50 protein-coding genes and 2 pseudogenes (1 of these 52 running past the window's edge) are annotated in these 56,713 nt (G+C 63.3%); 28 read left to right on the top strand and 24 right to left on the bottom strand.

The genetic code is table 11. The features are described 5' to 3' along the window. The first annotated feature begins 31 nt into the window (after positions 1-31). The 4 genes from MHI61_RS20865 (at position 32) to MHI61_RS20850 (ending at position 6,085) form a co-directional block, all read left to right on the top strand. Entirely contained in the window at positions 32-1,150 is a 1,119-nt protein-coding gene (locus MHI61_RS20865) for an efflux RND transporter periplasmic adaptor subunit (protein ID WP_239790345.1), read from the top strand. Then, positions 1,147-4,257 (top strand): efflux RND transporter permease subunit, encoded by a 3,111-nt coding sequence (locus tag MHI61_RS20860; protein WP_239790344.1) that lies wholly within the window; start codon positions 1,147-1,149, stop codon positions 4,255-4,257. Before MHI61_RS20865 ends, MHI61_RS20860 begins: the two co-directional genes overlap by 4 nt. Positions 4,258-4,273: 16 nt before the next feature. Then, positions 4,274-4,915, top strand: coding sequence for a TetR/AcrR family transcriptional regulator (locus MHI61_RS20855; protein ID WP_239790343.1), 642 nt, complete (start codon positions 4,274-4,276; stop codon positions 4,913-4,915). 348 nt (positions 4,916-5,263) lie between these two features. Next, a complete protein-coding gene (locus MHI61_RS20850) occupies positions 5,264-6,085 on the top strand; it encodes an oxidoreductase (protein ID WP_222144780.1) in 822 nt (273 codons plus the stop codon). A gap of 134 nt (positions 6,086-6,219) precedes the next feature. Here the strand turns inward: MHI61_RS20850 and MHI61_RS20845 are convergent, their stop codons facing one another. Beyond that, positions 6,220-6,498 carry a hypothetical protein gene (locus tag MHI61_RS20845; protein ID WP_097582371.1) on the bottom strand — a complete coding sequence of 93 codons (279 nt, stop codon included), beginning with the start codon at positions 6,496-6,498 and terminating at the stop codon, positions 6,220-6,222. Between the two features lie 403 nt (positions 6,499-6,901). Between MHI61_RS20845 and MHI61_RS20840 the strand changes: the two genes are divergently transcribed. Beyond that, positions 6,902-7,282, top strand: a complete 381-nt coding sequence (locus MHI61_RS20840) for a VOC family protein (RefSeq protein ID WP_239790342.1) — start codon at positions 6,902-6,904, stop codon at positions 7,280-7,282. A gap of 229 nt (positions 7,283-7,511) precedes the next feature. On the opposite strand, the gene MHI61_RS20835 is transcribed toward MHI61_RS20840, so the two are convergent. Continuing rightward, positions 7,512-9,521, bottom strand: coding sequence for a methyl-accepting chemotaxis protein (locus tag MHI61_RS20835; protein ID WP_239790341.1), 2,010 nt, complete (start codon positions 9,519-9,521; stop codon positions 7,512-7,514). Between the two features lie 351 nt (positions 9,522-9,872). Between MHI61_RS20835 and MHI61_RS20830 the strand changes: the two genes are divergently transcribed. Beyond that, complete coding sequence (locus MHI61_RS20830; RefSeq protein WP_239790340.1) at positions 9,873-10,739, top strand: transporter substrate-binding domain-containing protein; 867 nt, start codon at positions 9,873-9,875, stop codon at positions 10,737-10,739. A gap of 27 nt (positions 10,740-10,766) precedes the next feature. Here the strand turns inward: MHI61_RS20830 and MHI61_RS20825 are convergent, their stop codons facing one another. From MHI61_RS20825 to MHI61_RS20805, 5 genes are all read right to left on the bottom strand, one after another. Beyond that, entirely contained in the window at positions 10,767-11,180 is a 414-nt protein-coding gene (locus MHI61_RS20825; protein WP_097582376.1) for a tellurite resistance TerB family protein, read from the bottom strand. 88 nt (positions 11,181-11,268) lie between these two features. Then, a complete protein-coding gene (locus tag MHI61_RS20820) occupies positions 11,269-11,982 on the bottom strand; it encodes a thermonuclease family protein (RefSeq protein ID WP_239790339.1) in 714 nt (237 codons plus the stop codon). A gap of 11 nt (positions 11,983-11,993) precedes the next feature. Continuing rightward, positions 11,994-12,665: a helix-turn-helix transcriptional regulator gene (locus tag MHI61_RS20815; protein ID WP_239790338.1), complete on the bottom strand. Its 672-nt coding sequence runs from the start codon at positions 12,663-12,665 to the stop codon at positions 11,994-11,996. 125 nt (positions 12,666-12,790) lie between these two features. Next, positions 12,791-13,438, bottom strand: coding sequence for a response regulator transcription factor (locus MHI61_RS20810; RefSeq protein WP_222144776.1), 648 nt, complete (start codon positions 13,436-13,438; stop codon positions 12,791-12,793). A 90-nt stretch (positions 13,439-13,528) separates the two neighbouring features. Further along, positions 13,529-13,927 (bottom strand): hypothetical protein, encoded by a 399-nt coding sequence (locus MHI61_RS20805; RefSeq protein ID WP_239790337.1) that lies wholly within the window; start codon positions 13,925-13,927, stop codon positions 13,529-13,531. A gap of 117 nt (positions 13,928-14,044) precedes the next feature. Between MHI61_RS20805 and MHI61_RS20800 the strand changes: the two genes are divergently transcribed. Beyond that, on the top strand, positions 14,045-14,398 hold the full coding sequence (locus tag MHI61_RS20800) for a DUF952 domain-containing protein (RefSeq protein ID WP_239790336.1): 354 nt from the start codon (positions 14,045-14,047) through the stop codon (positions 14,396-14,398). Then, the gene (locus MHI61_RS20795; RefSeq protein ID WP_239790335.1) at positions 14,395-15,483 is read left to right on the top strand and encodes a quinone-dependent dihydroorotate dehydrogenase; all 1,089 of its coding nucleotides are present in this window, start codon (positions 14,395-14,397) and stop codon (positions 15,481-15,483) included. Before MHI61_RS20800 ends, MHI61_RS20795 begins: the two co-directional genes overlap by 4 nt. On the opposite strand, the gene MHI61_RS20790 is transcribed toward MHI61_RS20795, so the two are convergent. Genes MHI61_RS20790 through MHI61_RS20780 form a run of 3 tightly spaced genes read right to left on the bottom strand, consistent with a single transcriptional unit; the run spans position 15,459 to position 17,599 of the window. Next, positions 15,459-16,805, bottom strand: a complete 1,347-nt coding sequence (locus tag MHI61_RS20790) for an MATE family efflux transporter (protein ID WP_239790334.1) — start codon at positions 16,803-16,805, stop codon at positions 15,459-15,461. The genes MHI61_RS20795 and MHI61_RS20790 overlap by 25 nt on opposite strands. A 28-nt stretch (positions 16,806-16,833) precedes the next feature. Continuing rightward, positions 16,834-17,331, bottom strand: a complete 498-nt coding sequence (locus MHI61_RS20785) for a CAP domain-containing protein (RefSeq protein ID WP_097667925.1) — start codon at positions 17,329-17,331, stop codon at positions 16,834-16,836. Between the two features lies 1 nt (position 17,332). After that, a complete protein-coding gene (locus MHI61_RS20780; RefSeq protein WP_239790333.1) occupies positions 17,333-17,599 on the bottom strand; it encodes a DUF6460 domain-containing protein in 267 nt (88 codons plus the stop codon). A gap of 175 nt (positions 17,600-17,774) precedes the next feature. Here MHI61_RS20780 and MHI61_RS20775 point away from each other — a divergent pair, with 175 nt between their 5' ends. The 3 genes from MHI61_RS20775 (at position 17,775) to MHI61_RS32665 (ending at position 19,817) form a co-directional block, all read left to right on the top strand. After that, complete coding sequence (locus MHI61_RS20775; RefSeq protein ID WP_239790332.1) at positions 17,775-18,707, top strand: methyltransferase; 933 nt, start codon at positions 17,775-17,777, stop codon at positions 18,705-18,707. 209 nt (positions 18,708-18,916) lie between these two features. Next, positions 18,917-19,552, top strand: a complete 636-nt coding sequence (locus tag MHI61_RS20770) for a YitT family protein (RefSeq protein ID WP_239790331.1) — start codon at positions 18,917-18,919, stop codon at positions 19,550-19,552. Between the two features lie 130 nt (positions 19,553-19,682). Next, positions 19,683-19,817, top strand: a complete 135-nt coding sequence (locus tag MHI61_RS32665; RefSeq protein WP_275593076.1) for a hypothetical protein — start codon at positions 19,683-19,685, stop codon at positions 19,815-19,817. A gap of 157 nt (positions 19,818-19,974) precedes the next feature. Here the strand turns inward: MHI61_RS32665 and MHI61_RS20765 are convergent, their stop codons facing one another. Together MHI61_RS20765 and MHI61_RS20760 are read right to left on the bottom strand one after the other, a co-directional pair. After that, positions 19,975-20,436 (bottom strand): carboxymuconolactone decarboxylase family protein, encoded by a 462-nt coding sequence (locus tag MHI61_RS20765; protein ID WP_239790330.1) that lies wholly within the window; start codon positions 20,434-20,436, stop codon positions 19,975-19,977. A 21-nt stretch (positions 20,437-20,457) separates the two neighbouring features. Further along, positions 20,458-20,958: an Rrf2 family transcriptional regulator gene (locus MHI61_RS20760; RefSeq protein WP_239790329.1), complete on the bottom strand. Its 501-nt coding sequence runs from the start codon at positions 20,956-20,958 to the stop codon at positions 20,458-20,460. Positions 20,959-21,090: 132 nt separating this feature from the next. On the opposite strand from MHI61_RS20760, the gene MHI61_RS20755 reads away from it, so the two are divergent. Genes MHI61_RS20755 through pdeM form a run of 3 tightly spaced genes read left to right on the top strand, consistent with a single transcriptional unit; the run spans position 21,091 to position 25,033 of the window. Then, positions 21,091-21,723, top strand: a complete 633-nt coding sequence (locus tag MHI61_RS20755; protein WP_239790328.1) for a YitT family protein — start codon at positions 21,091-21,093, stop codon at positions 21,721-21,723. Positions 21,724-21,771: 48 nt separating this feature from the next. Continuing rightward, positions 21,772-24,282, top strand: a complete 2,511-nt coding sequence (locus MHI61_RS20750) for a ligase-associated DNA damage response DEXH box helicase (RefSeq protein WP_239790327.1) — start codon at positions 21,772-21,774, stop codon at positions 24,280-24,282. A gap of 25 nt (positions 24,283-24,307) precedes the next feature. Further along, positions 24,308-25,033 carry a ligase-associated DNA damage response endonuclease PdeM gene (gene pdeM / locus MHI61_RS20745; protein WP_239792885.1) on the top strand — a complete coding sequence of 242 codons (726 nt, stop codon included), beginning with the start codon at positions 24,308-24,310 and terminating at the stop codon, positions 25,031-25,033. Between the two features lie 229 nt (positions 25,034-25,262). Here pdeM and MHI61_RS20740 read toward each other — a convergent pair whose 3' ends face one another. The 7 genes from MHI61_RS20740 to MHI61_RS20710 form a co-directional block, all read right to left on the bottom strand. After that, positions 25,263-25,844, bottom strand: coding sequence for a transglycosylase SLT domain-containing protein (locus MHI61_RS20740; RefSeq protein ID WP_097582401.1), 582 nt, complete (start codon positions 25,842-25,844; stop codon positions 25,263-25,265). 303 nt (positions 25,845-26,147) lie between these two features. Then, positions 26,148-26,705 carry a dihydrofolate reductase family protein gene (locus MHI61_RS20735; RefSeq protein WP_239790326.1) on the bottom strand — a complete coding sequence of 186 codons (558 nt, stop codon included), beginning with the start codon at positions 26,703-26,705 and terminating at the stop codon, positions 26,148-26,150. Positions 26,706-26,893: 188 nt separating this feature from the next. Next, positions 26,894-27,694 (bottom strand): TIGR02186 family protein, encoded by an 801-nt coding sequence (locus MHI61_RS20730; protein ID WP_239790325.1) that lies wholly within the window; start codon positions 27,692-27,694, stop codon positions 26,894-26,896. Next, a complete protein-coding gene (locus MHI61_RS20725; protein ID WP_097582406.1) occupies positions 27,694-28,614 on the bottom strand; it encodes a sulfite exporter TauE/SafE family protein in 921 nt (306 codons plus the stop codon). The genes MHI61_RS20730 and MHI61_RS20725 overlap by 1 nt, the downstream gene beginning before the upstream one ends. Before the next feature lie 330 nt (positions 28,615-28,944). Then, positions 28,945-32,721 (bottom strand): peptidoglycan-binding protein, encoded by a 3,777-nt coding sequence (locus MHI61_RS20720; RefSeq protein ID WP_239790324.1) that lies wholly within the window; start codon positions 32,719-32,721, stop codon positions 28,945-28,947. Positions 32,722-33,039: 318 nt separating this feature from the next. Then, the gene (locus tag MHI61_RS20715) at positions 33,040-33,405 is read right to left on the bottom strand and encodes a VOC family protein (RefSeq protein ID WP_222144768.1); all 366 of its coding nucleotides are present in this window, start codon (positions 33,403-33,405) and stop codon (positions 33,040-33,042) included. A 130-nt stretch (positions 33,406-33,535) separates the two neighbouring features. Then, the gene (locus tag MHI61_RS20710; protein WP_239790323.1) at positions 33,536-34,225 is read right to left on the bottom strand and encodes a DNA-3-methyladenine glycosylase I; all 690 of its coding nucleotides are present in this window, start codon (positions 34,223-34,225) and stop codon (positions 33,536-33,538) included. A gap of 273 nt (positions 34,226-34,498) precedes the next feature. Between MHI61_RS20710 and MHI61_RS20705 the strand changes: the two genes are divergently transcribed. From MHI61_RS20705 to MHI61_RS20690, 4 genes are all read left to right on the top strand, one after another. After that, positions 34,499-36,295 carry an acyl-CoA dehydrogenase C-terminal domain-containing protein gene (locus MHI61_RS20705; RefSeq protein ID WP_239790322.1) on the top strand — a complete coding sequence of 599 codons (1,797 nt, stop codon included), beginning with the start codon at positions 34,499-34,501 and terminating at the stop codon, positions 36,293-36,295. 205 nt (positions 36,296-36,500) lie between these two features. Beyond that, entirely contained in the window at positions 36,501-37,709 is a 1,209-nt protein-coding gene (locus tag MHI61_RS20700; protein ID WP_239790321.1) for an acetyl-CoA C-acetyltransferase, read from the top strand. A gap of 70 nt (positions 37,710-37,779) precedes the next feature. Beyond that, positions 37,780-39,996: a 3-hydroxyacyl-CoA dehydrogenase NAD-binding domain-containing protein gene (locus MHI61_RS20695; RefSeq protein WP_239790320.1), complete on the top strand. Its 2,217-nt coding sequence runs from the start codon at positions 37,780-37,782 to the stop codon at positions 39,994-39,996. 330 nt (positions 39,997-40,326) lie between these two features. Then, entirely contained in the window at positions 40,327-40,536 is a 210-nt protein-coding gene (locus MHI61_RS20690) for a cold-shock protein (protein ID WP_011423929.1), read from the top strand. A 414-nt stretch (positions 40,537-40,950) separates the two neighbouring features. Here MHI61_RS20690 and MHI61_RS20685 read toward each other — a convergent pair whose 3' ends face one another. Next, positions 40,951-41,379 (bottom strand): MarR family transcriptional regulator, encoded by a 429-nt coding sequence (locus tag MHI61_RS20685; RefSeq protein ID WP_239790319.1) that lies wholly within the window; start codon positions 41,377-41,379, stop codon positions 40,951-40,953. Positions 41,380-41,494: 115 nt separating this feature from the next. On the opposite strand from MHI61_RS20685, the gene MHI61_RS20680 reads away from it, so the two are divergent. Next, a complete protein-coding gene (locus tag MHI61_RS20680; protein ID WP_239790318.1) occupies positions 41,495-41,899 on the top strand; it encodes a GFA family protein in 405 nt (134 codons plus the stop codon). 154 nt (positions 41,900-42,053) lie between these two features. Beyond that, on the top strand, positions 42,054-42,449 hold the full coding sequence (locus MHI61_RS20675; RefSeq protein WP_239792884.1) for a nuclear transport factor 2 family protein: 396 nt from the start codon (positions 42,054-42,056) through the stop codon (positions 42,447-42,449). A gap of 15 nt (positions 42,450-42,464) precedes the next feature. Here MHI61_RS20675 and MHI61_RS20670 read toward each other — a convergent pair whose 3' ends face one another. Next, the gene (locus MHI61_RS20670) at positions 42,465-43,667 is read right to left on the bottom strand and encodes an MFS transporter (protein WP_239790317.1); all 1,203 of its coding nucleotides are present in this window, start codon (positions 43,665-43,667) and stop codon (positions 42,465-42,467) included. Positions 43,668-43,796: 129 nt separating this feature from the next. On the opposite strand from MHI61_RS20670, the gene MHI61_RS20665 reads away from it, so the two are divergent. Next, positions 43,797-44,354, top strand: a complete 558-nt coding sequence (locus MHI61_RS20665; protein WP_239790316.1) for a TetR/AcrR family transcriptional regulator — start codon at positions 43,797-43,799, stop codon at positions 44,352-44,354. Between the two features lie 2 nt (positions 44,355-44,356). On the opposite strand, the gene MHI61_RS20660 is transcribed toward MHI61_RS20665, so the two are convergent. Then, a complete protein-coding gene (locus MHI61_RS20660) occupies positions 44,357-47,860 on the bottom strand; it encodes a PAS domain-containing hybrid sensor histidine kinase/response regulator (protein WP_239790315.1) in 3,504 nt (1,167 codons plus the stop codon). A 223-nt stretch (positions 47,861-48,083) separates the two neighbouring features. On the opposite strand from MHI61_RS20660, the gene mscL reads away from it, so the two are divergent. The 5 genes and pseudogenes from mscL (at position 48,084) to MHI61_RS20635 (ending at position 53,425) form a co-directional block, all read left to right on the top strand. Continuing rightward, a complete protein-coding gene (gene mscL / locus MHI61_RS20655) occupies positions 48,084-48,521 on the top strand; it encodes a large conductance mechanosensitive channel protein MscL (protein ID WP_239790314.1) in 438 nt (145 codons plus the stop codon). Between the two features lie 121 nt (positions 48,522-48,642). Next, a pseudogene (locus tag MHI61_RS20650) lies at positions 48,643-49,808 on the top strand (pyridoxal phosphate-dependent aminotransferase). Between the two features lie 209 nt (positions 49,809-50,017). Beyond that, positions 50,018-51,052: a UDP-glucose 4-epimerase GalE gene (gene galE, locus MHI61_RS20645; RefSeq protein WP_239790313.1), complete on the top strand. Its 1,035-nt coding sequence runs from the start codon at positions 50,018-50,020 to the stop codon at positions 51,050-51,052. A 141-nt stretch (positions 51,053-51,193) separates the two neighbouring features. Further along, a pseudogene (locus tag MHI61_RS20640) lies at positions 51,194-52,247 on the top strand (enoyl-CoA hydratase/isomerase family protein). A 239-nt stretch (positions 52,248-52,486) separates the two neighbouring features. Then, entirely contained in the window at positions 52,487-53,425 is a 939-nt protein-coding gene (locus MHI61_RS20635; protein WP_239790312.1) for an MBL fold metallo-hydrolase, read from the top strand. 172 nt (positions 53,426-53,597) lie between these two features. On the opposite strand, the gene MHI61_RS20630 is transcribed toward MHI61_RS20635, so the two are convergent. Both MHI61_RS20630 and MHI61_RS20625 read right to left on the bottom strand, forming a co-directional pair. Then, positions 53,598-55,658 (bottom strand): ATP-dependent helicase, encoded by a 2,061-nt coding sequence (locus tag MHI61_RS20630; protein WP_239790311.1) that lies wholly within the window; start codon positions 55,656-55,658, stop codon positions 53,598-53,600. A gap of 102 nt (positions 55,659-55,760) precedes the next feature. Then, the gene (locus tag MHI61_RS20625) at positions 55,761-56,027 is read right to left on the bottom strand and encodes a hypothetical protein (RefSeq protein ID WP_239792883.1); all 267 of its coding nucleotides are present in this window, start codon (positions 56,025-56,027) and stop codon (positions 55,761-55,763) included. A 177-nt stretch (positions 56,028-56,204) separates the two neighbouring features. Here MHI61_RS20625 and MHI61_RS20620 point away from each other — a divergent pair, with 177 nt between their 5' ends. Next, entirely contained in the window at positions 56,205-56,465 is a 261-nt protein-coding gene (locus MHI61_RS20620) for a BON domain-containing protein (RefSeq protein ID WP_010034795.1), read from the top strand. Positions 56,466-56,522: 57 nt separating this feature from the next. Continuing rightward, positions 56,523-56,713, top strand: the 5' portion of a protein-coding gene (locus tag MHI61_RS20615; protein ID WP_239790310.1) for a hypothetical protein. The gene runs 73 nt beyond the window's last position; 191 of the gene's 264 nt are visible here — the first part of the coding sequence; its start codon is at positions 56,523-56,525; its stop codon lies off the right edge, out of view.

The raw sequence follows: 56,713 nt of genomic DNA, 5'->3' as shown, positions 1-56,713 counted from the left end.
TCCGCCGTGCCGGTCAATAAGGGTTAATGAGATGAATCGCAAAATATTACTTGGCGCTTTCGCACTTGTGGCTGCTGCCGGCGCCACCGCTTTCGTGCTTTTCGAGGAGCCGTCCAAAGCCAGTGCAAAAGCCGCCGATCCCCGCACGGCACCCCCCTTCGTCAAGCTGGTGGAGGCAAAAAACCCGGAGGCAGCCGAACGCACCTTCACGGGCACCATCGCCTCCCGGGTGCAGAGCAATCTCGGCTTCCGTGTGCCCGGCAAGATCATGCAGCGTTATGTGGACGTTGGCGTGCCGGTCAAGGCCGGTCAGCCGCTGATGCGTGTCGACGAGACCGATCTGCGTCTGGCTTTGACGGCGAAACGAAACGCGGTCGCCGCAGCGCAAGCAGTGCTGATCCAGGCGCAAGCCGACGAGCGGCGCTATGCCGCCTTGGTGAAAAATGGATTGGCCGCGACGCCGCAGCGCTATGAGCAGGCAAAGGCAGCCCTCGACACCGCCACCGCGCAGCTTGCCGCGGCGGAAGCGGACGCGAAGGTCGCAGAGAATGAGACCGCCTATTCCGTCCTCGTTGCCGATACCGATGGGACGGTTGTCGAAACGCTCGGCGAGCCGGGGCAGGTGGTGACGGCAGGACAAACCGTCGTCCGGCTCGCACAGGCCGGTCCGCGTGAAGCACTGGTCTGGCTTCCTGAATTCCTGCGGCCTGAGATCGGTCAGACAGCCGATGCCAGCATCTACGGAAACGAAGGCCGGCGGGACAGGGCGCGGCTGCGGCAGATTTCCGACGCCGCCGACCCTCAAACCCGCACCTATGAAGCGCGCTGGGTTCTGGATGGCGCAGCAGCGTCGGCCCCGCTGGGCGCGACGGTGACGATCAGGATCTCCAACAGCAGGGGACCATCGCAGGCCGCGGTGCCTGTCGGCGCGGTTCTGGATGACGGCAGCCGAACCGGCGTGTGGGTCTTCGATGAGAAATCTTCAACCGTCCACTTCAGGCAGGTGAAAATTGAACAAATAGGCGAGGAGGTCGCGGTGGTTTCCAGCGTTAAAGCAGGCGAGCCGGTCGTCGCTCTCGGCGCCCATCTGCTGCAGGACGGCGCCAGCGTGCGCACCAAGGTAGAACAGGCAGAGGCGGCAAAACAATGAACTTCAATCTATCCGCGCTCGCCGTCCGCGAACGGGCCGTTACGCTGTTCTTCATCATTCTGCTGGCCGCCGCCGGCGCCTATGCCTTCGTCAAGCTTGGGCGCGCGGAGGACCCCTCATTCACCATCAAAACCTTGACCGTGACGACCGTGTGGCCGGGCGCGACGGCGCGCGAGATGCAGGATCTGGTCGCCGAGCCGCTGGAGAAGCGCCTCCAGGAACTCACCTGGTACGATCGTGTCGAGACGACAACCCGGCCGGGATACGCCTTTTTGACTGTGACGCTGAAGGACAGTACGCCGTCCACGGCGGTCGAAGAGGAATTCTACCAGGCCCGAAAGAAGCTTGGGGACGAGGCCCGCAATCTGCCCCAGGGCGTCTTCGGTCCTTTCGTCAACGACGAGTATTCCGATGTCAGCTTCGGCCTTTATGCGCTGAAGGCCAAGGGCATGCCGATGCGCGAGCTGGTGCGCCAAGCCGAGGTGATCCGTCAGGATCTTCTGCATGTGCCTGGCGTCAAGAAGATCAACATCCTCGGTGAGCGGCCCGAACAGATCTTTGTCGAATTTTCCTATGCGAAGCTCGCCACCCTCGGCATTTCGGCACAGGACATCGCGGCCGCTCTGCAGCGGCAAAACGCCGTGACGCCGGCGGGGTCGATCGATACGCGCGGCCCGCAGGTCTTCATTCGCTTCGATGGCGCCTATGACAGCATCCAGGCGATCGCCGACACGCCGATCGTCGCAGCTGGACGCACGCTGAAACTCTCGGATTTTGCCGAAGTGCGGCGCGGTTACCAAGATCCGGCCACCTATCTCATCCGCCATGACGGCGAGCCCGCCATCATGCTCGGCGCGGTGATGCAGCAGGGCTGGAACGGTCTGGAACTCGGCAAGGCGCTGGAGGAAAGATCCTCCGCGATCGCCAAGACCCTGCCGCTCGGCATGACGCTCGCCAAGGTCAGCGACCAGGCCGTCAATATCCAGGAGGCCGTCGGCGAGTTCATGCTGAAATTCGCCATGGCGCTCGGCGTCGTGTTGTTCGTCAGCCTCGTCAGCCTTGGCTGGCGCGTCGGGATCGTCGTGGCTCTGGCCGTTCCGCTGACCCTTGCCGTCGTCTTCCTCATCATGCTGGAGACCGGCCGGTTCTTCGATCGCATCACCCTCGGTGCGCTGATCCTGGCGCTCGGCCTTCTGGTCGACGACGCCATCATCGCCATCGAGGTGATGGTGGTGAAGATGGAAGAGGGGATGGATCGCATCAAGGCGGCCGCCTATGCCTGGAGCCATACGGCGGCCCCGATGCTGTCGGGCACGCTCGTGACGATCATCGGCCTGATGCCGGTCGGCTTTGCCCGGTCGACCGCCGGCGAATATGCCGGCAATATCTTCTGGGTCGTCGGCTTTGCGCTGATCGTATCCTGGGTCGTCGCGGTGATCTTCACGCCCTATCTCGGTGTCAAGATGCTGCCGGCGATCAAGCCGGTCGAAGGCGGCCATCACGCCATCTACAACACCCCGAATTACCGGCGCCTACGGCGGCTGATCGAGTTTACGGTGCGCCACAAGTTCGTCACCTGTGCGGTGGTCGCCATCGCCATGGGGATCTCCGTCGTGGGAATGGGCGCGGTGAAACAGCAGTTCTTCCCGACGTCGGATCGTCCGGAAGTTTTGGTTGAAGTGCGCATGCCTGAAGGGACCAGTATCGAGACCACGGCCGCCACGGTCGGGAAGCTCGAAGGCTGGCTGCAGCAGCAGCCGGAGGCAAAGACAGTCACGAGCTATATCGGTCAGGGCGCTCCTCGTTTCTTCTTTGCCATGGCGCCTGAGCTGCCGGACCCGTCCTTCGCCAAGATCGTCGTGCTGACCCCTGACGCTCACACACGCGAGGCTTTGAAGCTTCGCCTGCGTGCGGCCATCTCAGATGGGCTCGCTCCCGAAGCCTATGTCCGCGTCACCCAGCTGGTCTTCGGCCCCTATACGCCGTTTCCGGTCGAGTTCCGCATCATGGGTCCTGATGCCGACCAATTGTACCGGATCTCCGAAAAGGCCCTTGAAATCATGAAGAGCGTGCCGGATGTGCGCCAGGCGAACCGCGATTGGGGCAACCGCGCGCCGGTGCTGCGCTTCGTTCCCGACCAGGAACGGTTGGGCCTGATCGGCCTTTCGCCGGCGGAGGCCGCCCAACAGATGCAACTGTTGCTGAGCGGGATCCCGATTACCGAGGTTCGCGAGAATATCCGCAACGTGCCGGTCATCGCGCGCAGCGCTGGCGACAACCGGCTCGATCCCTCGAGATTGGCAGACTTCTCGCTGATGAGCCGGGATGGTCGCCAGGTTCCGCTCGATCAGATCGGTCATTCCGAAATACGGTTTGAAGAACCGATCCTGAAACGTCGCGATCGCACGCCCGTTGTCACGATCCGTTCCGATATCGACGAGGCGACGCAGCCGCCGGAAGTGTCCCAGCAGGTCCTGAAGGCGCTTCAGCCGCTGATCGCCTCGCTTCCTCTGGGCTATCGTATCGAGATGGGCGGAAACATCGAGGAATCCCTCAAGGCCAACACCGCCCTCGTCAAAATCTTCCCGGCGATGATTGCCGCCATGCTGATCGTTATCGTGCTGCAGGTCCGCAGCCTGTCGACGATGACCATGGTCATGCTGACGGGGCCGCTCGGTCTTGCCGGGGCGGTTCCGGTCCTGCTTCTCTTCAATCAGCCCTTCGGCTTCAACGCCATTCTCGGATTGATCGGACTGGCTGGAATCCTGATGCGCAATACCTTGATCCTGACGGAACAGATCAAGGACAACAAGGCAGCCGGTCTCGACGATTATCACGCCGTCGTCGAGGCGACCGTGCAGCGGACGCGTCCCGTTATTCTGACAGCCCTTGCGGCCGTGCTTGCCTTCATACCTCTTACGCACTCGGTGTTCTGGGGGTCGATGGCCTATACGCTGATCGGTGGAACGGCGGTTGGGACCGTGATGATCCTGCTTTTCCTTCCTGCCCTCTACGCGACATGGTTCCGCATCAAGCTGACGAAAAATGAAAGTCACGAAAACGCACCGAAGGACGTGGAGTTACCAACAGCGATGGCTGCCGAGTGACCTTCCGGAGGCGGCGATGATTTTTGCGGATGCGAGCGGAAGTGGCCTTGAGCAGTCGCGGACGCGGATTCTTGAGGTGGCGGAAAAGCATTTTCGGCGGATCGGCTATCATAAGACGTCCGTCGCCGACATCGCCTCGGAGCTCGGCATGAGCCGCGCGAATGTTTATCGCTTCTTTCCGTCAAGGACGGCAATCAACAGCTCCGTCTGCGGAGTTGTTGTCAAGGAGGTTGCTGAAATCGCTCTGGCGATTGCACGAACGGATGCGCCGGCGAGCAAAAAGCTGGTTGACCTTTTGACCGCCATTCACCGGCACAGCACGAGAATATTGGTGGAAGATAGGCCCATGCACGAGCTGCTCGTCGCCGCCATGGATGGAAGTTGGGCAACCATCAACGCACATAACGAGCAAATCCTGGCAATCCTCAAAGCACTTGTCCGCGAGGGCCAGCAAACGGGCGAGTTCAAGGTCGACGACGCCGACGAAGCTGCACAGGGCATCATCACCGCGTTCTTGCCGTTTTTCCATCCGATTCTGGTAGAGCAACGGGTTCAGGAGGCAGGGGCCACCGCGGTGAGCCTGGATGCGCAAATCCGCTTCATCATGAAAGCTCTCGGCAAATCAGATCCGCGCGCCGCGGCTCATCCCAGCGACTGAGATCGGCGCTCTTCCCCTTCAGAGAAAGGACATCCATGAAGATCGGAATCATCGGCGCTGGAAATATCGGCGCAACTCCGGCCGGGCGGGCACTGGCGCTATCTGATCCGAGGTCCTCAGGCTCATGCCGCTGGGCTTATCAGCAAAAAAGTGCTTGATTTTATATTTCGATTGACATCTAAAATAAATAGATGTCAATCGACATCTTACGTGCTTATTTGTGAAGCAGCGCCTGCGCGTTGAGCGATTGATGTCATGTCCTGAAAATCCTTTGGCAACAGGGGTGAAAAGTTCTGACCCTTCTATTGAGCACGTAATCAACCACTCGCGCCAAACCGAGGAGCATGCATGTCTAACAATAGAGTTGTCGTCATCACCGGAGCATCCTCAGGGATCGGCGAAGCGTCAGCCCGCCTTCTTGCACAAAACGGCTTCCAGGTCTTTGGAGGCGTACGCAATCCGCAACGCGCCAATGCCATTCCCGGCGTGCGTTATGGGACTGTCGATGTGACTGATGACGCCTCGGTCTCCAATTTTGTTGAATGGGTTTTGTCCGAAGCGGGCAAGATCGACATCCTGATCAACAATGCCGGCGTTTCGCTGGTCGGCCCTGTCGAAAACACGTCGCCCTCCGAAGCTCAAGCGGTATTCGATACCAACGTTTTCGGGCCTTTGCGCATGATCCGCGCTGCTTTGCCCTCTATGCGCGCCGCCCGGAGCGGGCTCATCATCAATATCAGTTCGGTCCTGGGCTTCCTGCCTGCACCGTTCATGGGAATATATGCCAGCAGCAAGCATGCACTCGAAGGATTGTCGGAGTCGCTGGACCATGAGATTCGCGAGTTCAACGTACGCGTGGTGCTCCTTGAACCGACCTTCACGAACACCAAGCTCGACGTAAACGCAGCACAAACCGCAGCACCCCTGGGTGCTTACGCAACACAGGCCGATGCGACCATCAAGGCGGTACAGGCCCAGATCAGAACCGCGCCGTCTGCGCTTGCAGTCGCAGAGAAAATCCTGGCCGCAATCAACGGTCCATACCGAATGCGCCAACCGGCCGGAGGGCAAGCAACGCTGCTCAGCCGGCTGCGCAGGTTCATGCCGGCAAGCGCAGTCGACAGCAGTCTGCGAAAGACATTCGGCTTCGGCAAACGAAGCGCCTCCTGAATTTCGCTTAAACTTTCAGACGTCGTCGGTTTCAACGGTATCATCAGCGCTCCCGCGGGGTCGCCGACGTCATCTATCTCTTGAACCAACGCATTTGAGCGCTCGACCTCCGGCAAAGCCATCCCAACTCAGACCTAATCTCCAAAGAATCGGATCGGCTTGTATCGCCGATGCGCGATGATCAGGCTTCTGTCGGGCTGGATGATGTAAGTTTCTTCCACCTGCCGGCCGTACTGGTCGATGAAATCATGCGGAAAGGCCGAACCAGCGGGCGATTTGGTGAGCTTGCTGCGCGGTTGACCATTGTAGGTGATGCTTCCGGGGATGGGTTCGAGGCCCGGTCCGCTGTAGCTGACGGTGCTGCATCCCGCGAGAACGAGTGTGCCGACGAGGCCGATGATTGCTGGTTTCATATCCATCCCTCCGTGAATGACATCACTCTACGCCTTAGCGGAGCGCGCGCACCACACAATGCCCATGCCGCTCTTCAATCCTTCGGGAAGCGTCGCCGGGGACGCCGGAGCAGTCGGCTGCCAGCTATTGAGATTAGGGCGAAAATCCCGCTCTACCAGGCGTGTGGCAACGCATCTATTGCCGAAACCGAAGCCGCCTGCTAGATCGACTTCGTCGAAAAAGGCAGGATCGGTTGAGGTAAGCCCGGTCCCTTCCGTCAGAGCGTCAAAGCGCTCTGACGAAGCTCTGCTCCGTGCCCCAGGGCGCGAGAACCCGCGACGTGATCTGCATGGAAATGCGGGATCCCGGCGGCGTGCGGAGACGGCAAACGGCAGTCCCGGGATTTTTTGAACGGAGACTGTCATGCGCCTGAACCATCTCGATTTTCACGTACCCGATATTGCTGTGACGGCGGATTTCTTCATCCGCCATTTCGGCCTGAAGCTGAAGGATATGCGCGGCAACAACGGCTTGGCGATCCTGGAGGATGACGGCGGCCTCGAGATCGTCTTGAGCCACGCCATCGCCAGGTTCGGCACCGCCGACCAGGTCGAATTGCAGCGCCAGACCTATCATATCGGCTTCATCCTGCCCGAAAGGGTTGATGTCGATGCCGTCCATGCCGGACTTGTTGCCGCCGGCGCTATCCTCTCCGGCCCGCCGGCCGCCATGCGCGGCGGCTGGCTGTTCTATTGCACCGCGCCGGGGCATATCCTCGTCGAGGTTGGTTGGCGGCCGGGTTAAACCCAGGCGAGAGGCGTTTTGCTGCAAAGAGAAAGCTGGGCTCCGGTTCGGGCCGAAGGCTGCCCTCACCCTAACCCTCTCCCCGTAAGACGGGGAGAGGGGACTTGCCCTGCGAGAGGGGTGCGTGGAACAGAGAGCTCGCGTCATGTCCCCTTCGCCCCGCAAGCTGGGAGAAGGTGCCGGCAGGCGGATGAGGGGCAGGCGGCGAACGCTGAGGGTGTTCTTTGCCTCAGAACTCCGTCCAGTCCGCCTCCTGGCTCTTTGACGGCGTGCTGTTGCCGCCGCCGAAGGCGTTGGCGAGTGTCTGGCCGAGGGCGCGGGCCGGCGAGGCGGTCGGGGCCGTGCCTTCCCGGGCGACGCGGATCGCGGGAGCCTTGGCCACCGGGCGCGCCGCGGCGCGCGGTGCCGGGGCGGGCGGCCGTACCGATGCGATCGGTGCGGCGGCGGCGAAGCTGCCGGTGCCGGTCAGCCGGAACTGGCCGAGCAGATTGTTGAGTGCCGTCGCCTCCGTGGCGAGGCTATGGCTCGCGGCGGTCGATTGCTCGACCATCGCCGCATTCTGCTGCGTGCCCTGATCCATGGTGTTGACGGCGGTGTTGATCTCCTGCAACCCGATCGACTGCTCGCGCGAGGCTTCGGCAATCGCGTGGACGTGCTGGTTGATTTCCTGCACTTCGGTGACGATCGCATCGAGCGCCTTGCCGGTCTCGCCGACGAGCGACACACCGGTCTGCACATGCGTGCCAGAATTCGTAATCAGGTCCTTGATTTCCTTGGCCGCCTTGGCGGAGCGCTGCGCGAGCTCGCGCACTTCCTGGGCCACCACCGCAAAACCCTTGCCGGCTTCGCCGGCGCGCGCGGCTTCGACGCCGGCATTCAAGGCCAGCAGATTGGTCTGGAAGGCGATATCGTCGATGACGCCGATGATGTTGCCGATCTCGACCGCGGACTGTTCGATCTGCTGCATCGCGGAGACCGCCTTGCGAACGATCTCGCCGGATTTTTCGGCGCCGAGGCGGGTGCGGGTGACGAGCTGGCTCGCCTCTTCGGCACGTTTGGCGGCGTCGCGCACCGTTGTGGTGATCTCTTCCAGTGCCGCTGCGGTTTCTTCGACCGAGGCCGACTGCTGTTCCGTCCGCCGGGAAAGCTCGTCGGCGGAAGACCGGATCTCGTTGGCGCCGGCGCCGATTGCCCGCGCATTGGCGCCGACCGCCTGCAAGGTCTCGTTGAGCTTTTCGACCGAATGGTTGAAATCCTGGCGCAGCGCATCGAGATGAGCAACAAAGGGCTCGTCGATATGCGAGGCGAGATCGCCGGCGGCAAGGCGGCGCAGGCCGTCGCCGAGGGCTGCGACGGTGCGTTCGAGTTCGGACGCTTCGCGCGCCTTCTGCGCCTCGCGTTCGCGGCGCTCGCCGTCGCTGACGCTGCGCTCTGCCTCGGCGCGAGCTTCGATCTGACGGCGCTCGATGGCGTTGTCGCGGAAGATCGATACGGCTTGCGCCATCTGGCCCACTTCGTCGCTGCGATCGAGACCGCCGACCTCGCTGTCGGTATCGCCCTCGGCAAGCCGTGTCATGCGCAGCCGCAGATGCGTCATCGGGCCTGAAATGCCGGACTCCGCCACAATAATGCCGACGCCGATCGCAGCGAGAACGGCAATGCCGATCAGGATGAGACAGAAGGTGATCCGGCCGTTGACGGAAGCCGAAAGCGCGTCGCCGCCGTCGTTGAGCAGCGCCATCATCGCATCATCGTTGGCAATCATCTTCGGTGCCAGCGCATCGAGCTTGGCGCTGATCAGGGCGACATTTGCCTGCGCGCCGGCGCTGTCCTTGGCTTTGCTCTGTTCGGTGATCTTGCCGGCCAGGGCTTCGATTTCATCGATGCCCGCCTGGATCTCGTCGATCGCCTGTTTGCGGCCGGGGACCAGCGCCAGCGCCGCCTTCATCCGGTCACGGGCCTGCGGCAGCTTGCTCGGTGCGGCGAGCGCCGTCTGGAAGGCCGGCGTATCGGGTTTCAGCTCGGCCAACAGGCTGACCTGCAGCACCGAGGCCACCACCGAAGCGCTGGCGCGTGCGCTCTGCATCGAGGCCAGCGCCTCATGATCGATGAAGGCGCTGTAGGCGGCGTCCGCACGGCGAAACTCGGCGATGACATAGATCAGCCCGGCCATCGTGATCAGCCCCAGGAGCGCCACGACCGATATGATTTTCGTGCGGATTTTCAGATGCTTCAACATGGGAAATGTCACCCGATTGGCCGGGCGTGCCGCACCGGCGCTTCGAAATCAATTGTTACAAACAGAGCGCTGACGCGTGCATCATGCGATCGGCCGGCGGGGTCCGATGACGTCGCCGTAACTAAAGGCACTATTCTTTAATTCCGCCCTAACGCGGGTGTGGAGAATGCCCATAATTTGAAGGACGAGCTTTGCACCGCAAACCAAGAGAGCCTGAGGTGCCCCGCAGGGGCCTCGAAGGACGGGGCGGGCGTTCCGGCGTCGGATACTCGCATATTCCCCACCGGGCGTGACTCTGTTACATCTCTCCACCCCCGCAACGCTTCCCGCTGAACCCGAGACCGGATCACGATGACCGAATCCAAGCTGGCATCCCTGACGCTGAAGGGGCTTTTCGCGTTCGGGCTGTTGCTCGCTTCAAGCCTTGCCGCCACCGCCCAGCAGGCAGCGCCCTCGCTGCCGCTGCTCTTCGATGCGCGAGAGCGTTTGGCGAGACCCGATCTCTCCTCGCTTGTGCGCCTGCGCTTCCTGACGTCGGTCGATTTTCCGCCCTTCAATTTCACCGATCAGAACGGCAAGCTTTCCGGCTTCAACGTCGATCTCGCCCGCGAAATCTGCAGCGAGCTGGAAATATCCGACAAGTGCCAGATTCAGGCGATTCCTTTCGCCGACCTCAAGGATGCGCTTGCCGCCTCGCAGGGCGATGCCGTCATCGCCGGCCTTGCGGTGACCCCCGAGCTGCGCCGGCAGTTCGTCTTCTCCCGGCCCTATCTGATGCTGCCGGCGCGCTTCGTGCGCAATCTCGCAGCACCGGTCGACGGCAAGACGGCCGCCGCCCTTGCCGGCCGGCCGGTCGGTGTCGTCAAGGGCACGGTGCACGAGGCGATGCTGGCCGCATTTTTCCCGGCGCTCAAGGCCCAGACCTTCGACACCAAGGACGCTCTGCTTGCGGCGCTGAAGGAGCGTAAGGTCGACGCCGCCTTCGCCGATGCGCTGCAGCTTTCCTTCTGGGTCTCTTCGCCGGCCTCGGATAAATGCTGCGCGCTGTTCGACGGTCCCTATCTGTCCGAACATTTCCTCGGCGAGGGCATGACGATCATGCAGCGGCAGAAGGACAGCGTGCTGACGTCAGCCATCGATCACGCGCTTGCCACGCTGTCGCGCAACGGCCGTCTGCAGGAAATCTATCTGCGTTATTTTCCCTACGGGCTCTACTGACAGGCGGTCGCCTGAAGAGCTTCAGGCTTATCCGTTGCGGAAGCGGGCAATGGCGCTGCGTTCGATCGCCGCGCAGGTCAGCTTATCGAGGCCGAGACGGTCGCGCAGCAGGCTGAGCAGCCGCAATTCCTCTGCCTTGACCGAAAGGTCGGCGGAAGCCACTTCGACGGCGAGTGCATAGGCCGTGTCGTAGAGTTTTGTTGGCAGCGTGTCGCGCACGGTTTCGAGAACGACGTCGAGGCCTTCGGGCCCTGCCAGCAGCGAGGCGCAGTCGCGCGCAATCGAAATCAGCCGTTCGTCATCGAAATCCTTGAAAACCGGCAGGAATCCGATGAGTTGGCCGATCCTCGTCATCTCCCTGTCGTTCATCGTGCTGTCGACGGCGGAGGCCATCACCATCACGTAGATCAGGGCATCATGGGCGGAAAGCGGCTTGTTCATCTCTGATTCCTTTTTCGGTGAGCGGAGATTAGGAATTGGCGGCCGCCTTTACAAGGGATCGGCAGCATCGCGCCGCCGCGGACATCAGTCATTTGCGGCGCGGGTCGCCACCGTAAATGCCTATCTGCGCCTGCTTCGCCTTCTCGGAGACAGCGTCGAGCGGCGAGTCCGCCTCGGCTTCGGCCCAGCCGTTTTCGGCGAGCCATATGCCGAGATCCTGCGTGCCGAGCCGGCAGGCGGCGGTCGCCATCCCCTTCCATTCCGCCATGTCGAGGTCGCAGGTGAGGCTGCGGCTGCGCAAGAGCTGGCGCAGGGCCGTCTTCGCCATCATGCCGCAGGGCCATTGCCGGCCTGCCGGCCCGCATATCCTGTCGGCCGGTGTCGGGATGATACCGGCAAGCTGAAGCCGGCGCTCGCCAAAGGAAAGCACGCCGGCATTTTCGGCCACCGGCCGCGCCAGCTCGATCGGCTTCTTCGCGGCCGGCCCCGCCGCTTGCCCGCCGGGCGTTTCAGATGGGCGCGCCGGATCAGCCGGCTTGGCCGCCGTGCGTCCCGTCGGGGCGGGGGAGGGAGCGGCCAGTTGCGCCGCGCGAGCGATGATCTCGGCATCTGCGTCCGAGATCGGCGCCGACCGGCCTGCCGTCTCGGGGACGATTTCCGCCGCCGCGCCCGTTTCTGGCGCCTCTGTGGCGGTCGTATCCTCGCCGCCCGTCCCGCTGCGCAGCCTTGCTTCGCCGGCCATCAGCAGGCCGGCCACGACCGCCATTCCTGCGAGTCCAGTGAAGACGGCGGCGGGGCGCATGGAATATCTTCCTATTGGCTGGCCCAGATGATGCGGGCGATCCACTCGACGTCGGATAGATCGAGCGTTCGGTTCGGATGTTCGGGATTCAGCGATATCAGCTCGATCGACCGCGGGCTCTGGCGCAGCAGCACCTTGGCCATCACCTCGCCCTCGCGCGTGCGCACGACGACCCGGTCGTTGCGGCGCACCTGCGCGCCGGGTTCGACGATCAGCACGTCGCCGTCGCGGTAGAGCGGCAGCATGCTCTCGCCCTGCACTTCCAGTGCGTAGACGCCCGATTTCTGCGACGTCGCAGCCGGAAATTCGACCACGTCCCAGCCTTGCCCGGCCGGAAAGCCGCCATCGTCGAAGAAGCCGCCGGCGCCGGCCTGCGCGAAGCCGAGCAGCGGAATGGCGCCGCCGTGCGGCGGCTTGGCGCGCTCGCCCGCCAGTACTGCGGAAGAATTGGCGCCCGGTCGCATGAAGGCCATAAACTGCTCCATGCTCGCCCCTGTCGCATCGAGCACCTTGGAGATCGATTCGGTCGAGGGCCAGCGCAGCCGCCCGTCGGCCGAAAGCCGTTTCGATTTGTTGAAGGAGGTTGGATCGAGCCCGGCGCGGCGCGCAAGACCGGATGGCGTCAGGTCGTGCCGCTCGGCAAGCCTGTCGATCGCCTCCCAGATCTGCTCGTGTGACAGCATATGCGCCCGATTCCGTGCAGCCTATCCGGGGCCGCGCTCCAGCCGGCCGGAAGTGTAACCGAGCGGGCGGCGCGCGTAAAGGTAAAGGAGGAATAAAATCCTTTTATCGGCGGTTTCGGCCGCCCTCAGGCGACCATCGCCATGTTGATCTTGCCGAGCTGGATGACGGCCTGCGTGCGGCTGTCGACATCGAGTTTCAAGAGGATCGCCGAGACATGCGCCTTGATCGTCGCCTCGGAGACGCCGAGTTCATAGGCGATCTGCTTGTTCAGCAGGCCTTCGGCGAGCATGGTCAGCACCCGGCTTTGCTGCGGCGTCAGCGTATGCAGGCGGTGGATCAGGTCGGCAACGTCGGGGTCCTGCTCCTGGCCGTCGCGATAGCTTTCCGGTGTGGCGATATCGCCGGCAAGCACCGTCTGGATGCTGCGGCGAATGTCTTCGATACCGGAGGATTTCGAAATGAAGCCGGAGGCGCCGAGTTCCAGCGCCCGGCGGATCGTCGTTGCGTCGTCGGTCGCCGAGACGATGATGATCGGCAGGCTGGCGAATTCGGCGCGCAAGGCCATCAGGCCGGAAAAGCCGCTGACGCCGGGCATGGCGAGGTCGAGCAGCATCAGATCGGCGTCCGGATGGGCGCCGGCTGCGGTCCGCGCGGCGGCGAAATCGCCGGCTTCGACGATCGACTGGCGACCTTCCATGCCGATGACGGCCTGGCGCAACGCATCGCGGAAAAGCGGATGGTCGTCGGCAATGATGATGGTCTGTTCCTGCATCGAAAACTCCCTCCCAAGAGTCCGATCATGCTGCATGCGACGCCGTCCCCACTGCGCTCCATGCATGGCTGCTGAAATGACTATATCAGATCAGGTCTTCTGCGGAAGGGGATTGGCCTTTTCCTCGGCCTGGAACTCCTTCACCATCCCCATGAAACTCTTCATCATCTTCTGCATGATGCTGATCGAGCGGTCGATCTCGGCGTCGCTCGGCAGCGCCCGCTGGACGAGGCCTTCCTGTTCCAGCTTGGTCACCCGCTCCGCAAGCCGGTCGAGTTCGTCCTCGTAGGCCGCCCGCTCGTCGGCGGCCATGCGGCAGACGAGAGCGCCGTCCTTGTCCTGGCAGATCGACATGGCGCCGGACTGGCGGTCGAGCCGGACGAAATGATCGCCGCTTTTTTCCAACTGGAACCGGCCCGCATCGGCCTCGGCCGCGACAGCTGCCAGCGGCAGGAGTACAGCGCCAAGTGTGAGAACCAAAATCTTCATCGTCTCATCCTCCGGATTTGCCTGTGCGGGTCCTGTTTTTAAGCGCCGGGGCGTGGACATTGCCGCCTCTTTCCGGCAAAGCGCTGGTGATCGAGGACCAGCAATCGCGAGGCCATGATGACCCTGACACCGACCCTTTACAAGATCGTGACGGAACCGCTCTGGCAGCAAGCCAGACAAAGCGGTGTTTTTCATGGCGCCGGCATCGATCTCAAGGACGGCTTTATCCATTTTTCGACTGCTGACCAGGTTAAGCAGACCGCTGCCCTGCATTTTGCCGGCCAGTCCGGCCTGATGCTGGTTGCCGTCGATGGCGGCGGCCTCGGTGACAAGCTGATCTTCGAACCCTCGCGCGGCGGCGATCTGTTCCCGCATCTCTATGCCGATCTGCCGCTTGCGGCCGTGCTGTGGGAGGTGCGACTGCCGCTCGACGAGGCGGGCGTCCATATCTTCCCGGAGCTGCAGCCATGATCGATCCCTTCAAGCGTCTCGCCCGCAAGGGTCTGTTCCTGTTCGATCCGGAAACGGCGCACGGTATGTCGATCGCGGCTTTGAAATCCGGCCTCGTGCCCGCCTGCCAGATCACTCCCGATCCGCGCCTTCGCCAGACCGTCGCCGGCCTCACCTTCGAAAACCCGCTCGGCATGGCGGCGGGCTACGACAAGAATGCCGAGGTGCCAGAGGCGCTGCTGAGGCTCGGCTTCGGCTTTACCGAGATCGGCACGGTGACGCCGAAGCCGCAAGCCGGCAATCCGCGTCCGCGCATCTTCCGCCTGGTCGAGGATGAAGCCGTCATCAATCGCCTCGGTTTCAACAATGAAGGCCATGAGGCTGCTTTCGATCGGCTCTCGGCGCTGACGGGCAAAGGCATCGTCGGCGTCAATATCGGCGCCAACAAGGACAGCGAGGACCGCATCACCGATTATGTCGCCGGCATCCGCTGTTTCTATTCCGTCGCGCGCTATTTCACCGCCAACATCTCCTCACCGAATACGCCCGGCCTGCGAGACCTGCAGGCGCGCGAAAGCCTTGCGGCGCTGCTGTCGGCCGTGCTGGCGGCGCGCGATGAGATGGCTGAGAGATCCGGCCGCAAGATCCCGGTCTTTCTGAAGATCGCCCCCGATCTGACCGAGGAAGGCATGGACGATATTGCCGCCGAAGCGCTTGCGCATCCGCTGGATGGGCTGATCGTCTCCAACACCACGCTGTCGCGCGAGGGCCTGAAAGATCAGCGCCAGGCCAAGGAGACGGGCGGCCTCTCCGGCGTGCCGCTGTTCGAAAAGTCGACCGCCGTGCTTGCCAGGATGCGCAAGCGCGTCGGCGCCGCGCTGACGATCATCGGCGTCGGCGGCGTCTCATCGGCCGAGACCGCGCTGGAGAAGATCAGGGCGGGCGCCGATCTCGTCCAGCTCTATTCCTGCATGGTCTATGAAGGCCCCGGCCTGCCGGGCGATATCGTCCGCGGCCTCTCGGCGCTGCTCGACCGGGAAAAGGCCGGCTCGATCCGCGAGCTGCGCGACAGCAGGCTCGATTACTGGGCGGCGCGGAAGGTCTGATCGGCCCGCGGCCTGACCAGCATCGCCAGGAAAAAGCCGCGGAACAGCAGGAAGGCGTTCATCGCCAGCCACAGGCCGTGATTGCCGAAGAGCGGCACGAAGACCGCGAGCATGGCGAGGTAACCGGCAAAGGACAGCAGCATCCGGTTGCGCATGTCGGCCGACCATGTCGCGCCGATGAAGACCCCGTCCATCAGGAAGGCGAGCGCGCCGGTGAGCCCGGTCACCGCCGCCCAGGGCAGATAGGTCGCCGCCGCCTGCCGCACCTCGGGCGAGGTCGTCAGCACCGAGATCAGCCAGGGCCCGGCGAGCAGGAAGAAGGCGGAGACGATCGCCGCCAGGCCGAAGGACCAGAAGGTGGTGAGCTTCAGCCCGCGGTCGAAGGCCGGCCGGTAACGCGCGCCGATCGCCCGGCCGGTGATCTGCTCGGCTGCATTGGCAAGCCCGTCGAGATAATAGCCCGACAGCAGGAAGAAATTCATCAGCACGGCATTGGCGGCAAGCGTCACCGCGCCGAAGCCGGTGCCGATCCGCGTCATGATCGTGAAGGCGCCGATCAGCACGAAGGTGCGGATCAGGATGTCGCGGTTCAGCGCGAAAAGCTCGGCCAGCCGGTGGCGGGAAAAGACCTCGGACCATGCCGGCCGCTCTGATTTGGCAAAGCCGCCGAGCACGATGAACAGCCCGGCGAGCGCGCCGGCCACCTCGCCGGCCAACGTTCCCCAGGCGACACCGGCCACGCCCCAGCCGAGCGACAGGCCGAGATAGATCGACAGCAGGATATTGATGCCGTTGATCAGCGCCTGCAGCAGCAGCCCAACACCGCCCTGTCCGCGCCCGAGCACGAAGCCGAGGATGGCGTAATTGGCGAGTGCGGCCGGCGCTGCCAGGATGCGAATCGAGAAATAGGTGGCGGTCGCCTCGGCGATCGCGCCTTCCGCGCCCATCAACCGCAATCCCGCCGCTTTCAGCAGCGGCGAAAGACAGAGCAGCGCCAGCCCGCAGCCGAGCGCCGAGATCAGCGCCCTCGAGAAGACCGCCTGCTGTTCGTGCCGGTCTCGCCGGCCATAGGCCTGCGCCGTCAGGCCCGTCGTCGATGCCCGCAGGAAATTGAAACTGCCCAGGATGAGATCGAAGAGCATTGCACCGATCGCCAGCCCCGCCAGCGCTTCCGGATCGCCCATATGGCCGACGACGGCCGTGCTCGTCAGCCCGAGCATCGGCGTCGTCAGGAAGCCGAGCGTCATCGGAATGGCGATCGAGAGCACCAGCCGGTGCGTGACCTCGAAGGCAAGGGAATGACTGCTGCTGCGCGTATCCATGCTTGCCCCATGTCGAGGCCGAATCGCCTCAGCTTGACAGCACCATCGCCCAATAGGGCAGGTTCCTGGAAGATGAATTGTGGGCGACGGCGACGCCGAGGCCGCCATAGCGCCCCAGCATGTTTTCCAGATGATGCGGCGAGTTGATCCAGGCGGTCACTACTGCATCGACGCTCTGCTGGCCGGAAGCGATATTCTCCGCCGCCGGCAGCTGCACGCCGCTCGCCTTGACGCGGGCGCCGAAGCTGTCGGTCATGCCGATCAGATGCGCCATCTTGCCGGCGCTTGCCATGCGTTTGGCCTGGAAGAGGGCGGCCGTCTGCGCCGCCGGGTCGGGGCTAAGCGCCGGCAGCCCGTTTTTGGCCCGCAGCTGGTTGACGAGCGGCAATACGCTTGCCGTCTCGTCCTCGCCGTTGGACGGGGTGCCGGCAAGGCGCGGCGTGGTGGTGCAGCCGGCGATGCCAGCGGCGAACGCGAGTCCAGAAAGACGCAGCAGGCCGCGGCGCGAAAGATCGATGGAGGTCATGTTACCGGTGATAGCTGAAAAGCCGAAGGATGAGGAATAGCGGAATGACGATCGTCGCCCCGAGGAGGAGATAATCGCCGACCTGCCCGAGCGCTGAAAAACCCCGATGCCAGATTTCCAGGATGAAGTCGCGGAACCCATAGATGATGTTCCACGGCGTCAGGCCGAAGACGGTCATGACAAATCCGACGATCAGCGACACGACGATGAGTTTTATCAATGTGCGGCCGAGCGAATCGCCGAGGAACCTGTTCACCTGATCGGACATGCACCATCTCCTGTTTGTCCTTGGAATAAGGTCGCGGTGCGCCGCCCGCAAGCCCTTTCCGGGATTGGCCGCTTCGCCTGTGAAATAGGACTTGAGTTTTTTTGTGGCCGCCGCCAGATGCGGGCCAGTGCAAGACCGTGCAGCGCAACGGCATGCCTAAAATAAAGAGCCGATGATGCAGCCCCACCAGCTTTCCTCAGGCGATGTCATCGCCGACCGCCGCGCCGACTATGCCCGGATGCTCGAAGAGGGCGGCGAGCCGGAGGCGGCGGCCGAGCTGATGGAGCAGGCGCTCGAACTCGCACCGGCATGGGCGGCCGGCTGGTATCGCCTCGCCACCTATCGCGAAAAGGCGGGCAGGGCGGAAGCCGCGATCGAGGCCTATCGCAGCACGCTTGCCCTCGATCCCGAAGATGTTTTCGGTTCGGCCCTGAAGCTCGCCCTTCTCGGCGACGGCGCCACACCCGACCGGCCGCCGAGCCGCTACATAGAGCGCCTGTTCGACGATTATGCCGAGCGTTTCGAAACCTCGCTCGTCGAAAAACTCGATTACACTGTCCCGCAGAAGCTCGCAGCCCTCGTTTCTGCCACCGGCAGGCATTACGCATGCGCCGTCGATCTCGGCTGCGGCACCGGCCTGCTCGGCCCCGAAATCCATGGCCGCGTCGGCCGCCTCGAAGGTTTCGACCTCTCGCAGAACATGCTGGCCAAGGCGGCCGAGAAGGAGGTCTACGATCACCTCGCCCAGGCCGACCTGTCGCTTGCGCCCGATCTTTCCGGCCTCTTTGCCGATGGGCCACGCGGCCGCGCCGACCTGGTGACCGCAGCCGACGTGCTGATGTATCTCGGCAATCTCGAAAGCGTCTTTGCCATCATCGACGATCTCGCCGCCGCCGGCGCCGATCTCGCCTTTTCCGTCGAGGATGCGGGGGATAGCGACGGCTTCCATCTCGCGCCGTCGCTGCGTTATGCCCATTCGGAAGCCTATGTGAGCATGCTGCTTTCCCGACACGGCTTCGAAATCCTCGAAATCGCCAAGACCGTCATTCGCAAAGATGGCGGCAAACCGGTTGCCGGCATTCTGTTCCTTACGCGCAAGCCGGTCTGAGCGAATATTTCTTGCGATTTTTTAATAGGACAGCATTGCTTACCTATTTCGCTTGATTGGACGCCGGAAAGCCTGATATTGCAAGGGTATCCGAAGAGCGCGCGGCGATCAGACGCCGAGCGCTCGGCTCATTTCACAATCAAAAATCCACCGCGTCCGGATTTCTCCGGATGTGCTCCCGAACACGTCTGCTGTTGGAGACTGGCGACATGACTCAGCTCATCAATGCCCTCGGCGTCTGGAATACAAGCGCGACGCGTCACTCTCCGATCGAAGACGTGCAGGGCATATTCTCCGGCAGTCTTGTCGCCGCGCTCGGCCTTTACGTGCTTGCCAGCGCCGGCCTTCTCACCGGCAGTACGGCCGGCGTCGCCTTCCTTCTGCATTACGCTTTCGGCGTCAATTTCGGCCTCGCCTTCTTCCTGCTCAACCTGCCGTTCTTCTATCTGTCGTGGAAGCGTCTCGGCATGGCCTTTACGGTCAAGACCTTCATCGCCATCGGCCTGACCTCGGTGATGTCAGATCAACAGTCGCGTCTCTTTTCCATTTCGAGCATCCATCCGGCCTGGGCGGCCCTTCTCGGCGGCCTGCTGCTCGGCTTCGGCGCGCTGGCGCTTTATCGCCACCGCGCCAGCCTCGGCGGCGTCGGCATTCTCGGGGTCTATCTCCAGGAGCGTTTCGGCATCCGCGCCGGCCTCGTCCAGCTTGGCATCGACTTGTGCGTGCTGGCCGCCGCCTTCTTTGTCACCACGCCGCCGGTGGTCTTCTATTCTGTCCTCGGCGCCCTCGTCCTCAACCTCTTCGTCGCCATCAACCACCGCGCCGACCGCTACATCGCCCTCTGACATTACAAATCCGTAACCCATTCTGAACAAAACGTAACTTGCCTGCGACTGGTCGCGGCGCGACATTTCCCCCGCGCCGGATTTGATGAGGTGAGTTATGTCAGATTTGGAAAAACTTGTGAGACGCCGCATGCAGGAAGAATACGCCAAGGGCGCTTCCGCCGAGGAAATCGCGAAAGTCGTTCGCGATCTGCTCAACAGCATCGACCTCTCGGGCGATGGGTTTGACGCCGTTGCCGCAAGAGCCGCCAGGGCTCACGAGTGATCACAAATTCGGCCGACCCGGAGTTTCGGGTCGGTCGCCGGCAATCCGCCGTAACTCCTCTCTCCACGAAAAGTCATGCCGTGTGATTTGCCCCTCACCCTAGCCCTCTCCCCGTTTTACGGGGAGAGGGACGCCGGAGATTCGGTTCGAACCAGCCTCATGCCGCCTTTGTCACCGCATCGATCGGATGCTGCGAGCGGAAGCCGACGGCCAGCCGGTTCCAGACATTGATCGCGCCGATCGTCACCGTGATCTTCGTCATCTCCTCTTCGGAGAAATGCGCCTTCAACGTCTCGTAGTCGGCATCCGGCGCACCGGTTTTGGCGATGTTGGTGACGGCGTCGACCCAGCCGAGCAAGGCGCGTTCGCGCGCGTCATAGACCGGCGATTCCCGCCAGACGCACATCAGGTTGATCCATTGCTCGCTGAGCCCGTCGTGGCGGGCTTCCTTCACATGCATGTCGACGCAATAGGCGCAGCCGTTGATCTGAGAGGCGCGCAGCTTGATCAGGTGGATGAAGCGGCGCTCCAGGCCAGAGGTCTGGACATATTGTTCGAGCGCGGTGACGGCCTTGTAGGCATCGGGGGCGGCTTTGGCGAAGTTGAAACGCGGTTGCATGTCTTTCTCCTTTGATTGGGCTCAGCGAGCCGTCTTGCGTTCGTGGATTTCGAGGAAGGCGCAGCCGCGGGCTGCGATCGATCCGTCGTCGAGGGCATTCAATGCGATGCCGAGATCGGCAATGCTGGTCTTGGCGAGTTCGGCCCGGTAGACCCGTTCGGCCCGCAGCATCGCCGCGCTGATGGTGCAGGGCTTGGCGAAGAAGCGGTCGGAAACCGGGCTCGGGCCGCGCTGGCGGATTTCGGCGCAGCGGAAAGCCGGCGCCGGCCCCTCGACGGCGAGCAGGATGTCGAGTAGCGAAATCTCTTCCGGCGGCTTCGCCAGTCTATATCCGCCCCGCGGGCCCGGCACGGTGTCGAGGATGCCGGCACCCGAGAGAGCCTGCAGATGTTTCAACAGATAGCTCGTCGACACACCGTGGAATTCCGCCAATGCCGCGGCCGACAGCACGCCGCCTTCGGAGAGGCCGGAAAGTATCGCAACGCTGTGAATGGCCTGTTCGACGCCATCGCCCATCTTCATGCCGGCATCTCCTTAAATCATGGATAAAATATATCCATGATTGTCGCCGCTGTCAAGAACTGCCCTTGCTGCTTGCCGCTTGCCTTTATTGTGCCGGCGGATAGAAACGGAAAAATCCGACAGGGGAACATCATGGCATCCAACGCCTTCGCAGGCCTTCTGAATTCCAGCGCCGACCGGCACTCGCTGTTCGACGACGCGCAGGGCATCGTCGCCGGCAGCATGCTCGCCGTGCTTGGCGTCACGCTGCTCTCCGGCGCCGGGCTGCTCGCCGGTGGCACCGCGGGCCTCGCCTTCCTCGCCCATTATGCGACCGGATTAAGCTTCGGCCTCTGCTTCTTTGCCGTGAACCTGCCCTTCTATTATCTTGCCTTCCGCCGCATGGGTCCTGCCTTCACCATCAAGACGTTCGTTGCGATCGGCCTGACCTCGGTCCTGTCCGAATTCGCGCCCGCCTTCATCGGCGTGACACATGTCCATCCGGTCGCCGGGGCGCTCTTCGGAGGCCTCGTCATCGCTGCCGGCATGCTGGCGCTCTTCCGCCATCGCGCCAGTCTCGGCGGCATCGGCATCCTCGCCCTCTATATCCAGGATCGCTTCGGCTGGCGCGCCGGCCTCGTCCAGCTCGGCTTCGACGGCATCGTGCTGGCGCTCTCCTTCCTGGTCGCCAGCCCCTTCATCATCGCCTGTTCGGTGCTTGGCGCGGTCGTGCTCAATCTCACTCTCGCCGTCAATCATCGCAAGGACCGCTATATCGCGATGTGAGCGATCGGCCGCCCTTCTTTTTCGCCCGTTTTTCACTACCTTCGGGATGTGGACCAGATCGATTCCGAAGCCCGCGCCCTGCTTCCTGCCGCCTTTACCCGCTGGTTTGCGGAAAAGGGCTGGCGTCCGCGCGCCCATCAGCTGGAACTGCTTGCCCGCGCCGAGGCCGGCGAAAGCACGCTGCTGATCGCCCCCACCGGCGCTGGCAAGACGCTCGCCGGTTTTCTGCCGTCGCTCACCGATCTCACCCGCCGCGGCCGCATTCCACCCGGCTCCGCCTTCACCGGCATCCACACGCTCTATGTCTCGCCGCTGAAGGCGCTGGCGATCGACATCGAGCGCAATCTGATGAAGCCGGTCGCGGAGATGGGCCTGCCGGTCACCGTCGAAAACCGCACCGGCGATACGCCGAACGCCAAGCGCCAGCGCCAGAAGCTCAATCCGCCGGATATTCTGCTGACCACGCCCGAGCAGGTCGCACTGCTTCTCGCCAACCGCGAAGCCGAGCGTTTCTTCAAGGACCTGAAATATGTGGTGCTCGACGAATTGCATTCGCTCGTCACCTCCAAGCGCGGCCACATGCTGTCGCTCGGCCTTGCCCGCCTGCGCCGCCTTGCCCCAGGCCTGAAGACCATCGGCCTGTCGGCGACCGTCGCCGAGCCGATGGATCTGCAGAAATGGCTGGTCGCTCAGGAAGAGGGCAGGGAGCATCACGCCGGCCTCGTGGTCGTCGAAGGCGGCGCCAAGCCTGACATTTCGATCTTGTCCACCGAGGAGCGCATTCCCTGGGCCGGCCATTCCGCCAAATATGCCATTCCCGATGTCTACCGGCAGCTCCTCGACCATCAGACGACGCTGCTGTTCGTCAACACCCGCAGCCAGGCCGAAATGCTGTTCCAGGAACTCTGGACGATCAATGACGACAACCTGCCGATCGCCCTCCATCACGGCTCGCTCGATGTCGCCCAGCGCCGCAAGGTCGAGGCGGCGATGGCCGAGAACCGGCTGCGCGCCGTCGTCGCCACTTCGACGCTCGATCTCGGCATCGACTGGGGCGATGTCGATCTCGTCATTCATGTCGGCGCGCCGAAGGGTGCTTCGCGTCTTGCCCAGCGCATCGGCCGCGCCAATCATCGCATGGACGAGCCCTCGAAGGCGATCCTCGTGCCGGCCAACCGTTTCGAGGTCATGGAATGCCAGGCGGCACTCGACGCCAATTATCTCGGCGCCCAGGATACGCCGCCGGTCGGCCGCGGCGCGCTTGACGTGCTCGCCCAGCACGTGCTCGGCATGGCCTGCGCCGAACCCTTCGACATGCTGGAACTCTATGACGAGATCACCAGCGCCTCGCCCTATGCCAATCTCACCTGGGAAAACTTCGAACGCGTCGTCGATTTCGTCGCGACCGGCGGTTATGCGCTGAGGACCTACGAGCGTTACGCCCGCATCCGCAAGACCAAGGAGGGACGCTGGCGGGTCTCCAATCCTGCCGTCGCCCAGCAATATCGCCTTAACCTCGGCACCATCGTCGAAAGCCCGATGCTGAACATCCGCATGGTCAAGCGCGGCGAGGGCGGCCGGATCGGCCGCGGCGGCGCCACGCTGGGCAAGGTCGAGGAATATTTCCTCGAGCAATTGTCGCCCGGAGATACCTTCATCTTCTCCGGCAAGGTGCTGCGCTTCGAAGGCATCCGCGAAAACGAATGCCTGGCCTCGCAGGCCTTCTCGCTCGATGCGAAGATCCCCTCCTATGCCGGCGGCAAATTCCCGCTGTCGACCTATCTCGCCGAACAGGTGCGGGCGATGATCGCCGACCCCGACCGCTGGCGCCAGCTGCCGGATCAGGTGCGCGACTGGCTGTCGCTGCAGACGGACAAGTCGATGCTGCCGAAGCGCGACGAGTTCCTGATCGAAACCTTCCCGCGCGGCAGCCGCTTCTATATGGTCGCCTATCCCTTCGAGGGCCGCCTTGCCCATCAGACGCTCGGCATGCTGCTGACGCGCCGGCTGGACCGGGCCGGCGCCAAGCCGCTCGGCTTCGTCGCCACCGATTATTCTCTCGCCATCTGGGGCCTGGAGGATATGGGCCTGATGATCGGCAACGGCCGGCTCAACCTTTCCGACCTCTACGACGCGGATATGCTGGGCGACGATCTCGAGGCCTGGCTCAACGAATCCTTCCTGTTGAAGCGCACCTTCCGCAATTGCGCCGTGATTGCAGGCTTGATCGAGCGCCGCCATCCCGGCAAGGAAAAGAGCGGCCGCCAGATCACCGTCTCCGCCGATCTGATCTATGACGTGCTGCGCAGCCACGAGCCGGATCATATCCTCTTGCAGGCGACGCGGCAGGATGCGGCGACCGGACTTTTGGATATAAGCCGACTTGGCGATATGCTGATGCGAATCAGGGGCCATATCACCCATCGCCCGCTCGACCATATTTCCCCGCTCGCCGTGCCGGTGATGCTGGAGATCGGACGCGAAGCGGTGCCGGGCGAGGCCCATGACGCATTGCTCGCCGAAGCGGCGGACGATCTGATCGCCGAAGCGATGGCCTGAGACCTGTTTGGGAATAACGACCGTGATGAACCGCCTGGCGCTCGCGCGCGACATTTCAGGATTGGCCGCGGTGCCGGGCATCGAGACGTCGATCCATGGCATTGCCGCCGTCTGCGATCCGCTCGGCGCCCTCTATCTGCCCGATGCCGGCCTGCTCGTCGTCTCCGACCTGCATCTGGAAAAGGGTGCGGCCTTCGCTCGCCGCGGCATGATGCTGCCGCCCTATGATACGCTGGCCACCCTGACCGTGCTGGCCGCCGTCATCTCGCGTTATGATCCGAAGCTCGTCGTCTCGCTCGGCGACAATTTCCACGATCGCATCGGCTCCGCGCATCTGCCGGAAAACTTTCGGGCGCTGATCGTCGCCATGGCGCGCGGCCGCGAATGGATCTGGATCAACGGCAATCACGACCCCGACGGCGTCGTCGATCTGCCCGGCGCTTGCACCGACGAGATGCATTATGCCGGCCTGACCTTCCGCCATGAGCCGAAAAACGGCCTGCAGAGCGGCGAAATCGCCGGCCACCTGCACCCCTCGGCGACCGTACGCCGCCGCGACAGATCCGTCCGCCGCCCGTGTTTTGCCACCGACGGCGCCCGCCTGCTAATGCCCGCCTTCGGCGTCATGAGCGGCGGCTTGGATCTCGGCCATCAGGCGATGAAGGACCTGTTCGACAGGGCGGCGCTGGTGGCGCATCTGTTGGGGCGGGACCGGATTTATTCGGTCAGGTATGGGAATTTGAGGGGGTAGGAACTGTTACCCCTGATGGGGTGTGCCGTGTAAGCCCCCTCTGCCCCGCCGGGCATCTCCCCCACGGGTGGGGAGATTGGCTGGGCGCGATGGCATCCCCAAACAACAAACGTCACAGCCGCCGCAACGGCAGACGGAGTGAGAAGGCCAAGCCACTTGTGATCTCCCCACCTGTGGGGGAGATGCCGGCAGGGCAGAGGGGGCGGCCACGGCGCACCCTAATTATTGCTTAGTTGCACCCCTGCAACTGCTGCTGATAGGTCCCTGCCATCCGCGCGAACTTCTGCGCCGTCTGCTGCAACTGCCCGTTCGAGCGCCAGTCGCCGCGCTTATATCCCGTCGGACCGGAATAATAAGCGAGATAGAGATTATAGGCGTCGGTCAGCGGAATGCCGGTCTCCACGCTGTTCTGGTAATGATACCAGCCGATGAAATCGATGGCGTCGGTGAAGTTCGTCCGCCGCGCCGCCCAGTTCCCGGTCTGCGACTGATAGTGATCCCACGTTCCGTCGAGCGCCTGCGAATAGCCGTAGGCGGTCGATGGCCGGGTCCAGGGAATGAAGCCGAAGAGCTTGGTGCGCGGTGGCCGCGCATAGGGCTGGAAGCCGGATTCGGTGTACATCGTCGCCATCAGGATCGGCACGGGCACGCCGTATTTCTTTTCCGTCCGTTCGGCCGCCCTCTGCCAGCTGGAAAAAAGCCCCTCGCGCTGGTCGAAGACGGCGCAGATGTTTCTCGTCTGCTTCGGCGCCGTCGCGCAGCCGGCAAGCAGCGCGAAACCCACGGCGGTCAGAACGATACGAGTACGCATAACAAAACCTCTCGTTTCAGAGAGATTACTAACTCGTAAACGTTAAGAACCGGTTTTTACTCAAATACGAAGCTTTTTGGAAAGAGCTGCCGCCGTCGACCGGGGCCGAGCCACGATCCAAAACCCCTCCCCAACCCCTCCCCACAAGGGGGAGGGGCTTGAATGCCGCGCCGACGTTATTCCCTTCACCGTCTCATCCGCAGAAGCGTCGATATTTGTCGTGGGACGGTGCCGCGCATAGCCCCTCCCCCTTGTGGGGAGGGGTCTTCACCCAGAAACCGGACGGCCGTGGCCCGCAGCCTGCTACACCTTCACCGGCTCATAGCGCAGGATCACCGCGCCGCTTGCCGTCGTCGAAGATTCAATGAGCTTCAGCGGCAGCTGGGCCGTAGCAGCCTTGAAAAGCGGATTGCCGCCGCCGAGGATGACGGGCACCACGCAGACCCTGATTTCATCGATCAGGCCCGCTTTCAGCAAGCTGTCGGCAAGCTCGGCACTGCCGAAAATGAAGATCGTCTTGCCGTTCTCCTGCTTCAGCTTCGTCAGTTCGGGGATCGGATCGCTGACGATGCGGGCATTGTTCCAGCCGGGCTCGGTCATCGTCCTGGATACGGCGATCTTGGCGATGCCGTTCATATAGGCCTTGATCTTGTCCTCGCTCTCGGCGGTCGGCCAGTAGGAGGCCATGCCCTCATAGGTCTTGCGGCCGAAGACCAGGAGATCGCCTTCTTCGCCGAACTGCTCGGCCAGGCGTTGCAGTTCCGGCCCCCAGGCAAGATTGTGGAAGTCGATATCCCACGGTTTCGTACCCTCGAAATACCCGTCGAGCGTCATCAGGTTCCAGACAACAAGCTTTCTCATCTCCAATCCTCCCTCCAACCACCATCAGAACCAGTTGCCTTTGGCAACTGGTTGAAGGCTAAATCGACCGATAGCGAATTGCAAGCGGTTTTTTATGAAGGATGAGGGCGTTGGCCGATCGATGGCGGCCAGCGAACCAAAGCCTCACTCTTGTCTGGAAAAATTTGCCGGGCGTCGCTCTGCACGGATCAGTCCTTGCGGAAGATCAGGCTGGCGCCCCAGCCGGTGACCACGGCGAGCAGCACGGCCGCACAGCCGTAGAGAATCGGCTGGTCATGCGCCGCATCGGTGATCGTCTGCTCGATGCCAGTCTTGATGACGCGCAGCGGCAGCGACTTCTCGGTGACGAGATTGCCGCTCTTGAAGAGATAGGCGCGCACCGTATGCACGCCGTTCGGAATATTTGCCGGCAGGCGCAGGCCCGCCTTGAACAGGTTCGAGGAAACGAATCGCACGCCGCTCGGATTGCGGTCGTAAAGCGCGCCTCCCTGCTGCAGCCGCAGGAAAGCCTGGCGGAATTCGCCGAGATTGCTGCCGTCGCCGACGAAGCCGACCGGCGTCAGCGGAATGTGATCGATGCCGATCCCCTGATCGGTCAGTTCGAGCGGCGTCGTCAGATCGTCGATCATTCGCGAGCTCGACATTGAATAGGAATGCGGCACCGCCTCGAAGGTCATCGAGCGCGTATTTACCCAGATGCCGAAGACGCGTTCCTTCTTGCGCACCGTCGCATCCTGGCGCGGGCCTTCCAGCACCACGACCACGTCATATTGGCCGATGGCGAGCAGCAGCTGATCGGTGTTGGAGAGCGCCCCGAAGATCGTGAGATCGGCGCCGTGGAAGTCCGAGGTGATGGCGATTTCGCTGGTCGAGGTGCCGATCTCAAGCCCTTCGCGCACCGCTTCCGTTGATTGTCCCGGCAGCCATTGCGCGCCGGCCACCGCCGGCAGCAGGCAAAGAAGCGCGAGGAAGGCGGCGAGCAGACGCATCAGTTACCTCCCATCACCACCGAATAGACGTCGGCCGGCGTTACCACCAGCGCGATCGCCAGACGCAGGCCAACGGCCAGCACCAGCAGGCCGAGCAGGGCGCGCAGCTGTTCGCCACGCAGCTTCTGGCCGACGCGAACGCCGTATTGCGCGCCGATCACACCCGCGACCATCAGGATAAAGGCAAGCACGATGTCGACGGAGAAGTTCGTCGCCGCCTGCACGATCGTCGTATAGGCGGTCACGAAGATGATCTGGTAGAGCGAGGTGCCGACCACGACATTGGTCGGGATGCGCAGGAGATAGATCATCGCCGGCACCATGATGAAGCCGCCGCCGACACCCATGATCGAGGTTAGGATGCCGATCGCAAAGCCGAGTGCCACGATCGGAATGACGCTCAGAAAGATCTTCGATTTCTTGAAGCGCACCTTGAGCGGCAGCTTGTGCACCCAGTGCTGGTGGCCCGGCTTGCGCGGCGCCGGCGGTTCGTTGCGGGCGGCGCGCCGCATGGCATTGATGCTTTCGAGCAGCATCAGCCCACCGACAGTCCCGAGGAAGATGACGTACATCAGCGAGATTATGAGGTCGAGCTGGCCCACGCGGCGCAAAAGCGAAAAGATCCAGATACCGACCGTGGCGCCTGAAAGACCGCCGACCAGAAGCACCGTGCCGAGCTTGACGTCGAGGGTGCCGCGCCGGAAATGGGTGATCGCGCCCGAAATCGACGACGCCACCACCTGGTTGGCGCCGGTGGCCACCGCGACGACAGGGGGGATATTGTAGAAGATCAGCAGCGGCGTGATGAGAAAACCGCCGCCGACACCGAACATTCCTGACAGGAATCCGACGGCCGCCCCCATGCCGAGAATGATGAAAATGTTCACCGACAATTCTGCGATGGGCAGATAGATTGTCACAACCGACCCCGAATGATGACCGCCCCTGCCGGGCGGTTTCCGTCACGTCCCCGTTCGAATGCGCACCATACTGCGAAATCGTTGCCAGAGGCTTTCGATCAGCCCCCTGGAGCGATGGAGATCGAGAGTGGAACGATTCGATGGGTGCGCCGAGCGATCTGTCCCGCATAATCCGGCTTTTTTCAGATTGCGTGACAGGCGGCGGAAAAAATCGAGATGTCTTTGTGCCGCAAGCCTTCTGTAGCGCGATTCCAGCAAAAGGGCGGCGCGGTTTGCGCCCGGGTTGGCGCAAACAAGACATCGTCATGTCCGTAGCCGGCGGGAACCGTTCTAGATCGCCTTGGCCACCTGCTTGTTGCGCTCGAGGAGCGCCCTGACCGTCGCGTCGGTCACCTTGCCGTCCGGCTGCTGGCCGATCGACTTCTGGAAGTTCTTGATCGCGGTCACGGTTTTTGCGCCCATTTCGCCGTCCGGCACGCCGGCGTCGAAGCCGTTATTGTTGAGGATGGCCTGGATGTTGCGGATCGCCTTCTTCATGTCGACGGAGGCCGTCTTCGCGCCGGTGCCCGCCCATTCGTCGGGGATGTCGATGCCGTTGGCGCGGTGGTCGAGCGGCTCCGGCTTCCAGAGATCGGCCTTGGCGCGGGCGCGCTCGAGCTGATCGGGCTTCATCGCGTTGGCCACCTCGTCGCGCTTCTGGGCCGCATCCTTGTCACCGGCCTTGGCGGCGACTGCAAACCACTTGTAGGATTCTTCGAGGTCGGCCGGAACGCCGTTGCCCCTCGCGCAGAGGATCGCCAGGTTGAACTGGCTGTCGGTGATGCCGAGGTTGGCGGCCTTGATGAACCAGGAGGCGGCCGTCGTATAATCCTGCTGGCCGAGCGCGCCGGAGGCGTGGAGCACGGCGAGATTATGCATGGCGCTGGCATTGCCCTGGTTTGCGGCCTGCTCGTAGAAGGTCTTTGCCTTGGCGATGTCGCGTTCGACGCCGTTGCCTTTCTCATACATGCTGCCGAGCCGGTACTGCGCCGGCGCAAAACCCTTGTCGGCCGAAAGCTGGTACCAGCCTGCGGCCTGCTTCTGATCGACGGCCATGCCGTTGCGGCCGTCCGAATAGCGCGCGCCGATCTCGAACAGCGCCAGCGCATCGCCGCCCTGCGCCGCATCTGCAAGCGATTTCGGCTGCACGGTGTCGGGAATGGTGATGGCGGCCTGCGGCGCTGCGGCTGGCGTATTCGGAACGAAGCCCGATGTTTCCTGCGTTGGGCTGGACGAAGCGGCGGGCGCAAGAGTTGCAGCTCCTTCGCCGTCAAGCGGGGCAGCGTCGGTCAGATGATCGGCGGCGGCGGGTGCGGTTGTTTCCGGCTGCGCCTGTTCGGCGGCCAGGGGAGCCGTCTCGACTGCGGGAGCGTTCACCTCCGCAGCGCCGGTGTCGGGCTGGGCGGACGTTGCTTCGGGCAAGGCCGGCTGCGGGTTTTCCGCTGCTCCGGTCAGCGCCGAGACCTCCGCCAGCGGCTGCGGCGCGGGTTCGCCGCTCGTCAGCGTCCGGGCCAGCGGAAAGGCCATGATGGCGAGCAGCACGGCGCCGACCGCCAGCAGGATCGGCCGGCGGTAGCGCGAAAAGGCGCTGACCTTGCCGGTTTTCCCCGTCTGGTCGTTCTTGCCCAACTTGTCAGCCTTGGCTGTCGCGCCCTTCTTCTCGGCCTTGGCAGCCGCTTGCTTCGGATTGGCGTCCACTTCCATCGCGGCTGCCTGCGCCGCCCGGCGCGCAGCGGCGATGTAATCGGCGCGATCGGTCTCGACGGGAGGTTTGCCGCGTGCGGCACTCTGGCTGGCGCGCACCCGTTCAAGGATCTTCTTGACGTCAGGCGCGCCCGAACCCGGCTCCAGCAGTTCGTCCGCGGCATCCGTCGGCACCACGTCGGCAGGATCGATCGACGGGGCGGGGTCGATCACCGCCCGTTCGGCGGCCTTCGTCTCGGCTTTCTTGCCAGGGCGCAACCGCTTGCCGAGGCTGGCGAGCAGACTGGATTTTGCCGGCGCCGGCGTCGCCGCCTCCGGCGTTCTGGTCGCCGCTTCGATGGCGATTGCGCTCGCTCCGCTCATGGCCGCGGCCTGCGCCGGGGCGGCAGGTTCGGCTGCGACCTCAGCCGGGCGGATGACCGGAGAGGCCATCGCTGTCGGGGCAGCTTCCGGCGTCCGGGCGGCCTCGGCCACCATCAGCGCGTAAGGGTCGACATCGAAATCGACGTCGGCGACCGGCATCGGGGCGACCGGCCGTCCGCGCTCTTCCATCCCGTCGAGGCGGTCGGCGATATGCACCAGCGTCTCATGCAGCGCCTTGAAAGTCTTGTGCGTGCGCTCCTCGCTGTCGCGGCTGATATCCTCGAGGTGGCGCAGATCCTCGGCCAGCGCCGTCAGCGCAGACATGTCGGCAGCGGGCACGCCGCCATGGGCGGCGCCATTGCGCGAATAGGCCTCGACGACGGCTTCCGCCGCCTGACGCGCCGCCTCGATGATATATTCGTCGCTCGTCGCCATATAATCTTCGATCGCGCCCATGCGCCGGTCGAGATCGGCGGGGATCGCGGCGCTTTCGCGCGGCTCGCTCATCAGCGCCGAAAGATTGGCGATCTGGTCTTCGAGGTTTTTCAGCGCCCGCGGATCGGTGGGCGCTGCTGCTGTGCTCTCTTCCAGCCGGGCGGCGATGTCGCTCAGCCGTCCTTCGAGACGCCGGAAGGCGCCGTCGTCGATCGCCGCGGCCGTCGCCGGCTGCGGATGGGCGATCTCGTCGATGCGCCGGGCAAGATAATCGAGCCGTTGCGCCAGCACGTCGTTGACGGCGCCGTTCTCGAGCGCGTCGATCTTGCGGGAGATGTCGGACAGCGGTCCGGTGAGGTCGGACTGCGCGGCCGTCTGCTGTGTGCGCTCCAGCAGATAGGAAAGATGTTCCAGCCGCTCGTCGAGCCGCGACGTCGCTTCCGCCTTGGTCAGCTCCTCGACACGTTCCGTCAGCGCCTCCAGCCGCATTGCCAGCTCATCGGCCGGGGTCGCCCGGCTGGCGGCATCATGGCTCATCACGTCGATCTGGTCGGCGAGCGCCGAAAGCCGGCTTTCCAGCCGCTGCATCAGCGTCGGATCGCTGTTGGCGGCCGCACGTCCGCTGGCCGCGATCGCCCGGCTGATCTCGTCGAGCCGCATGTCCATGGCGGCGAACTGTTCGGCCATGACCCGGTCATGCGGCTGGATCATATTGCCGAACTGCTCCATCGCCGTGGCGATGGCGATGAGCTTGTCTTCCAGCGCGCGAACCGCCGGGCTTTCGCCCATGCCGCCGATATGGCGCTTGATGTCGTCGAGCCGGTAGGCGAGCGAAACCAGCTCTTCCTGCAGCCCCTCGGTATCGAGTGCGGCAAGCCGGTTTTCGAAGCCGTCCCAGCGGGTTTCCATGTGACGCAGCGATTCCTCGCGCGCCAGCCCGTCCATCAGCGATCGCAGATCCTCGAAATCTTCACGCAGGCCAGCCGCTTCCGCGCCGCCCGAGCGTCCGGTCAGCTGGGTGATGCTCTGGGCGAGGCGGCTCATGTCGGCGCGGATGTCATCGGCGAAGCGGCCGTCTCCGGCACTTGTTTTGATCTCGCGCAGTTCCGTGCGCAGCGCGTTCATCTCGCGGGTAACGCCTTCGGAAATGTCGCGCTTCAGGTCCTGGCGCAGGTTGACAAGCGCTTGGGCGATCTCCGTCATCGTATCGTCGCCGGCGCGGAAGGCGGGTGCCGGCTGAGACGCTGCGGCGCGCGGCGCGGGTTCGCGCAGCTGCGGGGCCGGCTCGCGCCCGTAAGGCCGCTCGCGGCCGGCTTCGAGCGCGCGCTGGCGCTGGCGAATTTCAGCGAGCGGATCCGGCCGCGGCTCGATCGGCGCTCTTGCCGGGCGCGGCGAATTGGCGCCGGCGTAAACGTCGCGCTCGGCCGTTGCCGTGCGCGGCCGCTGTTCGCGCCCGCTGCCCATTAGCCCTTCGATGCGCGCCTCCAGCCCTTCGATCGTGCGGTTCAGCGCATCGAGCGAGGTCCTGTCGGACTGCCGGGAAGGATTTGATCGCGATCCGTTCATCTTCTTGCTCGCTTCGACTGCTCGACCTCTCGTCAGAGCTCGATCCGTGGCTTTTCCGTCTGTGGCCAGCGTCTTCACGCCGACCGGAGCGCACCATCCACAAGAAGATCGTCAATTAGACTTTCCTCAGGCTGAACGATGTAGCGGCATTCTTCAGAAACGCGAGACGGGGAAAAGGAATGCGGGTCGCTACTGCTCAACCCGCACCTTTCACGAAACGTGGTAAACAAGCCGTTAATATCGATGAGAATTTTTTAACGTTTGTGTCTCAAACGCCGTTTTTGGCGGCAATTGCCGCTCATCCCGCCCGACGGCGCGTCAGGCCGGCCGCGGATATTGCAGTTCGATCTTCACGCCCTCGGGACCGTAAACGAAGACCTGGCCGAGGTCGGTGTCGGGAATATCGTAATATTCATAGCGATAGCCGCTCGCCTTGATGCGCTCCAGCGCCGGGGCGAATTCGTAAAGGCTGAAGGCGACATGATTGAAGATGCCCGGCGGAAAATCGGTGCTGCGCGATGTCAGGCTGAGATGAATGACCGGGTGGTCGTCCAGATAGAGCCAATGGCCGGGCGAGGGGAAGGGCGGCCGATAGCCTTCCTTGACGCCGAGAATAGCTTGCAGGAAGCCGATCATGGCAGGCGCATCGCGGGTATCGATTGTCACATGGTCCAGGCGCGGCATTGGTTCCTCCCTGCCAGCTCCGACGATACGAACTTAGCCTGTTCATCTCCGCCGCGGAAGTTGTTTCGCCGCAGGCGCTACCCTCCCGCCCCGGAAAGCGGCCGGATCGGAAAGAAGTGGAGCCGCAATTTCAGTGCGGCGCTCCCGCATCGATCGAATAGGCGCTGATGCGCGACAGATGGATGAAGGAAAGGCCGGTCTCCTCGGCCCAGTCGTTGAAGGCCTTCTGGATCGGCGGCTGGTCCTTCTTCGCCGTGCCGGAGGCAGACAGCGGCACGCCGGCCGATCTTAGGCAGGCAAGCACATCCATCGTCGCAACGAAGCTGTCGCGGCCGATGCCCCGCAGGAAATATTGTCCGGTCATGCCGCCGAGCCGGCTGCCGCGTTTGCTCAACAGCTCGAGGAGGCCGATCTGATCTTCCCGCGGCCAGTCGGCGAAGAAGACGCCGGCGCTGCCGTATTCCCTCGCCAGCTCCCTGACGAAAGCGGCATTGGTGCGAACCGACATGATCTTCGCGCCGTTGCGGATGATCCGCTCGTCCGATGTCAGCTCATGCCAATAATCGTCGGGCGCGATATTCAGCATTGCCGGATCGAAACCGGAAAACGCCGCTTCGAAACCCGGCCACTTCGCATCGATCACCTTCTGGACGAAGCCGCTGTAGAAGATGCGCCGGGTCATGTCGGCAAGAATGCGGTCGTCGGGCATGGCGCGCAGCCTCTCGTGATCCGGCCGATGCTTTTCCAGCAAGGCCTGCAGCGCCGCCGCGCCGCCTTTCCGCTGTTCCGCACGTTGCCTTATCGCCTCGAAACTGATCATCCCGGCGCCCCTCCTCTGGCATTCCCGAACTGCGGCCCAAATTTTACCGATCGAAAGACGCCGGCACTTATACCCCGTTCCACGATGGACAAGGAAGGGGAGATGACGTCTCGTGCCTTCGGGCTTTTGATCGTCCGCAGGTTCGCCGCCCGCGAATTTTTTCGAGAAAGATGGCGAAGCTGCAGAATTTGACGTTTACGCAAACGTCAATATTTTGTAAGACAGTGCCCGAGGCCGGTGCGACCCGGTCAGTCGAATGGAGGAATTCGCAACATGCCAGTCTACAAGGCCCCGGTGAACGATACGCTCTTCGTCCTGAACGACGTGCTGGGCCTCGAACGCTACAACAATCTGCCGGGTTTTGCCGATGCGACGCCTGACATGATCGAGGCGATTCTCGGCGAGGCCGGAAAGGTTGCCGAGGAGGCGCTCTTCCCGGTGAATTATTCCGGCGATCAGGAAGGCTGCCATCGCAACGACGATGCCAGCGTCTCGACGCCGAATGGCTTCACAGAAGCTTACAAGGCTTATCGCGAAGGCGGCTGGATCGGCCTTGCGGTGCCGGAGGAATTCGGCGGGCAGGGGCTTCCCTATACGCTGCATTGCGCCGTCGGCGAATATACTTCTGCCGCCAACATGTCGCTGATGATGTATCCCGGCCTGACGCAGGGCGCGATCGCCGCGATCCTCGTCCATGGCACGCAGGAGCAGAAGGACACCTACCTGCCGAAGATGGTCGACGGCTCCTGGTCGGGCACCATGAACCTGACCGAGCCGCATTGCGGCACCGATCTCGGCATGCTGCGCACCAAGGCGGTGCCGCAGTCTGACGGCAGCTACAAAATATCAGGCCAGAAGATCTTCATCTCCGCCGGCGAACACGACCTGACCGACAATATCGTCCACCTGGTGCTCGCCCGCATCGAAGGCGCGCCCGAGGGCACCAAGGGCATCTCGCTGTTCATCGTTCCGAAATTCCTGGTCGGCAAGGACGGCGCGTCCGGCGCCCGCAATGCCGTTTCCTGCGGCGCGATCGAACACAAGATGGGCATTCACGGCAACGCTACCTGCGTGATGAACTATGACGAAGCGACCGGCTTCCTGATCGGCGCCGAAAACCGCGGCCTCAATGCCATGTTCGTGATGATGAACGAGGCTCGGCTGATGGTCGGCTTGCAGGGCATCGCCATTTCCGAGATCGCCTATCAGAACGCCGCCGCCTATGCCCGCGACCGCATCCAGGGCCGCTCGCTGTCCGGCGTCAAGGCGCCGGACAAGAAGGCCGATCCGATCATCGTCCATCCGGATATCCGCCGGACGCTCATGACCATCCGCGCCTTCAACGAAGCCGGCCGCGCCTTCCTGCTGTGGACCGCGCTGAAATCCGATATCGCCCACCGCGCCACCGACGAGAAGGAGCGCCAGACGGCCGACGACGTTCTCGGCCTCGTCACCCCGATCCTCAAGGGCGTGATGACCGACAAGGGCTTCGACCATGCCGTCATGGCCCAGCAGGTCTTCGGCGGCCACGGCTATATCGAAGAACACGGCATGAGCCAGTATGTGCGCGATGCCCGCATCGCCATGATCTATGAAGGCGCCAACGGCATTCAGGCGCTCGACCTCGTCGGCCGCAAGCTCGCCTTGAACGGCGGCCGCGCCGCCATGGCCCTCTTCAAGGAGATCGGCGATTTCTGCGAGGAGAACCGCAGCGACGAAAAACTCTCCTTCTTCACCAAGCATCTGAAGAAGGGCTTGAACGACGTCCAGGGCGCGACCATGTGGTTCATGCAGAATGCCATGGCCAAGCCCGACAATGCCGGTGCCGGCTCGACCGACTATATGCATCTCTTTGGTCTCGTCGTCCTCGGCTATATGTGGGCAAAGATGGCGAAAGCCGCAGAGGACGGCCTTGCCTCCGGCGATGGAGCCCGCGAGGATTTCCTGAGGAATAAGCTGATCACGGCGAAATTCTTCATGGAGCGCATCATGCCGGAAACCGCCCTTCGCAAGGCCCGCATCGAAGCCGGCGCCGACACGATGATGGAGCTGGCAGCGGAAGCGTTTTAATTGAGGTTCCCCCTTCTCCCCAGCGGGGAGAAGATGTCCGAAGGACAGATGAGGGGGTGAGCGACGAAGGAGCGAACGGCCGCGCGCAAGCAAGGCCGAGTTTGCCGCGAGCGCCCCCTCATCCGACCTTCGGCCACCTTCTCCCCGAGGGGAGAAGGGGAGTTGAAATTCACCGGCGCCGCCGCGCCGTCAGGGAGACGAGACAATGACCGAGGTTTTCATTTACGATCACGTCCGCACGCCGCGCGGCCGCGGCAAGAAAGACGGCGCCCTGCATGAAGTGCCGTCCGTCCGCCTTGCGGCCAAGACGCTGGAAGCGATCCGCGACCGCAACGGGCTCGACACCACGACGGTCGACGACATCATCATGGGCTGCGTCGATCCGGTGATGGATGCCGGCGCCGTCATCCCCAAGGCCGCCGCCTTCGAAGCCGGTTATTCCACCAGGGCGCCCGGCATGCAGATCTCCCGCTTCTGCGCCTCCGGCCTTGATGCCGTCAATTTCGGCGCCGGCAAGATTGCCCAAGGCGCCGACGACATCGTCATCGCGGGCGGTGTCGAAAGCATGTCGCGCGTCGGCCTCGGCATGTCGGGGGGCGCCTGGTTCATGGACCCCTCGGTGAATTTCCCGGCCTATTTCATGCCGCAGGGCGTATCGGCCGATCTCATCGCCACCAAATACGGTTTCAGCAGGACCGATGTCGACGCCTACGCGGTCGAGAGCCAGAGGCGCGCTGGACATGCCTGGGAGCAGGGTTGGTTCGACAAGTCGGTCGTCCCGGTCAAGGATCAGAACGGCCTGACGATCCTCGATAAGGATGAGCACATGCGCCCGGGCACCGATATGCAGGCGCTCGCTTCCCTCAATCCGTCCTTCCAGATGCCCGGCGAGATGGGCGGTTTCGAGGCCGTCGGCATCCAGGCGCATCCTGAGATCGAGCGCATCAACTATGTCCATCATGCCGGCAATTCTTCCGGCATCGTCGATGGCGCAGGCGTCGTGCTGCTCGGCTCGAAGGCGGGTGGCGAGAGCATGGGTATCAAGCCGCGCGCCCGCATCAAGGCCTTCGCCAATATCGGCTCCGATCCGGCCCTGATGCTGACCGGTCCGGTCGATGTCACCGAGAAGCTGTTGAAGCGGACAGGCATGAGCCTTGCCGACATCGACCTCTTCGAGCTGAACGAGGCCTTCGCCGCCGTCGTGCTGCGCTACATGCAGGCCTTCGACATCGACCACGCCAAGATCAACGTCAACGGCGGCGCCATCGCCATGGGCCACCCGCTCGGCGCCACCGGCGCGATGATCCTCGGCGCGGTGCTCGACGAGCTCGAACGCCGCGACCTCAATACCGCGCTGGTAACACTCTGCATCGGCGCCGGCATGGGCACGGCGACGGTTATCGAACGCGTTTGATCGGATCTGAACCCTCCCTTCTCGGGGAGGGGCTTCACCGCAAGAGAATTCAGGGAGAGGAATTCCCAAGATGAGCACCTACACCAATTTCACGCTCGAAACCGACGCCGATGGCATCGCTCTCGTCACCTGGGACATGCCCGGCAAATCGATGAACGTTTTCACCGCCGAGGTGATGGAAGAGCTCAACGCCATCATCGACGCAACGACTGCTGACGCTGCCGTCAAGGGCGTCGTCTTCACCTCGGGCAAATCCTCCTTCTCCGGCGGCGCCGACCTGTCGATGATCAAGTCGATGTTCGGCTCCTATCAGGAGGAGAAGGCAAAGAGCCCGGAGACGGCCGTTCAGACGCTTTTCGGTCTCGTCGGCCGTATGTCCGGCCTGTTTCGCAAGCTCGAAACCTCGGGCAAGCCCTGGGTTTCGGCCATTAACGGCACCTGCATGGGCGGCGCTTTCGAACTGTCGCTCGCCTGCCACGGCCGTGTCGCCTCCAATGCCAAGAGCGTCAAGATCGCGCTGCCCGAGGTCAAGGTCGGCATCTTCCCCGGTGCCGGTGGCACCCAGCGTGTGCCGCGCCTCGCCAATGCCCAGGATGCGCTGCAGATGATGACGACCGGCCAGTCGCTCAGCGGCTCGCGCGCCAAGGCGATGAACCTCGTGCATCAGGTGGTCGAGCCGGATCAGCTGATCCCTGCCGCCAAGCAGATGATCAAGGATGGCCTGAAGCCCGTCGCCCCCTGGGACGAGAAGGGCTTCAAGCTGCCGGGCGGCGGCATCTGGACGCCGGCCTCCGCCCAGCTCTGGCCGGCCGCTCCGGCGATCCTGCGCCGCGAAACCTCCGGCAATTATCCCGCTGCGCTCGCCATCCTGAAATGCGTCTATGAAGGCCTGCAGGTGCCGTTCGACACGGGTCTCAAGATCGAGCAGCGTTATTTCACCGAGGTGCTGCAGACCCGCGAAGCTTTCTCGATGATCCGTTCGCTGTTCATCTCGATGCAGGAGCTCGGCAAGGGCGCCCGCCGCCCCGCCGGCATTCCCAAGACGGAACTGAAACATGTCGGTGTCGTCGGCGCCGGCTTCATGGGCGCGTCGATTGCCTATGTCACCGCCGCCGCCGGTCTACCGGTGACGCTGATCGACCGCGACATGGAGGCCGCCGCCAAGGGCAAGGCCGTCTGCGAAGGCCTCGTCAAGGATTCCGTCGGTAAGGGAAGGTTTATGCAGGACGAGGCCGCAGCGCTTCTTGCCCGCATCACGCCGTCCGCCGACTATGCCGGTCTCGCCACTGCCGATCTCGTCATCGAGGCGGTGTTCGAGGATCGCGAAGTGAAGAAATCGGTCATCGAGGCGGTTGAAGCCGTGCTGCCTGACGGGGCGATCTTCGCCTCCAATACCTCCACCCTGCCGATCACGGGCCTGGCGAAGAATTCGAAGCGCCCGGCCGATTTCATCGGCATCCACTTCTTCTCGCCCGTCGAAAAGATGATGCTGACCGAGGTCATCCTCGGCAAGGAGACAGGCGACAAGGCGCTCGCCGTCGCGCTCGATTATGTCGCCGCCATCAAGAAGACGCCGATCGTCGTCAACGACACCCGCGGCTTCTTCGTCAATCGCTGCGTGCTGCGCTACATGTCGGAAAGCTACGACATGCTGATCGAGGGCGTGCCGCCTGCAATGATCGAAAATGCCGCCAAAATGGCCGGCATGCCGGTCGGTCCCCTGGCGCTCAACGACGAGGTCGCCATCGACCTGTCGCTGAAGATCCTCAAGGCCACCGTCGCCGATCTCGGCGAGAAGGCCATCGACCCCAGGCACATGGAGTTGATCTCCCGCATGGTGGAAAAGGAGGGCCGCTTCGGCCGCAAGAACTCCAAGGGCTTCTACGACTATCCGCCGAAACCGGCGAAGAAGTCGCTTTGGCCCGAGCTCAAGGACTTCTATCCGCAGAAGACGGCGGATGAGGTCGATGTCGCGGTGCTGAAGCAGCGCTTCCTTGTCACCATCGCGCTCGAAGCCGCCCGCACCGTCGAGGAAGGTATCGTCACTGATCCGCGCGAAGCCGACGTCGGCTCGATCCTCGGCTTCGGTTTCGCGCCCTATACCGGCGGGGCGCTGAGCTATATCGACGGCATGGGTGTAAAGGCTTTTGTCGAACTGGCTGAGAAGTTAGCGTCGGCTTACGGAGATCACTTCAAGCCGACGCCGCTGCTGAAGGACATGGCCGTCAAGGGCGAGACGTTTTATGGGCGGTTCGATCCCTATGCGAGGATGGGGGCGGCGGCGTAAGTCGTTTTCGCGGTGTGGGTTTTACGGGACGGTTTTTGCCGTTGTGCGGTGTAGGCCCCTCTGCCCTGCCGGGGCCCGGCAGGGCAGAGGGCGGCGGCCACGGTACGACGTTCAAAAAATGCTCCACCAAGCTGAACTCGACTTTTCCATGTTGCGGCCTTGTCACGGACACAATTCCCGATTAAACATTCTCGCATCGATCTTGCTAGATGAACTTTGAAACGGCGTTCGCGTCGTTCCTGGCGACTTTCCTCCAAAATCGGTTTTCATCGCCGCTTGGGCTTTGCCCGGGCTGCAATCTTCTATGAGCGATTCGAAAAGGATATCGTCATGAACACAGGTACCGTTAAGTGGTTCAACGCAACCAAGGGCTTCGGCTTCATTCAGCCGGATGACGGCGCAGCCGACGTTTTCGTCCACATCTCGGCCGTTGAGCGCGCCGGCATGCGTGACCTCAAGGACGGCCAGAAGCTGTCCTACGATCTCGTCCGCGACAACAAGTCCGGCAAGATGTCGGCAGACCGCCTCCAGGCGGCCTGAGCCTTTAAGGCTTTGAATATCATCTCCGGACCGTGACCACGGATGTACTGGCACGGCTCGTTGAGATGGCAGGGAAGGTCGGGTTAGCCCGGCCTTTTTTTGTGTCTGGCTGGTCGCTGTGCTCGCGGGCAAAAGCGACAAAAGTCTTGCGTTGTGCCGCGGCGCCCCCTCTGCCCTGCCGGCCATCTCCCCCACAGGTGGGGAGATCGGCAAGCAGCCTGATCACCGGACCTCTCTAGCGTCTTGCCGTAACGGACAGGGTAGGGGAAGCCAGCGCGCCCAGCCAATCTCCCCACCTGTGGGAGAGATGCCCGGCAGGGCAGAGGGGGGCGACCGACAATCTTTCGCCGACCTGAATGCGTCGTTGGACAACTTGCCTCGCAAGACAGGTAAGCCGCTCAACCTCCAGCTGCCTCATTCCGCCTCCAGCATCGCCATCACCCGCGCCATCACCGCCCGCGCCGCATCGAGTTCGGCCGATGTAAAGGCGGCGCCGAGCCCATCCGCCCATCCGGCCTGGGCCACCTCGATCACCCCCAGCCGGGCGTCCCCTTCCGTCGTCAGCCGCACCAGCTTGGCTCGCCGGTGCTCCGGATTGTCGGCATAGGCGATCAGCCCTTCGCTCTCCAGCACATCGGCAAGCCGCTGCACACCCTGGCGGGCGAGGCCGAGCGCACGGGCGATCTGCGCCACCGACATGTCGCCGCGCCGCGCCGCCGCCAGCACCTGCCAGCGCGCGCTCGTCTGTCCCGCGGGCTTTGCCAGCCGGTCGCCCGCCGCCGTCAGATGGCCGGCGAGGCGAAGGGCCGTGATCGCGAGAGCTGAAAAGGCATCCCCTTCCATCGTTCGCTCCGGTCGATTTTGTTTGACAATATGTTGTCGATTCTGTATCTCATCCATAGTGACAACATATTGTCATATACCGATGACTGATGCAACGCCGAAGGAGGAACGCACCGTGAAGAAGACCTACAAGGGAAGCTGCCATTGCGGCAAAGTGCACTACGAGGTGGACATGGATCTCGCGGAGGGGACCGGCCGCTGCAATTGCTCGATCTGCGCCAAGCGGCGCTATTGGGGCGCCAACGTCAAGCCGGAGGATTTCCGGCTGATGTGCGACGAGGCGGAGATGGCAGACTACCAGTTCAACACGATGAGCGGCCATCACCGCTTCTGCCGCACCTGCGGTGTAGCCGCCTTCGGCGACGGTTATGTCGAGGCGATCGGCGGAGCCTATGTCTCGATCAACATCGCCTGCCTCGACGATATCACCCCTGAGGAACTGGCGGCCTTGCCCGTCCGTTATTCCGACGGCAGGCACGATGCCTGGTGGAACGAGCCGGCGGTGACGAGTTATCTCTGAAGCAATTCCAACGGTTTTGCGTCCGCAATTGCGCCAGCGAATGCACGCTTGTCGGATCGTCGCCCTCCCGTTCGTCCTCTGTCCATAACGGAAAAGGAGAACGACCGTGAACGATGAAGGGAAGATCAGGATCGAGGAAGAGGCGATCATCGCCATGCTGATGATGCGGGCAAAGGCGCTCGGCGAAAAGAACGCCGCGGAGGTGCTTTCCTATGAGGCCGAGGATTCCGTCGAATTTTCGCTGGCGCCGCCGCTCGTCTCCACCGGCAAGGACGAGGCGGGTCTGCAGGCGTGGTTCGACACGTGGGAAGGCCCGATCGGCGGCGAAGTGCGCGATGCCAAATTGACGGTCGGCGGCGATGTCGCCTTCTGGAGCGGTCTCCTGCGCATGACCGGGACCAAGACCGATGGCACCGAGGTCGACCTCTGGTTCCGCCAGACCCTCGGCCTCGTCAAGCAAGACGGGCATTGGATCGTCGCTCACCAGCACGCCTCGGTGCCCTTCGCCATGGATGGCAGCGGCCGCGCATTGCTCGATCTTAAGCCGTGACGTGGACCTCGGATGTCAGGCGGCATTCTCCGCCGTCTTCCGACGGCCGGCACGTATTCCCATGATCCCGACGCCCATCAACAGCAGGATCGCCGTCGCATAGATATCGGTCGTCAGGCCATAGCCGGCCGATTTCGCCAGGAAGCCGGCAAGGATCGCCGGCAGGCTGAAGGCGAGATAGCTCTGGACGTAGAAGGCAGCAAGCAGGCCGGCGCGCTCGTCCGCTTTGGCGAGCGGCATGATGGTGCCGATCGCGCCGAGGAAATTGGTGCCGAAACCGGCACCGGTGAAGACAGTGCCGATCAGCAGCAGCGGCACATTGGCAAGATGCACGCCGGCGACAACCGTCAGGATGCCGAGCGTCTTGGCCGACACGCCAAAACCGAGATTGGCCGATGCCGTCTTGCCGCGCCTGAGATAGACGGCGATCGCGCCGCTGACCATCAGCGCGGTCACGACAGCCCCGCCCGTCAGCGGCGCCTTGCTGCCGGTCGTGCTGGCGACCAACGACGGCACCAGCGAAAGATAGAAGCCGGCGAGCGTCCAGTTGGCGATGTTGATCGGCGTCACCAGCGAGAGCGGCCGTTTGACCTGCGGGGGAATGGCGACCCTGGGGATCAGCGAGCCGAGGGCGCCCGGCCGCCTGCCGCCGGTCTCGCGGGTCAGCCAGATGGCGGCTGCCAGCAGTGTGAAGGCAAAAAGCAGCAGCGCATAAATGAGGTGCATCGGAAAAGGGCCATATTGGATCAGGGCGCTGGTGCCGACCGCGCCGACCGCCATGCCGCAAAGCGGCGCGATCGAATTGACGATCTGCCCCTTGGCCCGGTCGACATCGACGAGAGCGGCGCCGAGCGCGGCGCCGGCAATCCCGGTCGCAACACCCTGCACGATCCGCGCCGCAATCAGCCAGCCGGGGCCGCTGGCGATGACGAAGAGGCTCATGGCGGCGATTTCGAGCACCAGGGCGAAAAAGATCACCGGTTTGCGGCCGAGATGGTCGGAGATCGAACCGGCGGTCAAAAGTGCTGCCAGCAGCGCGAAGGCGTAGACGGCGAAGACCACGGTGATCAGCACCGGCGAGAGCGAGAAGGTCTCCTGATAAATCCGGTAGAGCGGCGTCGGCGCGGCGGAGGCGCCGAAGAAGGTGGCGAGCGTCAGCGCATGAAAACCGATCGAGGGGCGCGACGCATTCTCTGTGGATTTGGCTGCTGCGACCATATATAAGCCCCTTAAAGCTAAGCCGTTGCGTTAGCTCCATGTAGGGCGAATGCATCGTAAAGGCAAACTATTTGCGTTTATGGTTCTGTCAAAGATTTTGAACCATAAGTGTTGGGGGCGGGCGCAGGAATGGCAGCGAAAGAGAATCTCCGGCCGGGCGGCAGAAGCGCCCGGGTTCAGGCCTCGGTGCACAAGGCTGTCCGCGAGCTCCTAGCCGAGATGAACCGCGCGGAGGTGACGATCCCGTTGATCGCTGCTAGGGCGGGTGTGACGCCGTCGACGATCTATCGCCGCTGGGGTGACCTGCAGGAGCTTCTCGCCGACGTTGCCGTCGAGCGGCTGCGCCCGGATATGCAGCCGGTCGATGCCGGCAGCGGCAAAGCCGATCTCGAAGCCTGGGCCGAGCAATATGCCGAGGAAATGTCCTCCGGGCCGGGCCGCGAGATGATCCGCGACGTGTTGGCGGCGCAGGCAGGCGCAAATGCCTGCAAATGCTGCGAATATACCCGCCAGCAGATCGCCGTCATCGCCGAGAGGGCAAAGGCGCGCGGTGAGGCCTTTCCCGATGTCGACCGCGCCATGGATGAGCTCGTGGCGCCGATCATGTATCGCATCCTGTTCGGCGATGTGCCGGATGCCGCGCGGGTGCGTGCCCTGGTGGCGCGCGCCATGCAATCTGCGAGCTGAGCCTACTCCGCGGCCGCGCGTTTCAACCCGGAAATCTGGGTGATGTAGGCGCGTAGCGCCGCCGGCCGCACCGGCTTGTGCTGGACGGCGATGTCGTGCCGCTCGGCCTCGCCGCGCACCTCCGGCGTGCGGTCGGCGGTAACAAGCAAGGCGGCGATATCGGCGCCGAACTGCCGGCGCAGATGCAGGATCGCGGCGATGCCGGTTCCGTCGTCGAGATGATAATCGGCAATGGCGAGATCCGGCGGTCCGTCACGGCCGTCGCCTGCGATCACATCGGCCAGGCAATGCACCGCCGTCACCTCGCAGCCCCACCCGCTCAGCAGCAACCGCATGCCTTCGAGGATTTTCGGCTCGTTGTCGATGCACAGCACCTTCAGCCCCTTGAGCGGCTGTGACGGTCGGTCGGCAGGCGCAATGGCCGCGACGGCTTCGGCCGGGCGCGAGATGTCGAGCGGTATGGCGATGCGGAATTCCGTGCCCCTGCCATGCGTCGACTGCAGCTCGACCGGATGGTTGAGCACGCGGGCGATGCGGTCGACGATCGAAAGGCCGAGTCCGAGGCCGGAAGCGGTTTTCGCCCCTTCGTCCAGCCGCGCGAATTCCTTGAACACGGTGCGGAATTTCGACGGCGGAATGCCGATGCCGGAATCGATCACCTGGATGATCACCTGATTGCCGCGCCGCCGCGCCCCGACCAGCACCTTGCCGGTGATCGTGTATTTGATGGCGTTGGAAACGAGGTTCTGCACCAGCCGGCGCAGAAGGTTGGGGTCGGAGCGGACGCGCAGCGATGTCGGCATAACCACCAGCTTCAGCCGCTTTTCCCGGGCGATCGGCGCAAAATCGGTCTCGATCCGCTCCAAGAGGTCGGAAAGCGCGACGGAGGCGAGCCGCGGCCGCATGGCGCCGGTATCGAGCCTGGAGATATCGAGCACCGCGCCGAGAATGGTTTCGACCGATTCCAGCGCGGAGTCGATGTTGCGCACGATCGGGCTGTTGTCCGATTGCGCCATGCGCTCGACCAGTGCGGAAGAATAGAGCCTGGCGGCGTTGAGCGGCTGCAGGATGTCGTGGCCGGCGGCGGCAAAAAAGCGGGTCTTGCCGATGTTCGCCTCGTCGGCCGCGGCCCGCGCCTCGGCGAGTTGGCGGTTGACGCGGGTAAGCTCGGCCGTGCGTTCGGCGACGCGCTGCTCCAGCGTCTCGTTCGCCTGCTTCAGGGCCTGGTCGGCGTTGACGCGCTGGGTGATGTCGGTGAAGGTGGCGACGATGCCCTTGTCGGGCATGGCGTTGGAGCGCACCTCGATGATCCGCTCGCCGCCGCCGAGCACCAGCGAGAAGGGCTTGTCGAGCGTCAGGAAGTGCCGCACCGTCTGTTGCTGATCGCCGGGCGCGATGTCGCCGCGCTGGCTGAGAATGGTGACGATCTCGGCGAGGGGAAAGCCGACCTGACCGGCATTCTCAGGCAGATCGAGCAATTGCCGGAAGCGCCGGTTCCAGATGGTCAGCCGGTTGGAACTATCGAAGACGGCAATGCCCTGGTCCATCTGCGACAGCGCGGTCTGCAGCATGTCCTGGTTATATTGCAGCGCCTCGCTCGCCTGGTCGAGCAGCCAGGCGGTGTCGGAAGAAGCATCCTCGATCTTCTGCAGGATCAGTGACAGCACCAGGCGGGCCGAGGATGAGCCGATGGCGCTGCCGAGCAGCTGTTCGCTGAAATGGATCAGCGCCATGTCGGCCGGCTGTTCGTCCTCCAGCTTGCGGCCGGAGCCTTGCTCATAGGTCGTCAACGAGCGCTGCATGCGCTCCTCGCCGAGATAACGCGAGATCGCTGCCTTGAGGTCGCCGACGCTGATGCGGGTCTTCCAGCCGCGCGTGGCAAATTGCGAACGCGAGTGGCGCTTGACGAAGATGCCGGCCTGGATGCGTTCCAGCGGCCTGGCATTGCGGGTGAGCGAGCCGACGATGACGAAGGCGGTATTGACGAGCAGGCTCATCACCGTCGCATTGACCAGCGGATCGGCGTCGGGCGCGGTAAACAGCGTCGCGCCGGGGAAGATGAAGCCGAGCACGGCGCTTGCCACATAGGAATAATCGGGGCCGCCGAGCGAGGGCAGGAACAGCAGATAGACCCAGATGACGAAGCCGGACGTCAGCCCGAGGATGGCGCCGCGCGCATTCGCCCGCCGCCAGATCAGCCCGCCGAACAGGGCAGGGGCGATCTGCGCGATCGCAGCGAAGGAGAGAAGGCCGATCGAGGCAAGGCCGGCCGTGCTGTCGGTCGAGCGGTAATAGGCATAGCCGAACAGCAGCACGGCGAAGATGGCGCTGCGGCGGATGTTGAGCAGCGTCTTGGCGAAATCGTCGCGCTGGCCGGTGCGGCCGGCGAGTTTGCGCCTGAGGAAGATCGGCATGATGATGTCGTTCGACACCATGATCGACAGCGCCACGGAATCGACGATGACCATCGCCGTTGCGGCAGAAAAGCCGCCGATGAAGGTGATCAGTGTGACCACAGGCATCTCGCCGGCCAGCGGCAGCGACAGCATGTAGAAATCGGCATTGCCGGCGCCGCCGAAGGTCAGCAGCCCGCCGATCGCCACCGGCAGTACGAAGAGATTGATCGCGACGAGATAGGTGGGAAACAGGAAGCCCGCGAGTTTCAGCTGTTTCGCCGTCCGGTTTTCCACGACCGTTACGTGGAATTGCCGCGGCAGCAGGATGATGGCGAAAGCCGACAGCATGATCAGGGTGATCCAGCGGCTGATCGGCGTATGGTAATTCAGCGCCGACATGACCAAGCTGTTTTCGACGGTCTTCTGCCAGAGATCGGCGGGACCGTCGAAGAGAAACCAGATGACGCAGACGCCGGCCGTCAGGAAGGCGACCAGCTTGACCACCGATTCCATCGAGACGGCAAGGATGAGGCCGTCCTGGTGTTCCGTCGCATCCGTATGCCGCGTGCCGAACATGACGGCGAAGCAGGCAAGCACCAGCGTCGCGGCGAGTGGCAGGTCGAGGAAGTAGAGATTGCCGCTGCCGATGCCGTAATCGGACGGATTGACCATGGCGCTGACGGTGCTGGAGATCGCCTTCAGCTGCAGCGCGATATAGGGAATGGTGCCGATCAGCGAGATCAGCGCGACGATGGTGGCGACCGTCGGGTTCTTGCCGTAGCGCGCGGCGACGAAATCGGCGACCGAGGTGAGCTTCTCCGCCTTGGCAAGCTCGATGATGCGGCGAAGCAGCGGCATGCCGAGGGTGAAGACCAGAATGGGACCGATGTAGATGCCGGCAAATTCCAGGCCGCGTTGCGCGGCAAGCCCGACGCTGCCGAAATAGGTCCAGGAGGTGCAGTAGATCGCCAGGCTCAGCGCATAGACGACGGGCCATCCGCCTTCCAGCGCACCCGGGCCGCGGTTCTTGCGGTCGCCATAGCTGGCCACGGCGAAAAGCAGCAGCAGATAGCCGAAGGCAGACGCGAATATGACCCAGCCTGGAAGCATTGACTCTCCGCCGGCGAGAAGCCGCCGGCACCTCCCGCAATGCAGGTGAGCTTAAGTCATTTCAGGAGCCTTGAAAATTCCCGCCGGTCTACGCCTTAAGTCAAAGGCTGCACGGCGGGCTTCGGCCCGATTATTGCGATTTGCAATTGATTAATTGCAATGAAGATGTAGCTAATGAAAACAACTGCATATCTCTGAAATGGATCGAAGGGAGACGGATCGGATGCTCAATGAGTTCAAGGCCTTTATCGCCCGCGGCAATGTCATGGATCTTGCGGTCGGCGTCATCATCGGCGGCGCCTTCGGCGGCATCGTAAAATCTTTGGTCGATGACCTTATCATGCCGATTGTCGGCGCCATTATGGGCGGCTTCGATTTTTCGAATTACTTCCTGCCACTGTCCTCGGCCGTTAACGCGCCCACACTTGCCGCCGCCCGCGCCCAGGGCGCGGTATTTGCCTATGGCAGCTTCCTCACCGTTCTCATCAACTTCCTGATTCTGGCCTGGATCATCTTCCTGATGGTCAAGGGCGTCAATTATCTGCGCCTGCAGGTCGAGCGCCAGGAAAAGGCCGCACCGGAAGAGCTGCCCCCACCGCCGGCGGATGTTCAGCTGCTGACGGAGATCCGCGATCTCCTCGCCACGCGCCCGGCGGTCTGACCGGGCCTGCGGCCTGCCGATCCGGCCGGCCGCATCCATCACGAAAATCGATATGCCATCACTGGATATCATAGGATTTGCCGGCATAAATCTTCTATGAAGGCGGAAACCGGAGATATGCATGTCGATCATGAACAGCCTCAGTCCGCGCGCCGTAGCGGCGCCCGAAAGCGGGATCGTCGAAGTCGTCAATTATGCCCGCGGCCGGCAAGGCCTGCTGCCGCTCTGGGTGGGTGAAGGTGATCTGCCAACGCCCGATTTCATCAGCCGGGCGGCGATGGAGGCGCTTGCCGCCGGCGAAACCTTCTACACCTGGCAGCGCGGCATTCCCGAGCTTCGCCGGGCGCTGTCGGATTATTACTTCAGGCATTTTTCCGTCCGACTGCCGGTCGAGCATTTCTATGTCACCGGCTCCGGCATGCAGGCAATCCAGCTTTCGGTGCAGGCGCTGACCTCGCCCGGCGACGAATTCGTCTATCTCACCCCGGCCTGGCCGAATATCGCCGCGGCGCTCGAAATCGCCGGCGCGCGCGCCGTCGGCGTCGAACTGCAGTTCGAGGGCGGCAAATGGGGGCTCGATCTCGACCGCCTCGCAGCCGCGATCACGCCAAAGACCCGGGGTCTTTTCATCAATACGCCCTCGAACCCGACCGGCTGGACCGCGACCCAAAAGGATCTCGGCGAAATCCTCGCCCTTGCCCGCAAACATGATCTCTGGATCATGGCGGATGAAATCTACGCGCTCTATCACTTTGCCGGCGGCCGAGCGCCCTCCTTCCTCGACATCATGGAAGAGGGCGACAAAATCATCTTCGTCAATTCCTTCTCGAAGAACTGGTCGATGACCGGCTGGCGCGTCGGCTGGATCGTCGCTCCGCCCGAGATGGGACAGGTGCTCGAAAACCTCATCCAATATTCGACATCGGGCGTGGCGCAGTTCATGCAGAAGGGCGCCGTCGCGGCGCTCGATCAAGGCGATGATTTCGTGCGCGCCAACATCGCCAAGGCCGCCCGTTCCCGCGACATCCTCTGCGATGCGCTGATTGCCACCAACCGCGTCGAGACGCTGAAGCCGGACGGCGCGCTCTATGCCTTCCTGAAGATCGACGGGGTTACCGACAGCCGCAGGGCCGCCATCGACATCGTCGACAAGACGGGTGTCGGTCTCGCCCCGGAACCGCTTTCGGCGCCGGTGGCGAGCTGTTCCTGCGCGCCTGTTTCCTGCGCGACCCCGGCCAGATAGCGGTCGCTGCCGAGCGTCTCTGCGATTATATCGTCAAACTCTGAGAGGGCCGGCGAGGACGCGCGCCGGGCCGATTTTGCGCCGGAACGGCCGGATCGCTAAAACTTGAGCAAAGCCCGAAATCGGCCTCTAACCACGAACTCCAAACATAAGCGTTGAAAGGGTCCCGAACGGCCCTGCGATAAGAAAATTGGAAAGAAAAACCGGCGCCTGATGCCCCTGCTTCTAAAAAGCGAAAGCAGGGGTGTGGGACATGGCGGTTTTGGTGACGGGCGGGGCCGGTTATATCGGCAGTCACATGGTTTGGGCGCTGATCGATGCGGGCGAGGATGTGGTCGTGCTCGATCGCCTGTCCACCGGCTTTCGCTGGGCCGTGGCGCCGGCGGCGCGTTTCTACCTCGGCGACATTGCCGATCCCGACATCTTGAAGAAGATCTTCATCGAAAACGACATCGAGGCGATCATCCATTTCGCCGGCTCCGCCGTCGTCCCGGTCTCGGTCGCCGATCCGCTTTCCTATTACGACAACAACTCCGGCAAGACGCGGGCGCTTCTCTCCGCCGCGATCAAGGCCGGCATCCGCAATTTCGTCTTCTCGTCGACGGCGGCCGTCTACGGTCAGCAGCAGAACGACCTGCCGGTGAAGGAGAATGCCTCCCTCAAACCGGAAAATCCCTACGGCCAGTCGAAGCTGATGACCGAATTCATGCTGCGCGATGCCGCCGCCGCCTATGATTTCAACTATGTCGCGCTCCGTTACTTCAACGTCGCCGGTGCCGACCCCGATCGCCGCACCGGCCAGTCGACCGCAGGCGCCACGCATCTGATCAAGGTCGCCTGCGAGGCAGCACTCGGCAAACGCGACAGTGTCCATGTCTATGGCATCGACTACCCCACCCATGACGGTACCGGCGTGCGCGACTACATCCATGTCACCGATCTTGCCGATGCCCATCTGAAAGCACTGCAGCATCTGCGCAGGGACAAAGGCTCGCTTGTTGCCAATTGCGGTTATGGCAGCGGCTATTCGGTGCTCGACGTCTTGAACATGGTCACCCGCCTGCACGGGCATTCCTTCAAGATCCACATGGCGCCGCGCCGCCCCGGCGATTCGGCAAGCGTCGTCGCCGATGCTTCGCTCGCCCGCCAAGTGCTCGACTGGAAGCCCCGCCACGATTCGCTTGAGACCATCGTTCAGAGCTCGCTCGATTGGGAGCTCTTCCTGTCGAACAGAAATGTCGACGACCTGCACAGCATCCACCGGGCGCTTGCCGCCGCATCATTCTGACGGTGCGCGACGGCAGCCTGTTTACAGGCTTGCCGGAAATGCTCTGGAGCGATGCCGCATCGTCGTCTATGCATGGTTTCAAGCCTCCCGGGCAGAATGTTTCAATCTGACCAGGAAAGGCCGGAACAGGGGAGGTGAACCATGCAGGACAGCGAAGTCATTATCGAGCGGCGAGGCGCTGCCGGCATCATCCGGCTCAACCGGCCGCGGGCGCTGAACAGCCTGACGATGGCGATGATCCGGTCGATCACCGAGGCGCTTGACGGCTTTGCCCGCGATGCCGACGTGGCGACTGTCGTGGTAACGGGGGAAGGCGAACGCGGCTTCTGCGCCGGCGGCGATATCCGCGCCCTGCATGAGAGCGCCCAGGCCGGCGACGGCCTCGCCGGAACCTTCTGGCGGGAGGAATTCCGTCTCAACCATATGATTTCCGTCTACCCCAAACCCTATGTCGCGCTGATGGACGGCATCACCATGGGCGGCGGCGTCGGCCTGTCCGCGCATGGCCGCCACCGCATCGTTACCGAGCGCACCCGGCTGGCGATGCCGGAAACCGGCATCGGCTATGTCCCCGATGTCGGCGCCACCTGGCTGCTGCCGCAGGCACCGGGTGAAGCCGGAACATGGCTCGGCCTGACCGGGCTCGATATCGACGCCGCCGACGCGATCCATGCCGGGCTCGCCGATCGTCAGATCGCTTCCTCGCGAACTCGGCGAGGTGATCGATGCGCTGTCCACACTACCATGCGGTAGTTCGTCGATTGATGTCGATACCGCCTTGCAGGCGTTTGCGGAACCTCAGGGTGAAAGCCGGCTGCGGCAGAACGCAGCGCTGATCGACCGTGCGTTTTGTTTCGACAGCGTCGAGGAGATCCTCGCGGCGCTCGGCCGAGAGGCGGGAGACTTCGGCGCCGAGACGCACCGCGTACTGCTGACGCGCTCGCCGACCAGCCTGAAGCTCGCTTTGCATCTGCTGAGAGCCGGCCGCCGCAGCGCGTCGCTCGCCGAATGCCTCCTCCGTGAGCTCGGCGCCTGCCTGCAGATGTTGCACAACCCGGATTTCTTCGAGGGCATCCGTGCCGCCGTCATCGACAAGGACCGCAATCCGAAATGGTCGCCGGCGTCAGTCGAGGCCGTGGAGCCGGCAATCCTAGAGCGTTTCCTGAAACCGGCCGACCCGCCGCTTTCGCTCTGACGCCGCACCTCTGAATACTGAGTGCAGGCACAGTTCGGCGGGCGATAACCGATTCTTCTTCAAGCCAGCCTCTTCACCACCAAACCTTCGCGACGGCCCGTTGAAGCTATGGGCTGGCCTATCCTAAGGCGTAGCCTTTCCTCTCCCTTGACCTGATCGACCGTCAGCACGCCCCGACATAGTGTCCGCGACGTGACCCCTAACCGACATCTCTCGATCACGCAAAACAGGAGCGCATCATGTCGCAGGCAGAAGCAAAACCCCGTACGACCGGTCAGCAGGAGCCTGGCAGGCCGAAGCCCGAAGAGTTGGTTCCGTCGCGCTATGCGGTGCGGATCGGTGAAATTGAAGTGCTGATCATCAGCGATGGCGTGTTGCCGCTCCCGACTGCGATGCTGGGACACAACGCCGACGCGGCTGACCGGGCAGTCTGGCTGGACGATATGTTCCTGCCGCGAGACGCTTTCGACTGGGCGTTGAACGTGGTCCTTGTGCGCAGCGGCGGGCAGACCATCCTCATTGACGCGGGGCTTGGCTTGGATCCGGACTTGAACTTGCCGCGCGCCGGGCAGTTGATCAAGCGATTGGAAGCCGCCGGCATCGATCTGACATCGGTGACCGACGTGGTACTTACCCACTTGCACATGGATCACATCGGCGGGCTGCTGGTCGATGGCGTGAAGGACCGGTTGCGTGCTGATCTCAGGATCCACGTGGCGGCCGCAGAGGCCAAGTTCTGGGAGGCGCCCGATTTCAGCCATGTGTCCATGCCGCCCGGCTTTCCGGATGCGCTTCGGGCAACGGCAAAGCGGTTCCTCAGCGAGTACGGCAGCTATCTCAAGCTGTTCGACGAGCGATCCGAAGTGGCGCCGGGTGTGATCGTCCAACGCACCGGCGGCCACACCCCCGGACATAGCGTGGTCCGGCTGGCATCCGGCGGTGACCGCCTGACATTTGCCGGCGATGCCGTGTTCGCGGTCGGGTTCGAGCACCCCGACTGGTACAATGGTTTCGAACACGATCCCGAGGAGGCCGCTCGCGTTCGCATCGATCTTCTCAGGGAGCTGGCGGCGAACGGCGAACAGCTGGTGGCCACCCACCTGCCGTTCCCGTCAGTCGGCCGGGTGGCGGTCGACGGTGACGTCTTCCGTTGGGTGCCGGTGTTCTGGGACTATTGAGCGCCTGCCAGGTCAGGGCCGAACCAAAGCGCGTCGCATGGATCGGAATCCGTGCGGCGCTCAGAGCATGATGCCGAAAAGTGTGAGCGGTTTTCGGGCGACATCATGCTCTAACTCTTTAATTCAGAACAGGATTCAGATTTAGGCCGACCGGGCCTAAAATCATCCTGTTCTAGCGCCACATGCCGCGCATGCGGGCGCCGACATCGATGCGCACCTGCCGCGCCTGCGCTTGAGCGGCGGCATCCGATTTCACCTGCGGCCAGCTGCAGGCCTCGAAGAATTGCAGCAGGGTCGCCGGAATGAAGCGGCTGCGCGAGGCATAGACGTGCCGGTCGCCCTGCGCGTTCTGCCCGTAGGTGAAGAAGCGCTGCGGCACGACGAGGTCGAGACCGTCGCGGGCGCGCGTCATCGCCACATAGAGCAGCCGGCGCTCTTCTTCGATTTCGGCGGTGGCGCCGACGGCAAGATCGCTCGGAATGCAGCCGTCGACGACGTTCAGCATGAAGACCCTCGTCCATTCCTGGCCCTTGGCGGAATGGATGGTCGAGAGAATGAGATAATCCTCATCGAGCAGCGGCACGCCGGCCTGGTCGCTGGTCGCATCCGGCGGATCGAGCGTGAGTTCGGTGAGGAAACGCTCGCGCGAGGCATAGCCGCCGGCAATCTGCTCGAGCTGCAGGAGATCGGCCTGCCGCGTAGCCGCGTCCTCATGCAGCCGTTCCAGATGCGGCGTGTACCATTGCCGCGCCAGCTCGATTTCCGCCGGCCAGCCGGCCTTGCCGGATTTCATCTCCTGCAGCATGGCAACGAATGCCGTCCAGTCCTCACCGGAGCGCGGCGGCGCCGGCATGGCGGCGAGCGCCGTCAGCGGGCTCGCATCCTCGGCCATCAGGTCGAGCGCCTTCTGCGCCGTCGACGGCCCGACGCCCGGCAGGATCTGCATCAGCCGGAAACCCGCCACCCGGTCGCGCGGGTTCTGCGCGAAGCGAAGGGCTGCCAGCATGTCCTTGACATGGGCGCTGTCGAGAAATTTCAGCCCACCGAACTTGACGAACGGAATGTTGCGCCGGGTCAGCTCGACCTCCAGCGGCCCGCTGTGATGCGAAGCACGGAAGAGCACCGCCTGCTGCTTGAGCTTGAGGCCCTCTTCGCGATTGTCGAGCACCTTGTCGGCGACATAACGCGCCTGATCGGCCTCGTCGCGCACCGTGACGAGGCGCGGCCGCTCGGCCGATTGCCGCTCGGTCCAGAGGTTCTTGGTGAAGCGCTCCGAGGCGAGATCGATGACCGCATTGGCGGCTGTCAGGATCGGCTGCGTCGAGCGATAGTTGCGGTCGAGGGTGACGATATTGGCGGGCGGGCTGAAGGCTGCGGGAAAATCGAGGATGTTGCGCACCGTCGCCGCACGGAAGGAATAGATCGACTGCGCATCGTCGCCGACGACGGTCAGCCCCTGGCCTTGGGGCTTCAGCGCCATCAGGATCGAGGCCTGCAGCCGGTTGGTGTCCTGATATTCGTCGACCAGCACATGGTCGAAGCGGCTGCCGATATCCTCGGCGATCACGCTCTCGCCGACCATCTGCGCCCAGTAGAGCAGGAGGTCGTCGTAATCGAGCACGTTCTGGCTCTGCTTGGCCTCGACATAGCAGGCGAAAAGCTCGCGCAGCTGCTTTTCCCAGGCCGCGCACCAGGGAAAGGCGTCGCGCAGCACCTGGTCGAGCGCCGTCTCCGAATTCACCGCCCTGGAATAAATGGCAAGGCAGGTGCCCTTGGCCGGAAACCGGCTTTCCGTCTTGGAGAAGCCGAGATCGTGCCGAATCAGGTTCATCAGGTCGGCGCTGTCTTCGCGGTCATGGATGGTGAAATCGGCATCGAGGCCGATCTGCTGGGCATAGTCGCGCAGCAGCCGCGCGCCGATGCCGTGGAAAGTGCCGGACCAATGAAGCGCGTCGGCCATGACGCCGGCATTCGAACCGAGCACATCGCGGCAGATGCGCTCGACGCGCCGCGCCATTTCGGCGGCCGCCCGGCGCGAGAAGGTCATCAGCAGGATGCGGCGGGGATCGGCGCCCTTGACGATCAGATGGGCGACCCGATGGGCCAGCGTGTTGGTCTTGCCGGAACCGGCACCGGCGATGACCAGCAGCGGCCCGGCAATATGGCTGCCGTCGGTGAGCGTGCCGTGCTCGACGGCCATGCGCTGCTGGGGATTGAGCTTTTCGAGATACATCCAGCCGTCCGGTCGGGCTCCCGCAGAATCACTGCGAGAAGATTAGATGTTCCTTGAATGTTCGCGATTTCAGTCGCTGTCAAGCCTGGAACGGCGCAAGTCTCATTCGGGGAAATCCGGCCCCACCACGCGCCGCACCAGCTTCAGGCTGCGGTCCGGCTGAAGAATATAGGTTTCCTCCACGCGCTGGCCGCTCTCGTTATAGAACTGATTGTAGACAACGCTGCCGACCGGCGATTTGGTCAGCTTCGTTCGCGGCTGGCCGCCATAGGTGATGCTGCCGGGAATGGGTTCCAGCGCCTGGCTGTCGGCCGAGGAGCAGCCGGTCAACAATGCTGCGGCAAACAAGGCGGGCATCAGCACTTTCATCATTGTCATCCCTCTTTCGACTGCAGCCAGATATGGAAGCCGCAGCAGCGTCCGCCAAGGGTGGATCAAGCCTGGCCCGCAGAAATCACCCGCGAATATCCCGTCGAGACCAGCTGACCGCAACGAAAGCCCCGTTGCCGCGTTAACCTGAATATACCAACCTCAGGAGACGCTTAAGTGATCGGGTTTCCTGTATTCCCAGACCATGACGAACCCGGCCGGCAGGGCCATGGTGAGGCGGCGACACGCGCTTCGGTCGAGAGCGCTCTCCATGCCGCCGATGACCTCGACGCCGGGGAAATCACCGTCAGCATGCTTGGTTCCTATGTCATCCTCGAAGGTTTCGTGCGCCGGCACGGCGATGTCGAACGGGCGGTCGAGATCGCTGAAAGCGTCGTCGGCCAAGGCTATGTGCATAGCCGCCTGTTGCGGCGCTGAGGGAACCAAGTGAGCCCCCGCGTGTTGAAATGCCGGATCGAAACGCTGGAGACCATCATGCAGTTGCTTCTTCGCCTCTGGGCAACGACCTTGATTATCGGTTGCGGTGTCTTTGCCGGCTCCGCCTATGCCTCGCTCGAAACCGGCACGAACTATTCCGCGCTTCCGAAGGACCAGATCGCGCTCAACGAATATACCGAAACGGCGGCCTGCCAGCCGGTAGAGCCGCACTATCTGCCGTCCTTCAT

The sequence above is a fragment of the Rhizobium sp. K102 genome (genome assembly GCF_022385315.1).
Lineage (GTDB): Bacteria > Pseudomonadota > Alphaproteobacteria > Rhizobiales > Rhizobiaceae > Rhizobium > Rhizobium croatiense.
Note: the sequence above shows the minus strand (reverse complement) of the source record. Positions and strands in the feature narration are given on the sequence as shown.

Bases quoted from the DNA above. Each gene is read 5' to 3' on its own strand.
- MHI61_RS20865 (WP_239790345.1), top strand. From the start codon at position 32: ATGAATCGCAAAATATTACTTGGCGCTTTCGCACTTGTGGCTGCTGCC.
- MHI61_RS20860 (WP_239790344.1), top strand. From the start codon at position 1,147: ATGAACTTCAATCTATCCGCGCTCGCCGTCCGCGAACGGGCCGTTACG.
- MHI61_RS20855 (WP_239790343.1), top strand. From the start codon at position 4,274: ATGATTTTTGCGGATGCGAGCGGAAGTGGCCTTGAGCAGTCGCGGACG.
- MHI61_RS20850 (WP_222144780.1), top strand. From the start codon at position 5,264: ATGTCTAACAATAGAGTTGTCGTCATCACCGGAGCATCCTCAGGGATC.
- MHI61_RS20845 (WP_097582371.1), bottom strand. From the start codon at position 6,498: ATGAAACCAGCAATCATCGGCCTCGTCGGCACACTCGTTCTCGCGGGA.
- MHI61_RS20840 (WP_239790342.1), top strand. From the start codon at position 6,902: ATGCGCCTGAACCATCTCGATTTTCACGTACCCGATATTGCTGTGACG.
- MHI61_RS20835 (WP_239790341.1), bottom strand. From the start codon at position 9,521: ATGTTGAAGCATCTGAAAATCCGCACGAAAATCATATCGGTCGTGGCG.
- MHI61_RS20830 (WP_239790340.1), top strand. From the start codon at position 9,873: ATGACCGAATCCAAGCTGGCATCCCTGACGCTGAAGGGGCTTTTCGCG.
- MHI61_RS20825 (WP_097582376.1), bottom strand. From the start codon at position 11,180: ATGAACAAGCCGCTTTCCGCCCATGATGCCCTGATCTACGTGATGGTG.
- MHI61_RS20820 (WP_239790339.1), bottom strand. From the start codon at position 11,982: ATGCGCCCCGCCGCCGTCTTCACTGGACTCGCAGGAATGGCGGTCGTG.
- MHI61_RS20815 (WP_239790338.1), bottom strand. From the start codon at position 12,665: ATGCTGTCACACGAGCAGATCTGGGAGGCGATCGACAGGCTTGCCGAG.
- MHI61_RS20810 (WP_222144776.1), bottom strand. From the start codon at position 13,438: ATGCAGGAACAGACCATCATCATTGCCGACGACCATCCGCTTTTCCGC.
- MHI61_RS20805 (WP_239790337.1), bottom strand. From the start codon at position 13,927: ATGAAGATTTTGGTTCTCACACTTGGCGCTGTACTCCTGCCGCTGGCA.
- MHI61_RS20800 (WP_239790336.1), top strand. From the start codon at position 14,045: ATGACCCTGACACCGACCCTTTACAAGATCGTGACGGAACCGCTCTGG.
- MHI61_RS20795 (WP_239790335.1), top strand. From the start codon at position 14,395: ATGATCGATCCCTTCAAGCGTCTCGCCCGCAAGGGTCTGTTCCTGTTC.
- MHI61_RS20790 (WP_239790334.1), bottom strand. From the start codon at position 16,805: ATGGATACGCGCAGCAGCAGTCATTCCCTTGCCTTCGAGGTCACGCAC.
- MHI61_RS20785 (WP_097667925.1), bottom strand. From the start codon at position 17,331: ATGACCTCCATCGATCTTTCGCGCCGCGGCCTGCTGCGTCTTTCTGGA.
- MHI61_RS20780 (WP_239790333.1), bottom strand. From the start codon at position 17,599: ATGTCCGATCAGGTGAACAGGTTCCTCGGCGATTCGCTCGGCCGCACA.
- MHI61_RS20775 (WP_239790332.1), top strand. From the start codon at position 17,775: ATGCAGCCCCACCAGCTTTCCTCAGGCGATGTCATCGCCGACCGCCGC.
- MHI61_RS20770 (WP_239790331.1), top strand. From the start codon at position 18,917: ATGACTCAGCTCATCAATGCCCTCGGCGTCTGGAATACAAGCGCGACG.
- MHI61_RS32665 (WP_275593076.1), top strand. From the start codon at position 19,683: ATGCAGGAAGAATACGCCAAGGGCGCTTCCGCCGAGGAAATCGCGAAA.
- MHI61_RS20765 (WP_239790330.1), bottom strand. From the start codon at position 20,436: ATGCAACCGCGTTTCAACTTCGCCAAAGCCGCCCCCGATGCCTACAAG.
- MHI61_RS20760 (WP_239790329.1), bottom strand. From the start codon at position 20,958: ATGAAGATGGGCGATGGCGTCGAACAGGCCATTCACAGCGTTGCGATA.
- MHI61_RS20755 (WP_239790328.1), top strand. From the start codon at position 21,091: ATGGCATCCAACGCCTTCGCAGGCCTTCTGAATTCCAGCGCCGACCGG.
- pdeM (WP_239792885.1), top strand. From the start codon at position 24,308: ATGAACCGCCTGGCGCTCGCGCGCGACATTTCAGGATTGGCCGCGGTG.
- MHI61_RS20740 (WP_097582401.1), bottom strand. From the start codon at position 25,844: ATGCGTACTCGTATCGTTCTGACCGCCGTGGGTTTCGCGCTGCTTGCC.
- MHI61_RS20735 (WP_239790326.1), bottom strand. From the start codon at position 26,705: ATGAGAAAGCTTGTTGTCTGGAACCTGATGACGCTCGACGGGTATTTC.
- MHI61_RS20730 (WP_239790325.1), bottom strand. From the start codon at position 27,694: ATGCGTCTGCTCGCCGCCTTCCTCGCGCTTCTTTGCCTGCTGCCGGCG.
- MHI61_RS20720 (WP_239790324.1), bottom strand. From the start codon at position 32,721: ATGAACGGATCGCGATCAAATCCTTCCCGGCAGTCCGACAGGACCTCG.
- MHI61_RS20715 (WP_222144768.1), bottom strand. From the start codon at position 33,405: ATGCCGCGCCTGGACCATGTGACAATCGATACCCGCGATGCGCCTGCC.
- MHI61_RS20710 (WP_239790323.1), bottom strand. From the start codon at position 34,225: ATGATCAGTTTCGAGGCGATAAGGCAACGTGCGGAACAGCGGAAAGGC.
- MHI61_RS20705 (WP_239790322.1), top strand. From the start codon at position 34,499: ATGCCAGTCTACAAGGCCCCGGTGAACGATACGCTCTTCGTCCTGAAC.
- MHI61_RS20700 (WP_239790321.1), top strand. From the start codon at position 36,501: ATGACCGAGGTTTTCATTTACGATCACGTCCGCACGCCGCGCGGCCGC.
- MHI61_RS20695 (WP_239790320.1), top strand. From the start codon at position 37,780: ATGAGCACCTACACCAATTTCACGCTCGAAACCGACGCCGATGGCATC.
- MHI61_RS20690 (WP_011423929.1), top strand. From the start codon at position 40,327: ATGAACACAGGTACCGTTAAGTGGTTCAACGCAACCAAGGGCTTCGGC.
- MHI61_RS20685 (WP_239790319.1), bottom strand. From the start codon at position 41,379: ATGGAAGGGGATGCCTTTTCAGCTCTCGCGATCACGGCCCTTCGCCTC.
- MHI61_RS20675 (WP_239792884.1), top strand. From the start codon at position 42,054: ATGCTGATGATGCGGGCAAAGGCGCTCGGCGAAAAGAACGCCGCGGAG.
- MHI61_RS20670 (WP_239790317.1), bottom strand. From the start codon at position 43,667: ATGGTCGCAGCAGCCAAATCCACAGAGAATGCGTCGCGCCCCTCGATC.
- MHI61_RS20665 (WP_239790316.1), top strand. From the start codon at position 43,797: ATGGCAGCGAAAGAGAATCTCCGGCCGGGCGGCAGAAGCGCCCGGGTT.
- MHI61_RS20660 (WP_239790315.1), bottom strand. From the start codon at position 47,860: ATGCTTCCAGGCTGGGTCATATTCGCGTCTGCCTTCGGCTATCTGCTG.
- mscL (WP_239790314.1), top strand. From the start codon at position 48,084: ATGCTCAATGAGTTCAAGGCCTTTATCGCCCGCGGCAATGTCATGGAT.
- galE (WP_239790313.1), top strand. From the start codon at position 50,018: ATGGCGGTTTTGGTGACGGGCGGGGCCGGTTATATCGGCAGTCACATG.
- MHI61_RS20635 (WP_239790312.1), top strand. From the start codon at position 52,487: ATGTCGCAGGCAGAAGCAAAACCCCGTACGACCGGTCAGCAGGAGCCT.
- MHI61_RS20630 (WP_239790311.1), bottom strand. From the start codon at position 55,658: ATGTATCTCGAAAAGCTCAATCCCCAGCAGCGCATGGCCGTCGAGCAC.
- MHI61_RS20625 (WP_239792883.1), bottom strand. From the start codon at position 56,027: ATGAAAGTGCTGATGCCCGCCTTGTTTGCCGCAGCATTGTTGACCGGC.